The sequence below is a fragment of the Halomonas sp. MMH1-48 genome (genome assembly GCF_022348105.1).
Taxonomy (GTDB): domain Bacteria; phylum Pseudomonadota; class Gammaproteobacteria; order Pseudomonadales; family Halomonadaceae; genus Vreelandella; species Vreelandella piezotolerans.
On the sequence record NZ_JAKRFL010000004.1, the window covers coordinates 167,269 to 223,614 of the forward strand.

56 protein-coding genes (2 of these 56 cut by a window edge) are annotated in these 56,346 nt (G+C 60.2%); 34 read left to right on the plus strand and 22 right to left on the minus strand.

Translation table 11 applies throughout. The features are described 5' to 3' along the window. The 3 genes in view from phnE to phnD are tightly spaced (at most 57 nt apart) and all read right to left on the minus strand, a layout consistent with a single transcriptional unit that may run on beyond the window. Positions 1-315, minus strand: partial view of a phosphonate ABC transporter, permease protein PhnE gene (gene phnE, locus MHM37_RS05870; RefSeq protein WP_139526003.1) — the 5' end (the start) only. The gene continues 492 nt to the left of window position 1, outside the view; the window shows 315 of its 807 coding nt (coding positions 1-315); the start codon lies at positions 313-315; its stop codon lies off the left edge, out of view. Continuing rightward, complete coding sequence (gene phnC / locus MHM37_RS05875) at positions 302-1,108, minus strand: phosphonate ABC transporter ATP-binding protein (RefSeq protein WP_139526002.1); 807 nt, start codon at positions 1,106-1,108, stop codon at positions 302-304. Before phnC ends, phnE begins: the two co-directional genes overlap by 14 nt. 57 nt (positions 1,109-1,165) lie before the next feature. Then, positions 1,166-2,155 carry a phosphate/phosphite/phosphonate ABC transporter substrate-binding protein gene (gene phnD / locus MHM37_RS05880; protein WP_239296269.1) on the minus strand — a complete coding sequence of 330 codons (990 nt, stop codon included), beginning with the start codon at positions 2,153-2,155 and terminating at the stop codon, positions 1,166-1,168. A 158-nt stretch (positions 2,156-2,313) separates the two neighbouring features. Between phnD and MHM37_RS05885 the strand changes: the two genes are divergently transcribed. Then, positions 2,314-2,907 carry a histidine phosphatase family protein gene (locus tag MHM37_RS05885; protein ID WP_139526000.1) on the plus strand — a complete coding sequence of 198 codons (594 nt, stop codon included), beginning with the start codon at positions 2,314-2,316 and terminating at the stop codon, positions 2,905-2,907. Here MHM37_RS05885 and MHM37_RS05890 read toward each other — a convergent pair. The 8 genes from MHM37_RS05890 to hemE form a co-directional block, all read right to left on the minus strand. Beyond that, positions 2,904-3,296, minus strand: coding sequence for a Rid family detoxifying hydrolase (locus MHM37_RS05890; protein WP_139525999.1), 393 nt, complete (start codon positions 3,294-3,296; stop codon positions 2,904-2,906). The genes MHM37_RS05885 and MHM37_RS05890 overlap by 4 nt on opposite strands. A 97-nt stretch (positions 3,297-3,393) precedes the next feature. Further along, positions 3,394-4,170, minus strand: a complete 777-nt coding sequence (locus MHM37_RS05895; RefSeq protein ID WP_269202181.1) for an amino acid ABC transporter ATP-binding protein — start codon at positions 4,168-4,170, stop codon at positions 3,394-3,396. 38 nt (positions 4,171-4,208) lie between these two features. Next, on the minus strand, positions 4,209-5,309 hold the full coding sequence (locus MHM37_RS05900) for an amino acid ABC transporter permease (RefSeq protein ID WP_139525998.1): 1,101 nt from the start codon (positions 5,307-5,309) through the stop codon (positions 4,209-4,211). A 20-nt stretch (positions 5,310-5,329) separates the two neighbouring features. Continuing rightward, a complete protein-coding gene (locus tag MHM37_RS05905) occupies positions 5,330-6,520 on the minus strand; it encodes an amino acid ABC transporter permease (protein WP_139525997.1) in 1,191 nt (396 codons plus the stop codon). Positions 6,521-6,604: 84 nt separating this feature from the next. Then, a complete protein-coding gene (locus MHM37_RS05910) occupies positions 6,605-7,630 on the minus strand; it encodes an amino acid ABC transporter substrate-binding protein (RefSeq protein WP_139525996.1) in 1,026 nt (341 codons plus the stop codon). Between the two features lie 213 nt (positions 7,631-7,843). Then, on the minus strand, positions 7,844-8,866 hold the full coding sequence (locus tag MHM37_RS05915) for an amino acid ABC transporter substrate-binding protein (RefSeq protein ID WP_139525995.1): 1,023 nt from the start codon (positions 8,864-8,866) through the stop codon (positions 7,844-7,846). 87 nt (positions 8,867-8,953) lie between these two features. Continuing rightward, a complete protein-coding gene (gene speE / locus MHM37_RS05920) occupies positions 8,954-9,814 on the minus strand; it encodes a polyamine aminopropyltransferase (protein WP_139525994.1) in 861 nt (286 codons plus the stop codon). After that, positions 9,814-10,926, minus strand: coding sequence for a uroporphyrinogen decarboxylase (hemE, locus tag MHM37_RS05925; RefSeq protein WP_139525993.1), 1,113 nt, complete (start codon positions 10,924-10,926; stop codon positions 9,814-9,816). Before hemE ends, speE begins: the two co-directional genes overlap by 1 nt. A 221-nt stretch (positions 10,927-11,147) precedes the next feature. On the opposite strand from hemE, the gene ribA reads away from it, so the two are divergent. The 3 genes from ribA (at position 11,148) to MHM37_RS05940 (ending at position 13,675) form a co-directional block, all read left to right on the plus strand. Continuing rightward, positions 11,148-11,783 (plus strand): GTP cyclohydrolase II, encoded by a 636-nt coding sequence (gene ribA, locus MHM37_RS05930; RefSeq protein WP_139525992.1) that lies wholly within the window; start codon positions 11,148-11,150, stop codon positions 11,781-11,783. Between the two features lie 165 nt (positions 11,784-11,948). Next, entirely contained in the window at positions 11,949-13,118 is a 1,170-nt protein-coding gene (locus tag MHM37_RS05935) for a zinc-dependent alcohol dehydrogenase (protein WP_139525991.1), read from the plus strand. 20 nt (positions 13,119-13,138) lie between these two features. After that, the gene (locus MHM37_RS05940) at positions 13,139-13,675 is read left to right on the plus strand and encodes a hypothetical protein (protein ID WP_231125645.1); all 537 of its coding nucleotides are present in this window, start codon (positions 13,139-13,141) and stop codon (positions 13,673-13,675) included. Here MHM37_RS05940 and MHM37_RS05945 read toward each other — a convergent pair whose 3' ends face one another. The 5 genes from MHM37_RS05945 to MHM37_RS05965 form a co-directional block, all read right to left on the minus strand. Then, the gene (locus MHM37_RS05945; RefSeq protein WP_139525990.1) at positions 13,676-14,305 is read right to left on the minus strand and encodes a glutathione S-transferase family protein; all 630 of its coding nucleotides are present in this window, start codon (positions 14,303-14,305) and stop codon (positions 13,676-13,678) included. Positions 14,306-14,373: 68 nt separating this feature from the next. Next, on the minus strand, positions 14,374-15,135 hold the full coding sequence (gene djlA / locus MHM37_RS05950; protein WP_139525989.1) for a co-chaperone DjlA: 762 nt from the start codon (positions 15,133-15,135) through the stop codon (positions 14,374-14,376). A 43-nt stretch (positions 15,136-15,178) separates the two neighbouring features. Beyond that, positions 15,179-17,113, minus strand: a complete 1,935-nt coding sequence (gene dxs, locus MHM37_RS05955) for a 1-deoxy-D-xylulose-5-phosphate synthase (RefSeq protein WP_139525988.1) — start codon at positions 17,111-17,113, stop codon at positions 15,179-15,181. Positions 17,114-17,115: 2 nt separating this feature from the next. After that, positions 17,116-18,009, minus strand: a complete 894-nt coding sequence (gene ispA / locus MHM37_RS05960; protein ID WP_139525987.1) for a (2E,6E)-farnesyl diphosphate synthase — start codon at positions 18,007-18,009, stop codon at positions 17,116-17,118. Continuing rightward, positions 18,003-18,278, minus strand: a complete 276-nt coding sequence (locus tag MHM37_RS05965) for an exodeoxyribonuclease VII small subunit (protein WP_139525986.1) — start codon at positions 18,276-18,278, stop codon at positions 18,003-18,005. The genes ispA and MHM37_RS05965 overlap by 7 nt, the downstream gene beginning before the upstream one ends. 275 nt (positions 18,279-18,553) lie before the next feature. Between MHM37_RS05965 and serA the strand changes: the two genes are divergently transcribed. After that, entirely contained in the window at positions 18,554-19,798 is a 1,245-nt protein-coding gene (serA, locus tag MHM37_RS05970) for a phosphoglycerate dehydrogenase (RefSeq protein WP_139525985.1), read from the plus strand. Between the two features lie 99 nt (positions 19,799-19,897). Here the strand turns inward: serA and MHM37_RS05975 are convergent, their stop codons facing one another. Beyond that, positions 19,898-20,587, minus strand: coding sequence for a pirin family protein (locus tag MHM37_RS05975; protein WP_139525984.1), 690 nt, complete (start codon positions 20,585-20,587; stop codon positions 19,898-19,900). 225 nt (positions 20,588-20,812) lie between these two features. On the opposite strand from MHM37_RS05975, the gene MHM37_RS05980 reads away from it, so the two are divergent. The 5 genes from MHM37_RS05980 (at position 20,813) to ybiO (ending at position 26,633) form a co-directional block, all read left to right on the plus strand. Then, positions 20,813-21,772, plus strand: coding sequence for a rhodanese-related sulfurtransferase (locus tag MHM37_RS05980; protein WP_139525983.1), 960 nt, complete (start codon positions 20,813-20,815; stop codon positions 21,770-21,772). A 107-nt stretch (positions 21,773-21,879) separates the two neighbouring features. Then, positions 21,880-22,680, plus strand: coding sequence for an enoyl-CoA hydratase (locus MHM37_RS05985; RefSeq protein ID WP_239296800.1), 801 nt, complete (start codon positions 21,880-21,882; stop codon positions 22,678-22,680). Positions 22,681-22,792: 112 nt separating this feature from the next. Then, on the plus strand, positions 22,793-23,617 hold the full coding sequence (locus tag MHM37_RS05990; protein WP_139525981.1) for an IclR family transcriptional regulator C-terminal domain-containing protein: 825 nt from the start codon (positions 22,793-22,795) through the stop codon (positions 23,615-23,617). Positions 23,618-23,636: 19 nt separating this feature from the next. After that, on the plus strand, positions 23,637-24,068 hold the full coding sequence (locus MHM37_RS05995) for a YqaA family protein (RefSeq protein WP_139525980.1): 432 nt from the start codon (positions 23,637-23,639) through the stop codon (positions 24,066-24,068). 201 nt (positions 24,069-24,269) lie between these two features. After that, complete coding sequence (gene ybiO / locus MHM37_RS06000) at positions 24,270-26,633, plus strand: mechanosensitive channel protein (RefSeq protein WP_139525979.1); 2,364 nt, start codon at positions 24,270-24,272, stop codon at positions 26,631-26,633. 55 nt (positions 26,634-26,688) lie between these two features. Here the strand turns inward: ybiO and MHM37_RS06005 are convergent, their stop codons facing one another. Next, complete coding sequence (locus MHM37_RS06005; protein ID WP_139525978.1) at positions 26,689-27,471, minus strand: SDR family oxidoreductase; 783 nt, start codon at positions 27,469-27,471, stop codon at positions 26,689-26,691. 233 nt (positions 27,472-27,704) lie between these two features. Here MHM37_RS06005 and folK point away from each other — a divergent pair, with 233 nt between their 5' ends. Then, positions 27,705-28,151: a 2-amino-4-hydroxy-6-hydroxymethyldihydropteridine diphosphokinase gene (gene folK, locus MHM37_RS06010; RefSeq protein WP_168444476.1), complete on the plus strand. Its 447-nt coding sequence runs from the start codon at positions 27,705-27,707 to the stop codon at positions 28,149-28,151. Positions 28,152-28,265: 114 nt separating this feature from the next. Beyond that, positions 28,266-29,087 carry a flagellin gene (locus tag MHM37_RS06015; protein WP_139526241.1) on the plus strand — a complete coding sequence of 274 codons (822 nt, stop codon included), beginning with the start codon at positions 28,266-28,268 and terminating at the stop codon, positions 29,085-29,087. 14 nt (positions 29,088-29,101) lie between these two features. Here the strand turns inward: MHM37_RS06015 and MHM37_RS06020 are convergent, their stop codons facing one another. Continuing rightward, positions 29,102-30,661 (minus strand): BCCT family transporter, encoded by a 1,560-nt coding sequence (locus tag MHM37_RS06020; RefSeq protein WP_139525977.1) that lies wholly within the window; start codon positions 30,659-30,661, stop codon positions 29,102-29,104. A gap of 411 nt (positions 30,662-31,072) precedes the next feature. On the opposite strand from MHM37_RS06020, the gene MHM37_RS06025 reads away from it, so the two are divergent. The 3 genes from MHM37_RS06025 to MHM37_RS06035 are packed head-to-tail and all read left to right on the plus strand — an operon-like array spanning position 31,073 to position 33,704. Beyond that, positions 31,073-32,140 carry an ABC transporter substrate-binding protein gene (locus MHM37_RS06025; RefSeq protein ID WP_239296802.1) on the plus strand — a complete coding sequence of 356 codons (1,068 nt, stop codon included), beginning with the start codon at positions 31,073-31,075 and terminating at the stop codon, positions 32,138-32,140. Beyond that, the gene (locus MHM37_RS06030) at positions 32,140-32,922 is read left to right on the plus strand and encodes an ABC transporter ATP-binding protein (protein ID WP_153843744.1); all 783 of its coding nucleotides are present in this window, start codon (positions 32,140-32,142) and stop codon (positions 32,920-32,922) included. Before MHM37_RS06025 ends, MHM37_RS06030 begins: the two co-directional genes overlap by 1 nt. 11 nt (positions 32,923-32,933) lie before the next feature. Further along, entirely contained in the window at positions 32,934-33,704 is a 771-nt protein-coding gene (locus MHM37_RS06035; protein ID WP_139525974.1) for an ABC transporter permease, read from the plus strand. A gap of 13 nt (positions 33,705-33,717) precedes the next feature. Here MHM37_RS06035 and MHM37_RS06040 read toward each other — a convergent pair whose 3' ends face one another. Continuing rightward, complete coding sequence (locus tag MHM37_RS06040) at positions 33,718-34,440, minus strand: DUF481 domain-containing protein (RefSeq protein ID WP_139526240.1); 723 nt, start codon at positions 34,438-34,440, stop codon at positions 33,718-33,720. A gap of 153 nt (positions 34,441-34,593) precedes the next feature. On the opposite strand from MHM37_RS06040, the gene MHM37_RS06045 reads away from it, so the two are divergent. From MHM37_RS06045 to MHM37_RS06100, 12 genes are all read left to right on the plus strand, one after another. Beyond that, positions 34,594-36,288, plus strand: coding sequence for a sensor histidine kinase (locus MHM37_RS06045; protein WP_139525973.1), 1,695 nt, complete (start codon positions 34,594-34,596; stop codon positions 36,286-36,288). Positions 36,289-36,319: 31 nt separating this feature from the next. After that, a complete protein-coding gene (locus MHM37_RS06050) occupies positions 36,320-37,051 on the plus strand; it encodes a response regulator (RefSeq protein WP_239296803.1) in 732 nt (243 codons plus the stop codon). 244 nt (positions 37,052-37,295) lie between these two features. Beyond that, positions 37,296-38,291 carry a tripartite tricarboxylate transporter substrate binding protein gene (locus tag MHM37_RS06055; RefSeq protein WP_139525971.1) on the plus strand — a complete coding sequence of 332 codons (996 nt, stop codon included), beginning with the start codon at positions 37,296-37,298 and terminating at the stop codon, positions 38,289-38,291. 107 nt (positions 38,292-38,398) lie between these two features. Further along, positions 38,399-38,881, plus strand: coding sequence for a tripartite tricarboxylate transporter TctB family protein (locus MHM37_RS06060; RefSeq protein ID WP_239296804.1), 483 nt, complete (start codon positions 38,399-38,401; stop codon positions 38,879-38,881). Positions 38,882-38,929: 48 nt separating this feature from the next. Then, complete coding sequence (locus tag MHM37_RS06065; RefSeq protein WP_239296805.1) at positions 38,930-40,429, plus strand: tripartite tricarboxylate transporter permease; 1,500 nt, start codon at positions 38,930-38,932, stop codon at positions 40,427-40,429. 378 nt (positions 40,430-40,807) lie between these two features. Beyond that, a complete protein-coding gene (urtA, locus tag MHM37_RS06070) occupies positions 40,808-42,160 on the plus strand; it encodes an urea ABC transporter substrate-binding protein (protein WP_239296806.1) in 1,353 nt (450 codons plus the stop codon). 96 nt (positions 42,161-42,256) lie between these two features. Beyond that, complete coding sequence (gene urtB / locus MHM37_RS06075) at positions 42,257-43,867, plus strand: urea ABC transporter permease subunit UrtB (protein WP_139525967.1); 1,611 nt, start codon at positions 42,257-42,259, stop codon at positions 43,865-43,867. Positions 43,868-43,870: 3 nt separating this feature from the next. Beyond that, positions 43,871-45,016 (plus strand): urea ABC transporter permease subunit UrtC, encoded by a 1,146-nt coding sequence (gene urtC / locus MHM37_RS06080; RefSeq protein ID WP_139526239.1) that lies wholly within the window; start codon positions 43,871-43,873, stop codon positions 45,014-45,016. Next, the gene (urtD, locus tag MHM37_RS06085) at positions 45,013-45,849 is read left to right on the plus strand and encodes an urea ABC transporter ATP-binding protein UrtD (RefSeq protein WP_139525966.1); all 837 of its coding nucleotides are present in this window, start codon (positions 45,013-45,015) and stop codon (positions 45,847-45,849) included. Before urtC ends, urtD begins: the two co-directional genes overlap by 4 nt. Further along, the gene (gene urtE / locus MHM37_RS06090) at positions 45,849-46,556 is read left to right on the plus strand and encodes an urea ABC transporter ATP-binding subunit UrtE (RefSeq protein WP_239296807.1); all 708 of its coding nucleotides are present in this window, start codon (positions 45,849-45,851) and stop codon (positions 46,554-46,556) included. Before urtD ends, urtE begins: the two co-directional genes overlap by 1 nt. A gap of 175 nt (positions 46,557-46,731) precedes the next feature. Then, a complete protein-coding gene (locus MHM37_RS06095) occupies positions 46,732-48,105 on the plus strand; it encodes a diguanylate cyclase (RefSeq protein ID WP_139525964.1) in 1,374 nt (457 codons plus the stop codon). A gap of 45 nt (positions 48,106-48,150) precedes the next feature. Then, complete coding sequence (locus MHM37_RS06100; protein WP_239296808.1) at positions 48,151-48,684, plus strand: copper chaperone PCu(A)C; 534 nt, start codon at positions 48,151-48,153, stop codon at positions 48,682-48,684. Positions 48,685-48,713: 29 nt separating this feature from the next. On the opposite strand, the gene MHM37_RS06105 is transcribed toward MHM37_RS06100, so the two are convergent. After that, positions 48,714-50,078 carry a PepSY domain-containing protein gene (locus MHM37_RS06105; protein WP_239296809.1) on the minus strand — a complete coding sequence of 455 codons (1,365 nt, stop codon included), beginning with the start codon at positions 50,076-50,078 and terminating at the stop codon, positions 48,714-48,716. A gap of 126 nt (positions 50,079-50,204) precedes the next feature. Beyond that, the gene (locus MHM37_RS06110; protein ID WP_168444475.1) at positions 50,205-50,576 is read right to left on the minus strand and encodes a DUF2946 family protein; all 372 of its coding nucleotides are present in this window, start codon (positions 50,574-50,576) and stop codon (positions 50,205-50,207) included. Between the two features lie 341 nt (positions 50,577-50,917). Here MHM37_RS06110 and MHM37_RS06115 point away from each other — a divergent pair, with 341 nt between their 5' ends. From MHM37_RS06115 to ureG, 7 genes are all read left to right on the plus strand, one after another. After that, complete coding sequence (locus MHM37_RS06115; protein WP_239296811.1) at positions 50,918-51,802, plus strand: urease accessory protein UreD; 885 nt, start codon at positions 50,918-50,920, stop codon at positions 51,800-51,802. Positions 51,803-51,836: 34 nt separating this feature from the next. Continuing rightward, positions 51,837-52,139 carry an urease subunit gamma gene (gene ureA, locus MHM37_RS06120; protein WP_239296813.1) on the plus strand — a complete coding sequence of 101 codons (303 nt, stop codon included), beginning with the start codon at positions 51,837-51,839 and terminating at the stop codon, positions 52,137-52,139. Positions 52,140-52,162: 23 nt separating this feature from the next. Further along, entirely contained in the window at positions 52,163-52,471 is a 309-nt protein-coding gene (locus tag MHM37_RS06125) for an urease subunit beta (RefSeq protein WP_239296815.1), read from the plus strand. Positions 52,472-52,632: 161 nt separating this feature from the next. Continuing rightward, the gene (gene ureC / locus MHM37_RS06130; protein WP_239296817.1) at positions 52,633-54,348 is read left to right on the plus strand and encodes an urease subunit alpha; all 1,716 of its coding nucleotides are present in this window, start codon (positions 52,633-52,635) and stop codon (positions 54,346-54,348) included. A 148-nt stretch (positions 54,349-54,496) separates the two neighbouring features. Beyond that, entirely contained in the window at positions 54,497-55,042 is a 546-nt protein-coding gene (gene ureE, locus MHM37_RS06135; RefSeq protein WP_239296819.1) for an urease accessory protein UreE, read from the plus strand. Then, positions 55,032-55,727, plus strand: coding sequence for an urease accessory protein UreF (locus MHM37_RS06140; RefSeq protein ID WP_239296820.1), 696 nt, complete (start codon positions 55,032-55,034; stop codon positions 55,725-55,727). Before ureE ends, MHM37_RS06140 begins: the two co-directional genes overlap by 11 nt. A gap of 27 nt (positions 55,728-55,754) precedes the next feature. Next, positions 55,755-56,346, plus strand: the 5' portion of a protein-coding gene (ureG, locus tag MHM37_RS06145; RefSeq protein ID WP_239296821.1) for an urease accessory protein UreG. 41 nt of this gene lie beyond the right edge of the window; only the first 592 of its 633 coding nucleotides appear in the window; it begins with the start codon at positions 55,755-55,757; its stop codon lies beyond the right edge, outside the window.

The following is a 56,346-nucleotide window of genomic DNA, read 5'->3' on the forward strand; positions in this document are numbered from 1 at the left end:
ACGGGCAGCCATCACCGCAAATGGAATCGAGAGCAACACCCCTAATAGCGTGGCGAGAATGGCAATTTGAAAGCTCTCTTTAAACCCGGTGAGCAGTAGCTCATAGCGCTCTAGGTTCGGCGGAAAACCGCCGCTAAAAATGCGCGCCGCGCGGGGGAGACCCTCCGAAATACGTTCCCAGTTAAAGGGCAGCGAGCCAAACGCCCACACCAGATACCCTACTGTCATCACGAGTAATCCGTAGCGCAGCAGTGGGTTGGCGATAAACGGTGGCTTTTTCCAGGCTCTAGGCGTGGGCGGGTTAGACGGCGTCATGGCGTGCCCCCTCCACGGCGGTGCCCGGCGTCTCGGTGATGGCATCGTCCGGCGCTTCGATGCCGCCATAAATGGCGTCCAACGCGTCTTTATTGAAATCCCCAGGCTGGCCGTCAAAAATCATCTTGCCGTGACGCAGGCCCACGATGCGCTCGGTATAGGTTTTGGCTTGGGCGACGTTATGGATGTTGATCAATACCGGCAGCGACAGCTCGTTCGCCAGGCTCTGTAGCAGCATCATGATTTGCTCGGAGGTGCGCGGGTCCAGCGAGGCGGTGGGTTCATCTGCCAGCAACACGTCCGGCTCTTGCATCAAAGCACGTACAACGCCCACCCGCTGGCGCTCGCCACCAGACAGCTCGTCTGCGCGCTTGTTAGCGTAGTGGGCAATGCCTACGCGTTCCATGAGCACAAACGCACGCTCGATATCGGCGGGTGGGTAGCGGCGTGAAATGGCTTGGTAAAAGCTGACGTAGCCTAGCCGCCCTGCCAGCACGTTCTCCATCACGGTTAACCGATCAAGTAAGTTGAATCCTTGAAACACCATGCCAATTTTACGGCGTGCCCGGCGCAGTTCGGCCCCTTTCAGGTTCACAAGTTCGGTGCCATTGAGTTTGATTGAGCCAGAGGTGGGCTCTACCAAGCGATTGATACAGCGCAACATGGTGCTTTTACCGGCGCCGGAGGCACCTACGATAGACACCACGCTGTTGCCCTCCACCTTCAAATCGAGGCCTTTCAGCACGGCCTCGCTGTGGCCATATCGTTTGACCAAATTCGTGATTTCCAGCATGTGTCCGCATCCATCGAAAGACGAAGAACCGCGCCGCGACAAGCGGCGCAGCACGCGTTACTCCAGGTTGTCAGGCGTGTAGGTCACGCCATTGGCGGCCTGAATGGTGCGAATCACCTGCCAGTTGTCTTTGTAGGTGATGGGGATGAACTTCTCGACGCCTTCGAATTCGTCACCTAGCTCGGTGCCCACGAAATCGAAAGTAAAAAACGCTTCTTCGATTTTCTCTACTACGTCAGGATGTAGGTTATAAGCGTAGTTATACGAGGTAGTGGGGAAGCGATCGGATTCGTAGATCAGTCGAACATCGTCGGTATCGTAAAGGCCACGCGCGGCCATGCGCTCGACGACTTCAGAGGCGACCGGAGCAGCATCGTAATCTCTGGCTACCACGCCCAGCATGGATTGATCGTGGCTACCGGAGTAAACCACCTCGTAATCCTTTTCCGGCGTGATGCCCAGCTCGGGCAGGAGCGCTCTCGGCGCTAAGTTGCCCGAGTTCGAAGTGGGCGAGGTATGCGCCACGCGCTTCCCTTTCAAGTCTTCCAGCGTCTCGATGTCCGAGTCGACGTGGGTAAATAGCTGCAGGGTGTAACCGAACTGGCCGTCATCAGAGCCCATCAGCGCAAAGGGCACGGCACCGGCTAGGTTGACCGCAAACGGCGTTGGGCCAGTAGAGAACCCCGCGATATGAAGACGACCGCTGCGCATGGCTTCTACCTGGGCGGCATTCGACTGCACCGCAAAGAAGCGCACATCGCGCCCGGTGACGTCCGATAAGTGGTCGATAAAGGGCTGCCAGATATCGGAATAAATGGCGGGATCTTCCACTGGGGTATAGGCAAAAATCAGCGTGTCGGGGTTGGCCCATTCCGACTCATCGGCCGGGCGGTCGGCGACCATGTCACCATTTTCATCGCAGTAAAGGGTGTCCAAGTCGCCCCGCTCGCATTCGGCGTAGGCAGGGCTGGAGAGTAACGCAAGGGGAAGTAGCGAGATAGCCGTGAGCATGGCAAGCGGACGCTTGCGCAGATGTAGCGTTTTCATAGTCAGCCTCTTACGTGCATTATTGTTGTCGCGTATGCCCACTGCTGCGTCGCAAGTGTGTGCTTCGATCAGCGTCTGTTTCGCAAATGGACATTTAAAAGCGCAGATGTTTATTTTTCGAAAACGAGCATCTTCAATCTAGGGTTTGTTACAAAGATATGTCAAACACTTTCCTGACCCCCTCCTACCATTGGCGAAACCGCTATCTGCTGATGCGCCATGGCCATAGCCAGGCCAACGCTCAGGGGAAAATCATCAGCTCTCCGGAGCAGGGCCTGGCGAACTACGGGTTATCAGAGCAGGGTGAACAGCAACTCGCCGAAGCGCTGGCGCAGTGGTCCTGGCCGGTGCCGACACAGATCGTGCATTCGGACTTTTTACGTACGACACACACCGCCGCCCGAGTGGCCGCCGCGTTTGGGGTGGGAATGCAGCAAGAGGCGGGCTTGAGGGAGCGCCACTTTGGCGAATTGGAGGGGCAGGCGGATAGCCACTACCCAGACGTGTGGGCCTTCGATGCCAAGAGCGCCGAGCATACCCAGTGGCAGGTAGAGCCGGTTAGCCGAGTAGCAGCACGGATGTGTGCCGTGCTGGAAGCCTTGGAGCAGCGCTTTACTAACGAAACGGTGCTGATCGTCAGCCACGGCGATCCGCTACAAATTCTGCTCACGGCGCTGGCGGGCAAGCCGCTGACACAGCATCGGGAGCAGCCTGCGCTGCTACCCGCCAGCATTACCCTCGTCGGCGGTTAAGCACCCTCTTTGGGAGGAATCCAGGCGATCATATCCACCTCCACATCCGCGCCGCCCGCAAGCCCAGTCACGCCAATGCAGGTGCGGGTGGGCAGCGGCTTGTCGAAATAGCTGGCGTAGACCCGGTTCACTTCATCGAAGTGCCCCATATTGGTGATGAACACCCGCGACTGCACCACGTACTCGAAGCGGCTGCCCACCTCTTCCAGTACGATGGCCAGGTTCTGCATCACCCGGTGCGTTTGTTCGGTAAAGGTGCCTAGCAGCATCTCATTGGTTTCCGGCACCGTGGGCATCTGGCCGGTGATGAACACCAAATCCCCCACGCGGCAGGCGTGTGAAAACGGCGCAATGGGTTGCGGTGCACGATCGATAAATAGCTTTTCCATGATGACTCGCTCGTTGTGGTGTTGTGGCGTAGAAAACCCATAAAAATGGGCCTCATAGGAGGCCCAGGTTCAGCACTGTGGGGCGCTGTAAGCTGACTTAATGCCCCAGAATCTGGCTCAAGAAGAGCTGGGTACGCTCGGACTGCGGGTTGTTGAAGAACGGCTCCGGCGCGTTCTCTTCGATGATTTGTCCTTGGTCCATGAAGATCACGCGGTCGGCCACGGTCTTGGCGAAGCCCATTTCATGGGTCACGCAGAGCATGGTCATACCCTCTTCGGCCAGTTCGATCATCACGTCCAGTACTTCCTTGATCATCTCCGGGTCGAGGGCCGAGGTGGGCTCATCGAACAGCATCACGTCCGGATGCATGCACAGCGAGCGGGCAATCGCTACCCGCTGCTGCTGGCCGCCGGAGAGCTGGCCGGGATACTTCTTGGCCTGCTCGGCAATACGCACCCGCTCCAGATACTGCATGGCCATGGCTTCGGCCTCTTTGCGGGGCTTCTTCTGTACCCACATTGGCGCGATACAGCAGTTTTCCAGCACCGTGAGGTGAGGGAACAGGTTGAAATGCTGGAATACCATGCCGACGCTGCGGCGAATCTGCTCGATGCGTTTGACGTCTTGGGTCAGCGGTACGCCACCCACCACGATCTCGCCTTTTTGGTGCTCTTCTAGGTGATTGATGCAGCGGATCATGGTGGATTTGCCCGAGCCAGAAGGCCCGCAAATGACGATCCGCTCGCCGCGTTTCACTTCCAGGTAGATATCCCGCAGCACGTGGAAATCGCCGTACCACTTGTTCACGCCGCGCATTTCGACCATTAGGTCAGAGGGGCTGGTGCCAGGGGTGTTGGTCGCTGCTTGAGTCATGTCACTATCCTGCTAAAAAATCGTTGATAAAAGCGGCGTTAGCGCTTGTGGCCGGTATGCAGCTTGCGTTCTAGGTACTGGCTGTAGCGCGACATGCTGAAACAGAAGATCCAGAACATGAAGGCGGCAAACACGTAACCTTCCAACGAGAAGCCGAGCCAGCGTGAGTCGGCTAGAGCCGCTTGCACGATCCCCAAGAGGTCGAAGAGGCCGATGATCATGACCAGGGTGGTATCTTTGAACAGCGAAATGAACGTATTCACGATGCCTGGAATCATCATCTTCAACGCCTGGGGAAGGATGATCAGCCCCATGCGTTTCCAGTAGGTCATGCCGAGAGCCGCTGCCGCCTCTTCCTGGCCTTTAGGGATGGCCTGTAAGCCCCCGCGAATGACCTCCGCCATGTAGGCGCTTTGGAACAGCGTCAAGCCGATCAAAGCGCGCACCAGGCGGTCGACGCTCATATCCGAAGGAAGGAACAGCGGCAACATCACCGAGGCCATGAACAGCACGGTGATCAGCGGTACGCCGCGCCAGAATTCGATAAATACCACGCAAAAGCTTTTGACGATCGGCATGTTCGAGCGACGTCCCAACGCCAGTACGATGCCGATCGGTAGCGCGCCTACCATGCCCACAGTGGCCAGCAGCAGCGTTAGCATCAGGCCGCCCCAGCGGTGCGTAGGCACCTGGGGAAGGTCGAAGTAGCCGCCGTAAAGCAGTACGAACGAGATAATGGGGAATGCCACCAGCGCAAAGATGGCCACCCAGCGCTTGAAAGGCAGCTTGGGAATCGCCAGCCAGCCAATCAGCGTAAAGAACATGGCGAACACGATATTGGCGCGCCAGATCTCTGAACTGGGATATAGGCCATAAATAAACTGCGTCAAACGTGCGTTGATGAAGACCCAGCAAGCGCCTTCCCGTGAGCAGTCGTCGCGTGTGGTGCCTACCCAATCGGCGTTGATGAACGCCCACTGCACGGTAGGCACGACGAGCAGATAGAGGATATAGAGGCCGATTAACGTGAAGATCGTATTGATCGGCCCGTTGAATAGGTTCGTTCGCAGCCAAGCAATCGCGCCAACGGAGTTGCTGGGCGCTGGCCGCTGTTCGATCATCGTTTGATTATGAATCATGTGTGGCTCCTCGCCTCAGCCTAGCGTTCAACCAGCGCCACGCGGGCGTTGAACCAGTTCATGAACATCGACACCAGCAGGCTGATCGTCAGATACACCGCCATGGTCATCGCGATGACCTCGATGGCCTGGCCCGTCTGATTCAGCGTGGTGCCTGCAAACACCGACACGAGGTCCGGATAGCCAATGGCCGTGGCCAGCGACGAGTTTTTGATCAAATTCAGGTATTGGCTGGTGAGCGGGGGGATGATGACCCGCAATGCCTGAGGAATGATGACGAGGCGCAGCACCAGGTTGCGCGGCAGACTCAGTGCCTGCGCCGCTTCGGTTTGGCCATGTGAAATGGCCTGAATACCGGAGCGCACGATCTCGGCAATGAACGACGCCGTGTAGATCGAGAGTGCGAACCACAGCGCCAGAAACTCAGGAATCACCGTGATGCCGCCGCGGAAGTTGAAGCCACGCAGCTCGGGCATTTCCCAAGTAATGGGTACGCCAGTGGCCAACATGACCAACAGGGGCAGCCCAAAGATCAGTACAAAGGAGATCCAGTAAGCGGGAATTCGCTGCCCCGTGGCTTCCTGACGGCGTTTTGCCCATATCACCAGCGCAATACTGGCCGCGATGGCGATCACGAAGGTGACAGGAATCAGCCCGAAGCCCGATTCGAACAGCGGCTCAGGTAGATAAAGCCCGCGTACGTTAAGAAACACGGCCTCGCCGAACGCGAGGCTTTCTCGAGCGCTGGGGAGCGCCCGCAGCACGGCAAAGTACCAAAAGAAAATCTGCAGCAGCAGCGGAATGTTACGAAAGGTTTCGATATACGCGGCGGCTAGCTTGGCGATCAGCCAGTTGGGCGATAGACGAGCGATACCGACGATAAAGCCAATGATGGTGGCGGCAATAACGCCCAACCCACCCACCAGCAGCGTATTCAGCAGGCCAACGAAGAAGGTGCGGCCATAGGTGCTTTGGGAAGAGTAGTCGATCAGACTCTGAACGATCCCAAAACCGGCGGTATTACTCAGGAAGCCAAAACCTGTGGTGATACCCCGTGAGGAGAGGTTGTCTTGCACGTTGCCGACGATATAGAACAGAAAAGCGATGACAGCGGCAATCAGCAGACATTGAAAGATGAGCGCACGTTTGGCGCGGTCTCGCCAGAACGGTGGCTTTTGGCCAACGGGGCGAGCGTTAGGTCTTACGGACATGGGTGGCGTCTCCGCGATACGGAAGGTCAATCAAATGGCCCGCCATGACCAAAAAGGGTGGCGGGCCGGGGTCAAGCGAGACGCTTAGCGAATCGGCGGTGCGTACTGGAAGCCGCCTTGGTTCCACAGGGCGTTGACACCGCGTTCGATTTCCAGCGGTGAACCCATACCTACGTTGCGCTCGAAGCTTTCACCGTAGTTACCCACTTGGCTCAGGATGTTATAGGCCCAGTCGGCGTCAAGACCCATGCCTTCACCATAGTTGCCGTCCTGGCCGAGTAGACGCGCTACGTCCGGGTTATCGGAGCTGAGCATCTCTTCTGCGTTCTCGCTGGTCACGCCGTACTCTTCACCGTTGATCATGGCGAACAGCGACCACTTCACGATGTTGAACCACAGATCGTCCCCCTGACGTACGACCGGGCCCAGCGGCTCTTTGGAAATGACGTCGGGCAGAATCATCGCGCCCGACGGGTCGTCGAGCTGAATGCGCAGGGCCGCCAGCTGAGAAGTGTCAGACGTCAGAACGTCACAGCGGCCAGCCTGGAAGCCACCTACGGTTTGCTCGGAGGTATCGAAAACGATGGGGTCGAACTCCATTCCGTTGGCACGGAAGTAATCAGCCAGGTTCAGCTCGGTAGTGGTGCCTGATTGAATACAAATCGCCGCGCCATCCAGCTCGGCCGCGCTGGTGATACCCAGGTCGCGAGAGACCATGAAGCCCTGGCCGTCGTAGAAGTTAACGCCGGTGAAGTTCAGACCCAGGGTAGTGTCGCGGGTCGTGGTCCAGGTGGTGTTACGAGACAGAACGTCCACTTCGCCGGACTGCAGCGCGGTGAAACGCTCGACGGCGTTCAAAGAGATGTAGTTGACGGCATCGGCGTCGCCCAGTACCGCAGCGGCCACGGCACGGCATACGTCAACGTCGAGGCCCTGCCAGTTACCGTTATCGTCCGGGGCGGAAAAACCTGGCAGGCCGTCGCTGACGCCACACTGTACGGCACCACGTTCGCGGGTATCTTCCAGCGTATCGGCTTGGGCGGTCGCCACGCCCGCAAGAGAGATGGCGCCTGCGGAGGCCAGAAGTACCAGGTGTTTCTTATTGATCATGTTGTGTTCCCCTTCCTCGATTTAGTGTCGTTATGCATGGTGATGCATCACTAAAAGCTAGCAAGGAAGGTGCCAAAAAAGATATGTCGTCAAATTCAGCGCTTTTCAACGTAAAATCAGCGAATTTAACGAAGGTCTTGGTGCAAAAAAGTGCGCCAGCGGCTACGCACTGCGCCTTTTTGGTGCGCAGCCGCTGGCGAGTGACCGAGCGCACTAGCGAATGGGCGGCGCGTACTGAATGCCCCCATCTTTCCACAGGGCATTCAGGCCACGGGCAATGTTGAAGTCGGAGTGGGTGCCCACGTTGCGTTCATAAATATCCGCATAGTTACCGACCTGTTTGACGATTTGGTAAGCCCAATCTGATTGTAGGCCCATGGCCTCACCAAAATCACCGTCTTGCCCAAGCAGGCGCATCACATCGGGATTTTCTGAGCTTAGCTGCTCATCCACGTTGGCTTGGCTGACGCCCAGCTCTTCGGCATTCAGCATGGCAAACAGTGACCACTTCACGATGTTGAACCACTGATCATCGCCTTGGCGTACGGCGGGGCCTAGCGGCTCTTTAGAGATGATTTCCGGTAGGACGACGGCCATGTTGGGATCGGCCAGTTGAATGCGCTGGGCGTAGAGCTGCGAGGCATCCGAACTCAAGACGTCGCAGCGGCCTGCTTCGAAGCCCGCAATCGACTGCTCGGGTGAATCGAACACCACCGCATCGTAGGTCATGTCGTTGATACGGAAGTAGTCGGAAAGATTGAGTTCGCTGGTAGTGCCCGACTGCGTACACACCGCCGCGCCATCCAGCTCTTGCGCGCTCTGCACGCCCAAGTCGCTGGCCACCATGAAGGCTTGGCCGTCGTAGTAGCTCACACCGGTAAAGTGCATGCCCAGTGTGGTGTCGCGGCTAGACGTCCAGGTGGTGGTGCGAGAAAGGACATCTACTTCACCTGATTGCAACGCGGCAAAGCGCTCCACCGAATCCAACGGCACGAAGTTGACCTTGCTGGCATCACCCAGCGCGGCGGCCGCCACGGCACGGCACACATCGGTATCCAGACCGCGATACTCGTCGTTATCGTCTAAGGACGAAAAGCCGGGCTGAGCCGCGTTGACGCCGCAGCGCACGCTGTCGCGCTCTTGCACCGTTTGTAGCGTATCGGCCATGGCCGTGGGTACCCATAGGGCGGGCGCTAACAGGGTGACTCCCCATCCAAACCAACGCGTGGTGTTCATTTGTTATTCCTTAACGTGGCGCGCACGATGATTGGCGCATAAAAAAGCCGGGCAGAGCCCGGCCAGATACCTAGCGTAGCTGCCCGCTTATGCGAAGGCTTTACGCATAAAGGGCGGCAGCGCCAGGGCACCCCGGTGGGCATCTACTGTGTAGTACTGTAGCGGCATTTCATGATCGGCGGCAGCCTCTTCGCGGAAGCTTTCAACGCTGGTCGCTTTACCGGCCAACGTCACGCTCCACCAACCCGAGGGATACACCGGTTGGGGGAAGGGTAGCGTGGCGACGCTATCGAAGCCTGCTTCGCGCATGTCGTTGCGCAGTTCGCGGATGATCGAACCGCTATGATAAAGCGGCGATTCGCTCTGCTGTACCATCACCCCGCCGCTTTTCAGAATACGGTGGCAGCGTTTCAAGAAGTCGGTCTTGAACAGGCCTTCGGCAGGGCCGACCGGATCGGTGGAGTCGATGATCAGCACGTCGATGCTCTCGTCGGCAGCGTCGTCGACCCACTTCACGCCGTCGGCAAACAGCAGCTCGGCGCGGGGGTCGCCGTTGGCTTCCACCAGCGACGGGAAAAAGCGCTCAGCCGCCTTGGTCACTTCTTCATCAATATCGATCTGGGTGACCTTCTCGACGCCCGGATGGCGCAACACTTCTTTCAAGGTGCCGCAGTCGCCGCCGCCAATGATCACCACCCGCTTGGGGTCTTGATGGGTGAACAGCGCCGGGTGGGCAATCATTTCGTGATACAGGAAATTATCGCGATCGGTCAGCATCACGCAGCCATCCAGCACCATCAGGTGGCCGTAGGTCTCCGTGGCGTAGACTTCCAGGTGTTGGTAGGGGCTCTGTACATCCAGCAGTTTTTCGGTGACTTTCAGCGAGAAAGCGCTGCCATGGCTATCGAAGACTTCGGTAAACCACTGGTCGTCGCGTAGGTCGCTCATTACTTGGCTCCTGGGCATTGATCGTTCGTTTGGGTCGGAATGCCCTGATGGTACTGCGGGCTTAGGTCGTGCAGCGCCTCCATGAAGGCGGTGACGTGATCGGGGTTGGTGAACTGGCTGATGCCGTGGCCCAAGTTGAATACATGACCCGGACCGTGGCCGTAACTTTCCAGCACGCGTGCCACTTCGGCGCGAATGGCCGAGGGGCGGGCAAACAGCACGTTGGGGTCCAGGTTGCCCTGCAGGGCGACTTTATGGCCCACGCGTGCACGAGCATCGGATAGCTCGGTCGACCAGTCGATGCCTAGGGCATCGGCACCGGCACAGGCGATATGCTCCAACCACTGTCCGCCGTTTTTGGTGAACAGGATCACCGGCACGTGGCGGCCGTCATGCTCGCGGATCAACCCGGAGACGATCTGCTCCATATAGCGCAGCGAGAACTCTAGATACGCCGGCGTGGAGAGCGCGCCACCCCAGGTGTCGAAAATCTGTACGGCCTGAGCGCCCGCACGAATCTGCGCATTCAGATAGTCGGTGACCGCCTGCGCCAGGGTATCCAGTAGCTGGTGCATGGTGTCCGGCGTGTCGTACAGCATGGTTTTCAGATGACGGAAATCCTTGCTGGAGCCGCCCTCGACCATATACGTCGCCAGCGTCCAAGGGCTGCCGGAGAAGCCGATCAGCGGCATGCGGCCATTCAGCTCGCGGCGGATAGTGGACACCGCGCGCATCACGTAGTCCAAATCGCGCTCGGCGTTCGGCACGGTCAGTGCCGCTACTTCTTCCGGCGTGCGCACGGTCTTCTTGAATTTGGGGCCTTCGCCGGTTTCGAAGTAGAGGCCCAGCCCCATGGCGTCGGGGATGGTCAAAATGTCCGAGAACAGAATCGCGGCGTCGAGCGGGTAGCGCTCCAGCGGCTGAAGGGTGACTTCGCAAGCCAGGTCATGATTGCGGCACAGGTCCATGAAACTACCCGCGTCGGCGCGGCTGGCGCGGTACTCCGGCAGGTAGCGTCCTGCTTGACGCATCATCCACACCGGAGTGCGGTCAACGGGCTGGCGAGCCAGCGCGCGAAGAAAACGGTCGTTTTGCAAAGGTGTGGTGGTCATAAACACTTGCTCTTGAGAAATTTGCCCGCATTGTAAGGGAGTCATTCTACCTGAAGATAGGAATTGTACGTGAAGATCGCCGGGGATGGCGGCGCAAACCGTGGCCAACATCGTCGTACCCTGCGAAGACCGTGAGGCCCGCGCGGCTTCCTGATAAACTGTCCGCCCACTTCGCCAACACTGGTGTGGTTAACTGGTTTGGTTAATCAGCGAGGAAACCTGTGACCATTCGCTTCATTGCTGCCTCTCGGCTGCCCACTCCCTGGGCCACATTCACTATGCATGGCTTCGAAGACGACGCCACGGGTAAGGACCACATCGCCTTGACGTTGGGCGATGTGAGCGGCGGCGAGCCGGTACTAGGGCGCGTACACTCCGAGTGCTTGACGGGCGATGCGCTGTTTTCCATGCGCTGCGACTGCGGCTACCAGCTGCAAGAAGCGCTGAAGCGCATCGCCGAAGAGGGGCGCGGCGTGCTGCTCTACTTGCGTCAGGAGGGGCGGGGTATTGGGCTGCTCAATAAAATCCGTGCCTATCATCTGCAAGACCAGGGGGCCGATACCGTAGAGGCCAATGAGCAACTCGGTTTCGGTGCCGACATGCGCCGCTACGACCTCTGCGTCCCGATGCTCGACCACTTGGGCATCACCGCGCTTAAGCTGATGACCAACAACCCTCGTAAGGTGGATGCGTTGAGTCGCGATGGGGTAAACGTCGTCGAGCGGCTGTCGATCACCACTGGCTTGAATCCCCACAACGAGCAGTATCTTTCCACCAAGGCGGGAAAGCTTGGCCATATGATGGCGCTGGACGACTTTACCCAAGCCAGCGATGTGGATATCGAGCGCAAAGGCTAAGTAGCTAACCTTTATTGATCGCGTTTTTAATCTAAGTTGCCCGTTAAAAGCGCGTTTTTCTTCGAACGTGCAATAACCTGCTTTTCTTAACTTTGGTTGTTGGGTGTCTGAGCTATGGTGATACGTAGCAGGACGCTATATGCACCTTAGTCAGGAGAAGCCGTCATGAAAGCATTGTGCTGGCACGGTAAGAACGATGTTCGTTACGACACCGTGCCCGACCCCGCAATCGAACATCCCCGCGACGCCATTATCAATGTGAGTAGCTGCGCCATCTGCGGCTCTGATTTGCACCTTTACGACCATTATATGCCCGGTATGTCCTGTGGCGATGTCCTCGGCCACGAGTTCATGGGCGAGGTGATGGAGGTGGGCAGCGAGACGAAAAACCTCAAGGTAGGCGACCGGGTGGTGGTGCCTTTCACCATTTTTTGTGGCGAATGCGAGCAGTGTCAGCGCGGTAACTACTCGGTTTGCGAACGCTCCAATCGTAACAAGTCTCTGGCAGATAAAGTCTTTGGCCATGGCGGTGCTGGACTATTTGGCTACTCTCAACTCACTGGCGGCTATGCAGGCGGCCAAGCCGAGTTTGTGCGGGTGCCCTTCGCCGATACCACCCACATTAAAGTGCCCGATACGCTCACCGATGAGCAGGTGCTGTTTCTAGGCGATATCTTTCCCACCGGCTGGCAGGCCGCCGTGCAGTGTGACATTCAGCCCACCGATACCGTCGTGATCTGGGGCGCAGGCCCGGTTGGTCAGTTCTGCGTTCGCAGTGCGGTACTGTTGGGCGCCAAGCAGGTCGTGGTCATTGATAACGTGCCCGAGCGACTCTCGATGGCTGCTGCCGGCGGTGCGATTCCGCTCAATTTTGCCCACGAGAGCGTACTCGGCCGATTGCAGGAGCTGACTCACGGTAAAGGGCCTGAAAAGTGCATCGACGCGGTGGGGCTAGAAGCCCACGCCACGCGCTCGCTGGACTCGGTCTACGACCGGGTAAAGCAGGCCATGTGGTTAGAAACCGACCGCGCTCACGTGTTACGTGAAATGATCTACGTCTGCCGTCCGGCCGGTATTCTATCCATTCCCGGGGTGTATGGCGGGTTGGTCGATAAAATTCCTATGGGGGCACTGATGAACAAAGGCCTCACCGTGCGCACCGGGCAAACCCACGTCAACCGCTGGACGGACGATCTGTTACGGCGTATCGACGAGGGACAAATCGATCCTTCGTTTGTGATTACCCACGCGGTGGATTTGGCCCAGGGGCCTGAAATGTATCAAACCTTTCGAGATAAACAGGATGGCTGCGTCAAAGTCATACTGAAACCGTGATGCTACCCAGGGAGGAGTGCATGAACACACCGATGAAACGCCATTCCCGCTCATCAACACGCTCGATGTCACCAGCGGACAAGCTGGCCAGAGGTTTGGGGTGGTTAAGCCTAGGGATGGGGTTGTATCAGTTAGTGGCGCCGCGTCGGCTAGGCCGAGCGCTGGGAATGCCGCAGCGGCACAATAAAATACGCGCGTGCGGTGCCCGCGGAGTCGTCAGCGGCATCGGCGCGCTGTCTGATAATCCGACCCGCGCGATATGGAGCCGCGTGGTGGGGGATGTGCTCGACTTTTCAGCGCTTACGTTTGCCTTGAAGCGTCACCCGTCGCATAAAGAGAACCTTTATTTGGCACTCACCGCCGTAGGCGTGCTGACGATAGTGGATTATGGCTGCGCCAAAGCGCTGAGCCAACGCCATGCCTATCAAGGCGGTATCACCCCAGATTATAGCCAGCGAAGTGGTTTTCCGGGGGGCTTGAAGAGTGCCTGGGGTGCCGCCCGCGCCGAAGAGGGTCAGGCGCAGTTGCCACCCCGGCTTCCTGCGCCTCATGCGTGATTATTGGTTCGCTTGCGCCGCTGCTTGCTCTTTTTCGGCGGCGCGGGCAAGCGCTGGGCGATTGGCGTGGCGGGCGCGATAGGCCACCAGCGGCTCCGGCAAGCGATGTTTCATGCTTGTGGCCCAAGTGAGCGTGTGCGTTAAGAACAGATCCGCCAACGTGAAGGTATCGCCCACCAGATTTTCCTGGCCACGATAGCGGCGCTCGAGCGCGAGCAGGGCTCGCTGGAATTCCCAAGCGGCGGTGGGTAGCACTGAAGGGACGCGCTTGTCTTGAGGCAGGGCGAATTTGTGCTTGGCTTGCAGCCACAGTGGCTGCTCGATCTCGGTAACGATGAAACTAAGCCACTGGTCGACCTGTGCGCGTTCGGTCTCGTGCTGTGGCAGCAGTTGCCCCTCGCCATATCGCTCGGCGAGGTAGCGGCAGATGGGGGCTGACTCGAATAGCGTTAGCTCCCCGTCTTCCAGTACCGGTACTTTGCCATCCGGATGGCGGGCGAGATGCTCGGTGCTTTGCCCTTCGCCTTTATCCAGCGCAACGTGGTGGCACTGGTATGGCAGACCCAGCTCTTCAAGCGTCCAGGCGGCTCGTAAAGAGCGGGAGTTGGGAAAGCTGTATAGCGAGATCATTCGTCGGCTCCAGGCAGTACCGTGAAGCTTTCAATGTAGCGACTCCCTTGCCGTCTGTCACGGACCGACTATTGGCCGCGGGCTGCGCGGATACGTTCGTAAGCGTTGCCGATTTCGCTAGTGCGTGCCTGGGCGACGTCGCGCATGCTCTCCGGCAGCCCTTTGCCGGCCAGTTTGTCCGGATGGTTTTGGCTCATCAGGCGACGATACGCTTTCTTGATCTCGGCGTCGCTGGCATCTTCCGATACCCCAAGCACGCGGTAGGCATCTTTCAACGCCTCCTCGCTGGCGCCTTGAGAATTGGCCGCCGCACCGTGCAGCATGGCTTCGATTTGCTGCACCTCGGCATCGCTACAGCCAACGCCGCGAGCCACACGCAGTATCATCTCGTGCTCGGCAGGGTGCAGCACGCCATCGGCGGCAATGGCGCTCAATTGAACCTGCAAAAAGACTTGACGAAGTACCGGCTGGCGCTGGGTCAGGCGGTTGACCTTGGCCAGCTCCGCTTCCAGATCGAAATCATCGGCGCGGCCACGCTCGAAGGCCGCGCGCGCTTTGGCGCGGTGTTCACCCTGCAAACGCATCTGATCGAAGAGCTTTTCGGTCACGCCGAGCTCGCCTTCGGTAACCTTGCCGTCCGCTTGGCACAGGCAGCCCATCACCGAAAAGATCGACTCCAAAAAGCCTTCTTGAAGCTGCATGCGAGCTGCGTGCAAGCGACGACTAATGCGCCGTCCCAGCCACCAACCTAGGCCCCCACCCACCAGGAGGCCAATGGGGCCCCCGATGGCGAGGCCAATCAAACCAAACACAATGATTAGAAATAACATAGAGATCTCGATAGTTTATATTCACGTGGGGTGCGCATGAACGTTACGGCAGCCGGGCACGAATGGCGCGCTCGATACCTTCCGCGTCCAGGCCACAGTCGCGCAGTAGCTCGGCGGGCGTGCCGTGCTCTACGAAGGCATCTGGCAGGCCTAGGTTAAGGACTTCCACTTGAACGCCTTCGGCGTTGAGCAGCTCGTTGACTGCGCTGCCTGCACCGCCCGCAACGACGTTCTCTTCCAAGGTGACCAGCAGCTCATGTTCGTCCGCCGCGTGAAGCACCGCGTCGCGGTCCAGCGGCTTTACGGAACGCATGTTGATATGGGTGGCATTGAGCTTCTCAGCCACGTCGGCGGCGGCACTGTTCACGCTGCCAAAGGCCAGCAGCGCGATGCGCACGCCGTCGCTGGTGCTCTCGCGACGCACCTGGGCCTCGCCAATCGCCAGCGGCTCTAGGTGCTCTGGAATGACGGCCCCAGGACCGGTGCCGCGGGGGTAGCGCACGGCGGCTGGTCCAGGATGGTAGTAGGCGGCGCTGAGCATGGCGCGGCATTCGGCTTCATCGGCAGGCGCCAGAATCACCATGCCCGGCACGCAGCGCAGAAACGAAAGATCCATGCTGCCGTGGTGGGTGGGGCCGTCTTCGCCCACGAGACCTGCACGGTCGATAGCGAACGTCACGTCCAGATGTTGCACCGCCACGTCATGAATCAGCTGGTCGTAACCGCGCTGCAGAAAGGTGGAATAGATCGCCACCACCGGTTTCATACCTTCACAGGCCATCCCTGCGGCGAGAGTCACCGCGTGCTGCTCGGCGATCGCCACGTCAAAGTAACGCTGGGGATACGTTTGCGAGAAGCGTATCAAGTCCGAGCCCTCACCCATGGCAGGTGTAATGCCCATCAGGCGTGGGTCGGCGGCGGCCATATCGCACAGCCAGTCGCCGAACACGTTGCAGTACTTTTTCTTGGGGGCGTTCTTCGGCGCGCTGGGGCTGGCCGGTTTGCTCACCAGCGGGGCGCTCACGGTTGCGCTGGTTTTTTCCAGCTTCGTGATCGCATGGTAGCCAATCTGGTCCGCTTCGGCGGGCAGGAAGCCTTTCCCTTTGACCGTTTTGATATGCAGAAACTGCGGCCCTTTCTGGTCGCGCAGGTTACGCAGCGTTTGGGTCAGCGCTTCCAAGTCGTGACCGTCGATGGGGCCGACATAGTGAAAGCCCATCTCTTCGAATAGCGTGGCGGGACTGACCATGCCTTTCATGTGCTCTTCGGTACGTTTGGCAAGCTCCAGCGCGCCGGGCAGGTGCGAGAGCACCTTTTTGCCCTCTTCGCGCATTTTGAGGTAGGGCTTGCTGGAGAGCACCCGAGCAAGGTAGGTGGCAATGCCGCCGACGTTTTCGGAAATCGACATTTCGTTGTCATTGAGCACGACCAACAGATTGGCATTGACGTGGCCTGCGTGAGCCAGCGCTTCGAACGCCATTCCCGCGGTCAGCGCGCCGTCGCCAATGATGGCGCATACCTTGCGCGGGTCTCGCTGCGCTTGGGCGGCCAGAGCCATGCCTAGCGCGGCAGAAATCGAGGTGCTGGAGTGGCCCACGCCAAAGGTGTCGTACTCGGACTCGGCTCGACGTGGAAATGCCGCCAAGCCGCCGTGCTGGCGAATGCTGAGCATGGCATCGCGCCGCCCAGTGAGGATTTTATGCGGGTAGGCCTGATGGCCCACGTCCCATACCAAGCGGTCTTTCGGTGTGTGAAAGGCGTGATGCAGCGCGACGCTGAGCTCGACAACGCCTAGCCCGGCACCAAAGTGGCCGCCGGTAACGCCGACACTGTAGAGCAAGTAGGCACGCAGCTCGTCGGCGAGCTGGGCGAGCTGCTTGGCGTTCATGGCCCGCAGCGCGGCGGGGTGGTCAAAGGAGTCGAGCAGTGGCGTCGCCGGGCGCTCGCGGGGTATCTCGTCGAACAGCTTCATAGGCATCGTTAGTGGTCGCGCTCGATCATATAGTGGGCAAGGTCGGCCAGGGGTGCGGCCTGCTCGCCTAGCGGGGCGAGGGCGGCAATGGCCTCGTCAATAAGCGTGTTCGCTTTACGCTGCGCCCCTTCCAGACCCAGCAAGCTGGGATAAGTAGGTTTGGCGCGGGCAGCGTCAGCGCCGGACATTTTGCCCAGCGTGGCGGTGTCACCCGTCACATCCAGGATGTCGTCATGAATCTGGAAGGCTAGCCCAATGGCGCGGGCGTAGCGAATCAGCGCCGCCAGGCGCGGATCGTGGTCATCCACGGCGACGAGCCCCCCTAGCCGGACGGCAGCGACGATCAGCGCGCCGGTTTTATGGGCATGCATGTGGGCCATGGCCTCGGCATCCGGGTGGCCGCCCACGGCGGCCAGATCCAGCGCTTGCCCCGCCACCATACCGTCACGGCCCGAGGCGACTGCCAGGGTAGTGACTAGTTGGCTCAGGCGAGGAGATGGGCGACTCGCGAGCACTTCGAATGCCAGCGCTTGCAGGGCATCGCCCGCCAAAATGGCGGTGGCCTCATCAAAGGCTTTGTGCACCGTGGGCTGACCGCGCCGCAAGTCGTCATCGTCCATGGCAGGCAGGTCGTCGTGAATCAGCGAGTAGGCGTGAATCAGTTCGATGGCGGCCGCTGGCGCGTCAAGGTCGTCGTCGCTCGCCCCGAGGGCTTGGCCCGCTAAATAGACCAGCAGTGGACGTAGGCGCTTACCACCGACCAGCAGGCCGTGGCGCATGGCGGCTTCCAGGCGCGCATCGACGGCGGGGCGAGCGTCGAACAGAGCGGCAAGCGTCGCGTCGACACGGCGGCTGCTGGCGTGGCGCAGCGTGGTAAGCCGGGAAGCTTGAGCCGTTACCATGGCGGCGTCTCCTCGCTGTCATCGCCTGCTTCCGAGGTGCTGGCAAAGGGAGCGACGTCGAGTTTGCCGTCGGCATCTTCGCTCAGCGCCCGGACCTTCAGCTCGGCGCTGTCGAGCCGCTGCTGGGCGTCGCGGGTGAGTCGTACGCCTTGCTCGAAGGCGGTCAGCGCATCTTCCAATGAGAGTTCGCCGGACTCCAGGCGTTCCACAATGGTCTCGAGTTGGGCCACCGTTGCGGCAAAATCGTGTGGGGGTGTCGTGTCGCTCATCGGGCAGTGCCTACCGTTTTCCGGGCGCCCTAGTGTCCGCCAGGGCGACGAGTGTGGCTGCGTGCTGTCAAATAAACGCACAGTATACACCGAGGCGAGGGGGCGGCGTCTGCCCTCACCATGGGTTGATTGATCGACTTGCGCTGCGTTCATCTTGAAAGCGCACACTTTTCATCACACCAGGCCGCCGAGAGCGCCAGCGGCTGTGCTACCATATGCGCCTCCCGTGAACCGATACACGGCGCATGCCGCCGACCATAGAGGTTGATTCAGCCATGGCCAAAACGTCCCTGGAAAAGAGCAAGATCAAGATCCTGCTACTCGAGGGCGTCCACCAAAGCGCGGTGGACAATTTTCACAACGCCGGTTACGAGAACATCGAGCTTCTGCCGACCTCGCTGGATGAAGAGGCGCTGATCGAGAAGATTCGCGATGTTCACTTCATCGGTATCCGCTCCCGCACGCAGTTGACTGAGCGCGTGTTCGAGGCGGCCGAGAAGCTGGTGAGTGTGGGCTGTTTCTGTATCGGTACCAACCAGGTCGACCTGGATGCGGCGCTCAAGCGCGGTATCGCGGTCTTCAACGCGCCGTACTCCAACACACGCTCGGTGGCTGAGCTGGTGCTGGCCGAAGCGATCATGCTGCTGCGCGGTATCCCCGAAAAGAATGCCCGTGCTCACCAGGGGGGCTGGTTGAAATCGGCGAAAAACTCCCACGAGGCGCGTGGCAAAACCCTCGGTATCGTGGGGTATGGCAGCATTGGCGCGCAGCTCTCCGTATTGGCCGAATCCTTGGGCTTCAACGTCATTTACTACGACGTGATTACCAAGTTGGGTATGGGGAACGCTAATCAGGTAGGCAGCCTGGAAGAGCTACTCGGCCGCGCTGACGTGGTCAGCTTGCACGTGCCGGACTTGGCCTCGACCCGCTGGATGATCGGTGCCAAAGAGATCGCGGCCATGAAGGACGGAGCGATTCTGATCAACGCCGCCCGCGGCAGCGTAGTTGAGATCGAGCCGCTTGCCGAGGCGATCAAAGCGGGAAAACTCAATGGCGCGGCCATCGATGTCTTCCCAGTCGAGCCGAAGGGCAACGACGAAGAGTTCCAAAGCCCGCTGCGTGGCCTGCACAACGTGATTCTGACGCCACACATCGGTGGTTCGACGTTGGAGGCTCAGGAGAATATCGGTATCGAAGTCTCCGAGAAGCTCATCACTTACTCGGACAACGGTACCACGGTCACCTCGGTCAACTTCCCCGAAGTGGCGTTGCCCGCCCATCCGGACAAGCACCGTCTGCTGCACATTCACGACAACGTGCCCGGCGTGCTTTCTCAGATCAACCGCGTGTTGTCGGAAAACGGCATCAATATTTCGGGCCAGTATCTGCAGACCAACGATAAGGTCGGCTACGTGGTCATCGATGTCGATAAAGCCTACGGCCCGCAGGCGCTGGAAGCGCTGAAGGAAGTGGAACACACGCTGAAGATTCGTGTGCTCTACTCGGCGCAAAATAGCTAAGCAAGCAAAATAGCTAAGTAAATAGTGAGTTAGCGCTTGTCACCAAAACGGCCCCGCAGGGGCCGTTTTGCGTTTCATCAATGACCTAACAAGACGTTATCAGGCTAGATCGAACAGCAGCACTTCGCTGGCGTCGCTGCTGGTGAGCTCGACGTGCTCATCCGGCGTAAACGCAGCGGCATCGCCGGTGGTGAGCCGTTCGCCGTTCACCTCGATGGTCCCTTTCACCACATGTAGCCATGCGTAGCGTGAGGGCGGTGTCGTGAGGTGGTCCCCGGCGCTTAGCAGGCTGGCGTAAAGGTTGACGTCTTGGTTCACGCTCACCGAGCCATCACGGCCATCGGGGGAGAGGACCAAACGCCACTGGCCCTGCCGCTCGGCGCTGGGGAAGTGCTTCTGTTCGTAGCTGGGCCGAATGCCACGCTGGGCGGTTTCGATCCAGATTTGCAAAAAGTGAAGGCCGTTTTCCTGGGAGTGGTTGAACTCGCTGTGCAGGACGCCGGTACCCGCCGACATGCGCTGCACGTCGCCAGGGCGCATGACTTCGCCATTGCCCATGTTGTCTTTGTGCTCCATCTCGCCTTCGAGCACGTAGGAAATGATCTCCATATCCCGGTGGGGGTGGGCACCAAAGCCGTGGCCGGGTGCGACGCGATCTTCGTTGATCACCCGCAGCGCACGGAAGCCCATATGGTTGGGATCCATATAGTTGGCGAAGGAGAAGGTGTGGTAGGAGCGCAGCCAGCCGTGGTCCGCGTAGCCCCGCTCGTTGGAACGACGAATCTTCATGAAAGCACCTCAATGACGGAGTCGAGTTGCCGTCTACTATACGACCGAGTGTGTGCGTCGTGGGATGAAGCTTTCTCAATGATGGCGTCGAAATAATCGACGATTGACACGTCTTTGATCTGGGTCAGCCTCGCCGAGATGCGCCGAAGGCGCACTTTTTGCTATCATACGCGCGTTCATTTAACCCGGTCCGCCCTTTGCGAGGGCGACTACCAGGAGCACGCCATGACGACCCCGACCCCAACGCCGCCCATCGTGGTGGCGGCGCTGTACAAATTTGTTACTCTGAACGATTTCGAAGCGCTGCGCGAGCCGCTGCGTCAAACGATGGTCGATAACGACGTAAAAGGCACGCTGCTGCTCGCCAAAGAGGGCATCAACGGTACCGTGGCTGGGAGCCGCGAGGGCATCGACGCCCTGCTGGCCTGGCTGACCGCCGACCCGCGCCTGGCCGATATCGACCACAAAGAGTCGTTTTGTGACGAGCCGCCGTTCTATCGCACCAAAGTAAAGCTCAAAAAAGAGATCGTGACGCTGGGCGTGCCGGGTATCGACCCGAACGACACCGTGGGCACCTATGTCGAGCCAGAGCACTGGAACGCTATTATTTCCGACCCGGACGTACTGGTCATCGATACGCGCAACGACTACGAAGTGTCGATTGGCAGCTTCGAGGGGGCGATCGACCCAAAAACCACCACCTTCCGCGAGTTCCCGGAGTATGTCCGCGAGCACTACAATCCGGAACAGCATAAAAAAGTCGCCATGTTCTGCACCGGCGGTATCCGCTGCGAAAAAGCCTCCAGCTTTATGCTGAAAGAGGGCTTCGAAGAGGTCTACCACCTGAAAGGCGGCGTGTTGAACTATCTGGAAAAAGTACCGGAAGAGCAGTCGCTGTGGCGGGGCGAGTGCTTCGTGTTCGATAACCGAGTCACCGTGCGTCACGATCTTAGCGAAGGCGAGCACGAGCAGTGCCACGCCTGCCGGATGCCGATCTCCCAGGAGGATATGCAGTCGTCGGCCTACGAGCCAGGCATCAGCTGTCCCCACTGCATCGACTCGCTGCCCGAGAAAACCCGCGCCGCCGCCCGCGAGCGTCAGCGTCAGATCGAGCTGGCCAAAGCGCGCGGCGAACCTCACCCGCTGGGTTACAACCCTCGCCAGGACGCCCGCGAGAAGGCGTAACCCAGAGGTGGCCTGCCGCCGACCGGGAGGCCACTTTGGTCGTAGCGCGCCCTCGGCGGCCCCAGCAAGCGCTAGACTGGGTAGCCACATCTGCCCAGGAGCCTGCCATGTCGCCCACTCATGCATCCCCATCCAACGACTGCCTAATGCGCACCGCGCAGGAGGGCGTCGTCACCCTCACGCTCAACCAGCCCGAGCGCTTCAATGCGCTCTCAGAGGCGATGCTGGACGCGCTGCAAACGGCGCTGGATGACATTGCCCAAGACGATCGGGTGCGCTGTGTGGTGCTAGCGGCCAACGGCAAGGCGTTTTGTGCAGGCCACGATCTGAAGCAGATGCGCGCGAACCCCGACGAAGCATACTACCAAGCGCTCTTCGCGCGCTGTGGCCAGGTGATGCAAAGCATTGTTCATTGTCCTGTCCCTGTGATTGCCAAAGTACAGGGCATCGCGACCGCCGCCGGCTGCCAGCTCGTCGCCAGCTGCGACTTGGCCGTGGCCGCCAGCAGCGCCCGCTTTGCCGTCTCCGGCATTAGCGTGGGCCTGTTTTGCTCGACGCCCGCCGTAGCGCTCTCGCGTAATGTTCCCCGTAAACGCGCCATGGAGATGCTATTGACCGGTGACTTCATTAGCGCCGACACCGCCGCCGAGTGGGGGCTGATCAATCGTGTTGCCGAAGAGGGCGAGCTAGACAGTGCCGTGGCGTCGCTAACGGCCAGCATTGGTGGTAAAAGCGCGGTGGCGGTGCGTACCGGCAAAGCGATGTTTGCCCGCCAGCTCGCTATGCCGCTGGAAGAGGCCTATGCCTTTGCGGGCGACACCATGGCGTGCAACATGCTGGCCGAGGATGTGGCAGAAGGCATCGATGCGTTTATCGAAAAGCGCGCGCCTCGCTGGCAGCATCGCTAGTACACGCTGCTAGCCATTGGTGGAATTTGTTTCCGTAAACGCGACAGCGCCCCCTGCGGCGCGTTATCCTGCTGGCTTTTTACGTATTGAGCGCCGTCAGGAGAGTAGTCAGGTGAGTGAAGCCAAGCGCAGATCAGTCGGACGTCCGGCGGGAGCCACGAAAGCGAGCGGAGGGCATAGCCAATCGTTGGTGCGTGGCCTCACGCTGCTCGAATACCTATCCGCTAGCCCGCTGGGCCTTGCACTCTCGGAGCTGGCGGAGATGGCCGACTTGGCCCCTTCGACCACCCATCGCCTGCTGCAAGCGCTACAAGGCCAGGGCTTCGTGACCCAGGAGAGTGACCAGGGCCTGTGGCGTATCGATGTCAAAACCTTCCGTATTGGTAACAGTTTTCTAGAGGCCCGCGACGTGGTGGCTAAAAGTCGCCCCTTTTTACGCCGCCTCACCGCGGAGACCGGTGAGACGGCCAATCTAGGTATTCGCGACGGGGCCACGGCGGTCTTTCTTGCTCAAAACGAGTCTCCGCAGATGATGCGCATGATTACGCGCTTGGGCTCCCGCGCCCCACTGCACGCCTCCGGCGTGGGCAAGGCGCTGCTAGCGTGGACGAGCGAAGAGGAGCGTAGTGCACTGCTGGAAGGCGGCTATGAGCTGGCACGCGTCACGGAGAACACCCTCTACCGAACGGACTCGCTGCAGACAGAAATGGCCGACATTCGTGCCCAGGGCTTTGCCTGTGATCGAGAAGAGCACGCCATTGGCCTGCACTGTGTGGCGGCCTGCATCTTCGATGAGCACGCCACGCCGCTGGCCGCCATCTCTGTCTCGGGCCCCATGGCGCGTATCCCCGAAGAGCGCCTGCTCGTGCTCGGTGCGCTAGTGCGCCAGGTCGCGTCAGAGATCACGCAACAGCTGGGGGGGCAGTTGCCCCGCTGAGCGAGAGAGGACGCGTAACGTGTTCAGCCTGTTTTGGGTGGCGCTGGCGAGCGCCACGCTGCTACCCGGTGGCTCGGAAGTGTGGCTGGCGCGGCTATGGTGTGTGGGCGAGCCTGCGCTGGCGTTGTGGGCTGTGGCTACCGTGGGTAACACGCTGGGCAGTTTGATCAATGTGGCCCTGGGCCGCTACGCTCGTCAGTTTCAAGATCGCCGCTGGTTTCCGGCGTCGCCTGAGGGGCTGGCCCGCGCCGAGCGCTGGTATCACCGCTTTGGTGAGGCGAGCCTGCTGCTGTCTTGGTTACCCGTGATTGGCGATCCGCTCACCGTGCTGGCAGGGGTGATGCGCCTTGCTTGGTGGCGGGCGATGTTGTGGATCGTATTGGCCAAAGGGGCGCGTTACGCTCTGTTGATCACCATGGCTCAGCAGTGGTTAGCCCCTTACTGCCACTGAAGGTTACCTTGTCTTATATGGCGCGCAAAAAACAGTCGCGTTAACGTCTCTTTCTTCGAGTCATGTTACGCTAGTCACTTTGGATCGAGCGTTATACAAAGCTTGCATTTCCATTGGATGCACTATCCTGTGTTTAACATTCTTAGGTTGAATTTTAACGAGGGCAGGATGGCAAATACTCACCCAAAAGGAGGTTATGGTGTGACGTCACTACGTTTACTCCCCTGGCTCAGCGTCTGGATGCTGGCGCTGTTCGCCATGCTGGCCGGGCCAGCCATGGCGCAAACCACGTTAAGCGCCGAGAGCGATGCGTCCGTCGCTGAAGAGCAGCCCTCTTATGCGGCGCTGGCCGACCTGCTGGAAGACGAGCAGGCCCGCCAGGAGCTCATTGAACTGCTGCGTAATCAAGCGTCTGAGTTGCCTGCTGGCGTTGCGGCCGAGCTGTCGCCGGAAGCCGCTGCCGCGGGGGGCAACGTAGCGCCCGAGGACGTCTCACTACCCCGCCAGTTGGCAGAGTTGACCAGCCGTGTAGTAGGTGATGTGGGCGGTCAGATCGAGCAGGCTGCGGCGATCGTCGGCAATATGTTCACCGGCCAAGGCACGGGCAGCAGCTTCGATATGGCGGCCTTCATGAGCGCAGCCATCAACCTGGGCATCGTGATCGTGGCGACCTTCGCCATTTTTATGGTGTTCCGCCGGTTGGCAAAATCATTGTTCACCAAAATCAGCGGCTGGTCACAGCAGGGCACGGGACTGACGCCGGTGCTACGTTTAGTGCTGTGTGTCGCGGTCGCCGCGGTCGTCGATATTCTTTTGATCGCCCTGGCGTACGTTGGCGGTAACTTGGTGGCCACCTTTGCCGTGGGAGAGACCGGTGAACTCTCTACCCGCGCGTCGCTCTTTTTAAATGCCTTCTTGATCATCGAACTGCTCAAAGCCGGTGTACGAATGCTCTTCTCCTCGCGTTACGAGGGTCTTCGCTTATTACCGATTTCAGCTCAAGAAGCCTCGTATTGGAACCGCTGGCTGGCGCGCCTGATTGGCATGGTGGGGTACGGCCTGATGGTCGTCGTGCCGCTGGTCAACTTCTATGTGGCCGCCACCCTGGGACAAGCGGTCGGCACGCTGATCATGCTGCTGGCGTTTATCTATGCGGTGGGCGTGGTGCTCAAAAACCGCGTGCGCCTGCGCGATAATCTAAATCAAATGAGCGCGCGCTCGACGCTGACGGCGAGCCGTGTGTCGCTGCAGCTGTTTGCCCGGACGTGGCACCTGTTTGCATTGATCTACTTCCTGATGGTGTTCGTGCTGACCCTGACCCGTCCAGGCGATGCGCTGCCCTTCGTACTTTACGCGACACTAAAAACCTTGGGGGCCGTGGTCGTAGGCCTGCTGCTCTCTGCGTTTCTGACGCAAACCATTGGCCGTCGTATCCAGCTCTCCGACGATCTGCGCCGCAAACTGCCGCTTTTGGAAGTGCGTTTGAATAGCTACGTGCCCAACGCGCTGCGCGTGCTGCGCACGGTGATCGTCGTCGCGGTAATCATGGTCGTGCTGGACGCCTGGGGAGCCTTTAACCTCGCCGCTTGGTATGCTTCCGAGCGTGGCGCCAACCTAGTGGGTAACCTGATCAGCGTGGCCGTCATTCTGATCGTGGCTCTCGGTGTCTGGCTGGGGCTGGCGAGCCTGATCGAGCACAAGCTCAACCCGGAAACCGGACATGGTGAGCCGTCGGCTCGCGCCAAAACGCTGCTGAGTTTATTCCGTAACGCGCTGGCAATTGCCATGGTGACCATCACCGGCATGATCGTGCTGTCGGAAATCGGCATCAACATCGGGCCGCTGATTGCCGGTGCCGGTGTGCTGGGTCTGGCGATTGGTTTTGGTGCGCAGAAGCTGGTGCAGGATGTGATCACCGGGGTGTTCATTCAGGTAGAGAACGCCATGAACACCGGCGACGTGGTCACCGTGGGCGGCGTGACCGGCACGGCCGAGCGTTTGAGTATCCGCTCGGTGGGCATTCGTGACCTGTCCGGTACCTACCATATCGTACCGTTCTCCAGCGTCGATACCGTCTCCAACTACATGCGTGAGTACGGCAACCATGTGGGCGAGTACGGCATTGGTTACAACGAAAGTATCGACGAGGCGATCGAGCAGCTACAGCTAGCCTTCGAAGATCTTAAAGCCAGCGAAGAGCATGGTCATAAACTGTTGGCGGACATGACCGTGGCGGGTGTCACCGCGCTGGCCGACAGCTCGGTCAATATCCGTGTCGTGATCAAGACCACGCCAGGCGATCAGTGGGCCGTGGGCCGCGCTTACAATCGTTTGGTCAAGCTGCGCTTCGACGCCGCGGGCATCGAGATTCCGTTCCCGCATACCACGCTCTACTTTGGCGAAACCAAAGGGGGCAAGACGCCGCCCGCCAACGTGCGTATTTTGGAGGCGAAAGCCGAGAAAAAACGGACCGAAACGGCGCCCTTGTCAGAGCGCAGCGAAGACGCACTACAGCATAACCCGGAGCATCACAAGCCGGATCATGACGATGTCGATGAGACCTAAGCATTGATATCGTGACCTACGAGAGGCCGCCTCCGGGCGGCCTCTTTGCGTTGGGTCAGCGGTCGCCGGGTTGGTTTTTGGAGTGATGGTTTTTGGGATGATAGTTCTCGGAGTGGCGACCTTCGAGGTTGATCGACTCGCCGCCGTCCACGAACAGGATTTGTCCGGCGACGAAGGCGTTGTCCAGTAGATAGTGCAAGGCTTGTACAAGGTGGGCTGGATCGCCCTGGTGATCCACCGGAATCCCGTCGATGCGCCACTGGATATAGTCGCTGGTGCGTTGAGAGGCGGGTAACACCACTCCCGGCGCAATACCGTTGATGCGCAGGCGTGGAGCAAACTCCAGCGCGGCCATCCGCGTCATCTCGGCCAAACTCTTTTTGGAGAGCAAGTAGGCCGCATACGGGTACTGGTGATAGGCCACCTTGTTATCGATGATGTTGATCACCTGGCCCTGCGCTACCGCATCGGCAAAATGGCGTGTGAGAAGCAGCGGGGTGAACATATTGACCCGAAATTGGGTCTCCAGCATTGCCAGCTCGGTCTTTGCGATGGGCGCGGGCTCGTAGGCCGAGGCGCTATTGAGCAGCACGTTCAAGCCGGGGAAGCGTGTTACCGCCTGTTGTATCAGGCTCTCCAGCGAGTCGCTCAGAAAGTTACAGGGTAGTATCTCGCACTCCCTCCCTTTGCCGCGAATCACCGTGGCGACCTCTTCAGCCTCCCCGCGTGAGCTGTTCACGTGCAGAGCAATATCGAAACCTTTGTCGGCCAAGGCTTCTGCAAAGTGGCGACCAAGCCGTGTGGCGCCGCCGGTGACGAGTGCCGCAGGTGTCGGCATGACGAATCCCTCGCTGTCGATAGGAAGTGAATGGTGGTGGAGCAATAACGAAGACTCTCTGCGTGAGCGCAGCGTTTGTCAATAACTTGTACAGAGCTTGAACAAAATGACCCACGTTCTACTCTGTGAAAACGCAGCCTGCTTGCGTCTATCGGCCTTTGGATGAGTGCATGGCCGTGTGAAAGCGTTTTGACCTCGTTACACCATCATCGGCTTATCTATGGAATGTCGCTATGTCATCAACGTCGTCGCATGCAACAACCGGCAGCATGCACCATGAGTGCGTGATCTCAGTGGGGTCCAATATCGAACCCGAACACCACTTTTCTCAAGCGCTGGAGATTTTGAGCAGCGAGTGCGAGCTGGTGGCCCGCTCGTCCGCCGTCCGTACGTCGCCGGTGGGCTTTCAACATCAGCCCGATTTTCTCAATGCCGCGCTGGTGGTGCGCACTGCGCTGGATCGGGACGCCTTCAAAGCCTATCTGAAAGAGGTCGAGGATCGCTTGGGACGGGTGCGCGGGCCGATCAAATCCGGTCCTCGAACCATGGATCTAGACATCGTGGCGTGGGACGGTGAAATCGTCGACGACGGTTACTTCAAGCATCAGTACGTGCGTGGCCCGGTCGATGCGGTATTGAGCGCCAGCGGGCGCTCCATAAGCGCAGGCCCCGTCTCGTAGCCCTGCCATCGCCAGCATGTGAGGTGTCGTCGATGCTGCAGGCCTCATGTTTTTTGGCCATTGGCCGATAACGATGCTAACGGCGCCTTCGCGCTTACCGTCGAGGTCACTTATGTGATCAGCCTTGCGACCAATATCACGTCGCTACTGGTAATGAACCATTTGCGTACGAGCCAACAAGCGATGCAGACCTCCATGGAGCGTCTGTCGTCTGGGCTGCGTATCAATAGCGCCAAAGACGACCCTGCGGGTCAGGCCATCGCTAATCGCATGGGCGCGCAGATCCGCGGCATGAACCAGGCGATCCGTAATACCAATGACGGAATTTCCATGGTGCAAACTGCCGAAGGTTCGCTGAACCTGATCAACGACAGCCTGCAGCGTATTCGCGAGTTGAGCGTTCAGGCGCTCAATGGCACCAATTCGTCAGACGATCTTGCCTCTATTCAGTTGGAAATCGACCAGCGCCTGGAGGAGATCGATCGCGTCGCTGGGCAGAGTAATTTTAACGGCATCAGGCTGGTCGAGAGCGATAAAACCCTCAACATTCAGGTGGGCGCCAACGCCGGAGATGTGATTGGCGTGCGCTTTTCGGGAATGGGGCGCCAGGCCTTGGGCATGGACGGTTTCAGCGTATTGGACGATGGCTCGGCCACGCCCAACCCGATGGATGTCGTGGATGAGGCCATGAAGCAGGTCGATCGTCAGCGTAGTTATTTTGGCGCGGTACAGAACCGTTTCGAGAGCGTCATCGACGGCCTCAATACCAACATCATCACCACCTCCGCCGCCCAGTCGCGTATCCAAGACGCCGACTACGCGCAAGAAGTCTCCAATCTGATTCGTGCCCAACTGCTACAACAGGTGGGTATCGCCATGCTGACCCGGGTCAACCAGCAGCCACAGCTGATTCTGCGGCTGCTGGAGGGGCTATAACGACGAGCCGCCGATCAGCGTTCGTCGATGATGCCCTGTTCCCGTGCCATGGCATAAGCCGCCTGCGGCCCGTTCCATAACGAAGGCAGCAGTATCAGCGACACCGGGATCGCGGTGATCACGATGAACTGCTGCAGCGCGCTGATTTGCCCTGCGCCCATGTACAGCAGCACGGCCGCCATCAGCGCCATGGCAATGCCCCAGAAAGCGCGCATGTAGGGACTGGGGGCATCGTGTCCCGCACCGACGACGGCAATGGCATAGCTCATCGAATCGCCGGTAGTGGCCACGAAAATCGTCGTTAGCAGCAGAATCGCCAGCGCCATCCAGGTGCCGCCGGGCAGCGCCTGGGCCACCGTGAGCGTCGCCACGTCGAATTGGAAGTTGTTGAGCGCTTCGCTGAGGTCGATCACACCGGTGAGCTGGTAATAGATGCCCGAACCGCCCAGCAGCGTAAACCACACGGTGGTGGCAATCGGGGCGAGCACCGCCACGGCCACGATCATCTCGCGAATGCTGCGGCCCCGTGAAATGCGCGCCACGAAGATCGCCATCAGCGGCGCATAGCCAATGAACCAGGCAAAGAAGAACACCGTCCACCACTGCATCCACCACGCCGGGGCGGTTTCAGCGGTCATCGTCGCCATGGTGAAAAACTCGCTGATATAGGCCCCCATACTGGACAGATAGGTATTGACCAAAAACAGCGTGGGGCCGAATACGATGATGACGGCGCCGATGGCCAGCGCCAGCAGCACGTTGAAACGGCTCAACAGCTGAATGCCCTTGTGGACGCCGCTCATGGAAGAGAGCACATAGATAACGCCCAATACGCCTAGGATGATGAGCTGGCCCGTGTAGCCCTCCGGCAGACCAAACAACTCATGCAAGCCAAAGCTCACCTGCGTGGCCAAAAAGCCGATGGGGCCGACCGTGCCCGCCACCAGAGCAATCACACAGCAGGCATCCACGATGCTGCCCAGCGGGCCACGCATCAAGCGCTCGCCCAACACCGGGTAGAGCAGCGTGCGCGGCTGAAGCGGCTGGCCTTTTACGTAGTGCGCATGGGCCAGCACCACGGCGGTGAGCGAGCCCAGCACGGCCCAGGCCATGAAGCCCCAGTGCATGAACGATTGACCCAACGCACCGGCAACGGCGTTGGCGGTGCCCGGTTCGGTATCGAACGCAGGCGGTGTCACGACGAAGTGATACACCGGCTCGCCTGCGGCAAAAAACACGCCGCCACCGGCTAGCAGGGTACACAGAATGATCGAAAGCCACTTGAACGTGCTCATTTCGGGTGCATCGAGGTTACCGATCTTGGCTTTCGCCGCGGGCGTCAACGCCACGCCCATCGCAATGAAAAACGTCAGTAACAGCAGGAGTTGGAAATAGCTGCCCAGGACGAGGGCCGTCCAGGCGAAGCCTGCGCTAATCGAGCTGGCGACTCGTTCGATGTCATAAAACGAGAGCCCAAGAAACGCCACGATAAAGCCGATGCTGAGCAGCAGCACGATAGGATCGCCGAGGGAGAAACGCGAAGACCCCTCGGCGTGTCGAGGAGGTTGGTTCATGATGAACACCTATGGATGGGAGTGGCAGGGAGAAATGCGGAAGCAGAACCACGAGTTTAACAAACCGCTGCGTGAGCCGACTTAACGGCCCAGGAGCATTGGATGCGATACCCGTCGTCGCCGCCCGTTTTCAGGACAAATTTTCAGGACAAAAAAAAGCGCCATTCAATGAATGGCGCGAGGACAGGAAACTGAGCACAGTGTACCGATGAATTAGACCAAAGTCTAACGATTAGAGCGGAAATGTTTAAAAATGGTGCGTGCCGCAAAGTGATTGCACCATTTTGAACGTTTACGGAGCGCCTTCCGCTATCGGCAGCCCTATAACGCTATGAAAAAATAGTAAAAATCGAAAAATGGCAGTATTGCTGCACCGGGCAGGGCATCATTGTATACAAGGTGCCTCAAGCCATGACACAACGCCCTGGTTCTGCTTCACCCCGCTCAATCTCCAGCACGATCTCCAGCACGCTAGGCGGCTTAGCGCTATCGCTGCTGCCGATGGGCGCTCTGGCAGACATGACCCCTATCCGTTTCCAGCTCGACTGGCGATTCGAAGGCCCCGCTGCACCGTTCTTGATGGCGGCTGAAAAGGGCTATTTCGCCGAAGAAGGCCTGGACGTGCAGATCGATTCCGGCAGCGGCTCGGCAGGTGCGGTGAATCGGGTGGCGTCAGGCGCCTACGAAATGGGCTTTGGCGACCTGAACGCGTTGATCGAGTTCCTGGCCGAAAATCCCGAAGGCCCTGGCATCCAGGGGGTCTACATCGTCTATGACGGCACGCCAGCGGCGGTATTTGCCCGCAAAGAGAGCGGCATTGAAAGCCCCGCCGATCTTGCAGGCAAAACCATTGCCGCGCCCGCCTTCGATACCGGCTACCGCGCCTGGGGCATTTTCGCGGCTGCCAACGGGTTGGAAGCCGATGCCGTGGAGTGGCAAAACGTCGACCCCACGCTACGGGAAACCCTGCTGACCCGTGGCGACGTAGATGCCATCACCGGGTTCTACTTCACCAGCCTGCTGAACCTGGAAGAGCGGGGAATGAGCGAAGAGGATCTGACCATCATGCCGTTCCCTGACTATGGCGTGCCGCTCTACGGCAACGCGATATTGGCTAGCGAAGCCTTTGCCCAAGACAATCCCGAGGCGGTTCAGGGATTTTTGCGTGCTTTTAACCGTGCGCTAGGAGAAACGCTGGCCGACCCAGACGCCGCCATCGAGTACGTGAAAAACCGCGATGGCTTGATCGATGTGGAGATGGAGACCCGCCGTTTGAAACTGGCGCTGGAGAGCGTGGTGGACACCCCGGATGCCCGCGAGTTTGGCGTAGGCGGCGTGGATGACGAGCGCTTGATGCAGGCGATTCAACTGGTCGCTGATGCCTATGATTTGCCGACGCTGCCGTCGCCCGATCAAGTGTTCGATTCCCGCTACCTGCCGCCGGTAGAAGAGCGCATGCTGCTATCGGAGACCGAGTGATGTCGGCAGCGTTTGTCCGTTTCGATGACGTAAGCCTGGCCTATGATGGCACCGGCAACGCCATCGAGGATATCAATCTCGCTATCCACGAAGGCGAGTTCGTCGCCTTCGTGGGGCCCTCCGGGTGCGGTAAATCCACCTTCATGAAGCTATGTACCGGGCTGCACGCGCCGACCCAGGGCAGCGTGCGCGTGGACGATGCACCCGTGACCGGACCGCTGAAGATCTCGGGCATGGCGTTTCAGAACGCCAATCTACTTCCCTGGCGTACTACCCTGGATAACGTGCTGCTGCCGCTGGAGATCGTCGAGCCGTATCGGCGGCAGTTTCGGCAGCGCCGCGAGGAGTTCAAAGGCTGGGCGCGGGCGTTGCTTGCCACGGTTGGCTTGGCCGAGCACGAAGATAAGTATCCCTGGCAGCTCTCGGGGGGTATGCAGCAGCGGGCCTCCATTTGCCGCGCGCTGATTCATCGGCCGCGCCTGCTGATGTTGGACGAGCCCTTTGGCGCGCTAGACGCTTTTACCCGCGAAGAGCTGTGGTGCGTGCTGCGGGACTTATGGGAAGCCCAGCGCTTTACCGTCGTGCTGGTGACCCACGATCTCCGCGAAGCCGCGTTCCTGGCCGACACGGTCTACGTCATGAGCCGCCGCCCCGGCCGCGTCATCGAACGGCGCCGTATCGAACTGCCTCGCCCGCGAGCGCTGGAAACCACCTACGAAAAGCCCTTTATCGACCTAGTGCAGGACTTACGCGCCCAGATTGGCGACGTGCGCAGCACCTAACGGATATGAACATGACCCATAACAGCAAGCTGATTGAACGGCTCGCGCCCTGGATCGCTGTGGCCGTTCTCGTGGCCGTCTGGGAAGCCTCCGTACGGCTCTTCAACGTACCGAGCTTCATTTTTCCCAGTGCGCTGGACACCCTGCAGGCGCTGATGACGTATTCCGGGCCGATTGCCATGCACTCCTGGCAAACCTTTTGGACCACGCTGATTGGTTTTGGGTTGGGGGTCGTGGTGGGGCTGGTGCTGGGTTTCATCGTGGGATCGTCACGCTTTCTCTATAACGCCTGCTACCCGCTCTTGGTGGGTTTCAACGCCATCCCAAAAGTCGCGTTCGTGCCCATTCTGGTGGTTTGGTTTGGGATCGGTTCCGTGCCCGCCATCCTCACCGCGTTTTTGATCTGCTTCTTTCCCATCGTGGTGAACGTGGCGACGGGGCTGGCGACGCTGGAGCCGGAAATGGAGGACGTGTTGCGCGTATTGGGTGCGCGGCGTATCGACGTGCTGCTCAAGGTGGGCCTGCCGCGCTCGCTACCGTACTTTTTTGCTTCGCTAAAAATCGCCATCACCCTGGCGTTTGTGGGCACGGTGGTGTCGGAAACCGTGGCGTCTAACCAAGGCATTGGCTACTTGATGATGAGCGCTGGCTCACAGATGCGCATGGGCTTGGTGTTCGCCGGATTGCTGGTGATCAGCGCCATGGCGATGGTGATGTACGAGCTGTTCGCGCTGTTGGAAAAGCGCATGACCGGTTGGGCTCACCGAGGGCAGAACCGCTAGCAGCCACTGCTGTTTACCAGCTATATAGCAGCGAGGCGCTGGTGGTGGTATCGGTGCGCTCGCTGGCGTCTTCGGGCGGTTGAGAGTTGTGCTTCACTTCGTAAGAGAGTCGCAGCGACAGCTTGGCATTCAGCCGGGCAGTGAGAGAGGTCAGCGAGCGAGCGGTGGTGTTGGCTTCGGTGTACTCCACCGACATCTCCTGGGCGAGATCGGCGAATTCAGAGAATCGGTAGCGGTAATCCAGCGCGGTATAGGCGACGGCGAGCTGCTCGTTATCCGTATCTCGCAGGCGGTCGTTGCGATAGCCGGGCCCTGCTTCTAGCGATAGCGTATGGCGCTTACTCTCCAATAGCTGTCGCCCATAGCCGCCAATCACCGAGAGCTGCTGGTCGTAACCGGCAAAACGGTCCTTCTCCCAGCGGGCAAAGCCAAACAGGTAGTGCGGCCCGCTAAAGTCGTAGCGTTCACGCCCTGCGAGCAGATATTGCTCCGCGCTGGTTTCGCCATCCTTGCTGACGTTACGCACTTCCCCTCGCAGCGAATGGGTCAACTGACCGGTCAGCCAGGTCAGACGCGATTTGCCGATCAGTGTTTGGCTATCGGTGTTGCCCGACAGGTGGGTAAAGCCGAGCTCGGCGTCGCCGCTGAACACCGGCGAGTCCTCTTTGGGCGGTGGCGGAGCGTAGAACGGATAAGCTATGGCCCCGGTTGTCCACAGGAGCGTGGTGCCAAACATCAGGGAGCAAAATAGGTGTCGCACGACACTCCTCCTTGAGCGTAGAGTCGTTAAGAGGCTGCTATATAAGCACAGTGAGGCAGCAGCGCAACGACTAACGGCCATTAGGCGCTGCGTGCCATAATGACGCGGTCGCGCACCATGAGTTCCGTTATGACTGCTCCTCGCCCCCGAACACTGGCCGAATTACAGCGCTGGCGCCGCACTCGTGCCAAGCGCCGCTGGTACAAACGCAGTTTTCGCCTGCAAGTCATGATGCTGGTGGGGCTGCTGCTGGCGGGGATGTTGCTGGCCCAGGGCACGTATCTCAACCACCGCAAAGCCGAGATCATCACCCATCAAATGGGCGAGCGGGCGCTGGCGGTGGCCAAGACCGTGGCCGGGATGCCGCAGATCGTCAACGCGTTTGCGACGTCTGACCCCTCTGCCATCATTCAGCCGCTCGCCGAGCGCGTGCGCCATGAGACCGGCGCGCGCTATGTGGTGGTGGGCAATGCCCAGTCTATCCGCTACTCCCATCCCGTTCCCGAACGGATCGGCCAGCCCATGGTAGGCGGCGATAACGAGCAGGCGCTGATCTATGGCCAGTCCTATGTCTCGGAAGCGACCGGCACGCTCGGCACGGCCATGCGTGGCAAGACACCGGTATGGGACGAAGAGGGCAATATCATCGGCGTGGTATCGGTGGGCTTCATGCTCGAACGGGTCGATATGGACGTTGCCCGCTACACCAGTCTGGGCTGGGCCCTCGTGGCGCTCATGATCGTGTTGGGCTTCGCGGGTGCTTACTGGCTTTCACAGCATTTGAAGAAGATCATTTTAGGCTTGGAACCCTATGAAATCGCTCGCTTGGCCATGGAGAAAGAGGCCATTCTGCAGTCGATTCACGAAGGTATTCTTGCGGTGAATCGAGAGGGCCATATCACCTTGGTGAACCAGCAGGCGCGGCGTTTTTTGGCGCTGCCCGACGAGCATGTGCTACTCGGGCAGCCCATTCGGGAGGTGGTGCCCAACTCGCGGCTACTGGAGGTCTTGAAGCGCGGTGAGCAGGAGTTCGACCAGGAGATGTGGCTGGGCGATCATCCGGTGGTGGTCAACCGCGTGCCGATTGTGCATGAAGGCGAAATAGAGGGGGCCGTCGCTACCTTCCGCAGCCGTCGGGAGATCATCGACCTCTCTCAAGCGTTGACCCAGGCGAGCCGCGATGTGGACATGCTACGCGCCCAGGCCCATGAGTTTTCCAATAAGCTCTACACCATTTCGGGACTGCTGCAGCTTCAGCGCATCGAAGAAGCGCTGGCGCTGATTCATCAGGAAACCGAGCGTGCCCAGGCGCAAATGAGCTTTTTAATGCGCCACGTGGCGGATGCCGTACTGAGCGGTACACTGCTGGGCAAGCTCACCCGTGCCCGCGAGCTGGGCGTTGCGCTGGAGATCGACGAGCAGAGTTCGCTCTCCTGTCCGCTGACCCCAACGGGCCAGGAAGTGATGATGAGCGTGGTCGGCAATCTGTTGGATAACGCCTGCCATGCCGCCCTCAACGGGCCACACGGTGACCAGCCCCAGGTGCGGCTATTCTTTACCGATCTTGGCGAGCAGTTGCTCATCGAAGTGGAAGATAACGGACCCGGCGTGCCCGCCGAGCATGCCGAGTCGATCTTCGTCGACGGGTTCTCCACCAAGACCGGCAAACACCGGGGTATTGGTCTCGCCCTGGTGGCCAGGCTTTGCCGTCAGCATGGCGGTGCGGTGACGCTGGAGGAGAGCGAGCTGGGGGGGGCGTGCTTCATCGCCGTGCTGGATCGCGCGCTATGCGCAGACTCCGCCAACTCTTCCCTGACTTCATGACGAGCACACGACGATAATAAGAGGACACCGCATGTCTACGACGCAATACGGCATTTTGGTCGTCGAAGACGATTTTCGCATTGCCGATATCCATCGCGCCTTCATCGAGCAGAGCGAAGGGTTTTACGTGGTCGGCATGGCGCGCAACGGCAGCGAAGCCAAGGCGCTAATGGCACAGCACGCCGCCGATATTCAGCTCATTTTGCTCGATGCCTACTTGCCCGACGTGGAGGGGCTCGAACTACTCTGGGCCCTCCGACGGGATCATGTTCATGTGGACATCGTTATGGTTACCGCCGCCAAAGAGGTGGAAACCATCAGCGAAGCGCTGCGTGGCGGCGTGTTCGACTACCTGATCAAACCCATCGAAGCGACCCGCATGAACCAGATGCTGGCCCGCTTTCGCCGTGAGCGTGAGGCGCTGGCCAATCGCGCGGAGATGAGCCAGGACGAACTGGATCACGTGCTGTCCCGGATGACGCCCAGCGAGCCCACGCGCACGGCAAGCCGAACGCTGCCCAAAGGTATCGACCGTTTGACGCTGCGTCGGGTCGTGGACGCGCTGGCCTGCGAGTCCGATTCGCTCACGGCCATGCAGGTGGCGCGCACCATGGGGGCGAGCCGCTCGACGGCGCGTCGCTATTTGGAGTTTTTGGTCGCCGAGCAGGCCGTCAGTGCCGAGCTGGGCTATGGCGATGTAGGCCGTCCCGAGCGGCGCTATCGGCTATTGAGCGCCGCCAAAGGATGGCTGGAAACGCTATGAGCAGCACGGCGTGAACAAAATGAACAAAACGCACAAAAAGAACAGTTTGTCGTTAATGGCCATAAGCTTGTCGAGGAGGGTGGCACTCTTCTAACGTTCAGGGCGTAACCACACAAAGCTAATCATCGAGTGCCAAGCGCTGCTGGTTAGCCGTGCTTTTGGTTCGTTCGGCGCACACAACAAACCGCGCCCACCAAAACACCGTTTGAACAATAACGCCTGAACAAAAACGTGGAGAACGCCAATGACTACGCTTTCCTTGAAGCGCATCGCCGTGCTGGCCCTGCCGATGGCGGCCCTGGCCATGACGACCGCTGCCCAAGCGCAGGAGTGGACGCCGAGCAAGTCCATCGAATTCATCGCCCCCGCCAACCCCGGCGGCGGTTGGGATACGCTGGTACGCACCATGTCCCGCGTGATTCAGCAGGAGTCTCTGGCAGACGAAAGCTTCGCGGCCATCAACGTACCCGGCGGCGGCGGCGCAGTGGCGTGGGCCCAGGTCGCCCGTGATAGCGGCAACCCGCATAAATTGTTTGCCACCAGCCCGCCGATGATTCTGGTGCCGTTGGCAGGCGCTTCCCGCTATGACCACACCGATTTTACGCCGATCGCCCGAATCAATACCGATTACTCCATCATCCTGGTGGCAGCGGACTCCGAGTACCAAACCCTCGATGACCTGTTCGAAGCACTCAAAGCCAACCCCGGCCTGAGCGTAGGCGGCGGCAGTGCGCCTGGCTCCATGGATCACATTTCAATGGCGGGCCTAGCCTCGGCAGCGGGAATGGAAGCGTCTGCAGTGAACTACATTCCGTTCTCCGGCGGTGGCGATGCCATGACCAACCTGATGGGCGGCCACATCGAAGCGGTGATCGGCGGTGCCGGTGAAGCGGTGGGTCAGTTAGGCGAAGGCAGCCAGCTGCGTGCGCTGGGCGTCTCCTCCGAAGAGCGTCTGGGCGGCGGCTTGGCCGACGTGCCCACCTACCAAGAGCAGGGCTACGACTACACCTTCGACATTTGGCGCGGTGTGATGGGCGCGCCAGAAATGCCGGAAGAGGCGGTCGAATATTACGAAACGCTGTTTGCTGACATGCTCGAAACCGACGCATGGCGCGAAGCCAGCGACCAGCTGGGCTGGATCGATGCGTACCAGAATAGCGAAGAGTTCGGCGCCTTTCTGGATGAGCAGCAAGAGCAGTTCAGTAGCGTGCTGACCGACCTGGGCCTGCTGCGGCAATAAGCGCCAACACCCGTTAGCGATACGCCGGCGGCCAAGCGCCGCCGGATGCGTCTATCTGTTACCGCGAGAGCCAGCGCATCAGCGCTGGTGTCTTCGGAGAAATCCCAATGACTCGATTGAATATCAACCAGTGGCTAGCACTCGTGCTGGCGCTAGTGGCGGCTGTTTACTTGGCCATGGCCTGGCAAATTCCGACGTTCCCTCTGCCGCGCCCAGTGGATTCGGACCTCTTCCCCAAAGTGCTGGGTGTGTCGCTGCTGATTCTGGCTGCGCTGCTGTTTTTCGAGAAGCCAAGTGCCATCGCTGGGGCCGATGAGATCGACCATGAGGCCACCCGAGGTCCGCTCCTATTCACTCCCTGGGCACGCGTCATCGTGACGGCACTGGCCATTGCCGCCTATGCCTTCTTGCTGGTGCCGCTGGGTTTCGTGCTGGCCTCCACGCTGCTGAGCGTGGGGTTGACCGCCTATTACGGCTATCGACGCCATGGCGTCAACCTAGCGGCGTCGCTGGGCGTGGTACTGGCCCTTTACCTGACCATGACGCGGGTAATGGATGTTTATCTGCCCACCGGCGTACTGCCGTTCTAAGCAGGCGTGCAAGCGCACGCTTAGCAGGCTTTAACGAGAGACACTCCCATGGATGCCTTGAACAATCTGATGTACGGCTTTGGCATCGCGCTAGAGCCCATCAATATCGCCTACGTATTTGCCGGTGTGTTTGCCGGTACCATCATCGGCATGCTGCCCGGCCTAGGGCCGATCAGCGCGCTGGCCCTGATGATTCCGATTACCTTTGCCATGGAGCCCTCCTCCGGGTTGATTCTGATGGCCGGGGTCTACTACGGCGCCATCTTTGGCGGCTCGACCTCCTCCATCCTACTCAACGCCCCGGGCGTGGCGGGCACGGTGGCGACCTCCTTCGATGGCTACCCGATGGCCAAGCAGGGCATGGCGGGTAAGGCGCTGGCCATTGCCGCTTACGCCTCCTTCATCGGCGGCACGGTGTCGGTGATCTTTTTGATGCTGGTGGCCCCGCTGCTTTCCAAAGTGGCGGTGAGCTTTGGCCCGGCTGAGTACTTCGCCCTGATGGTGCTGGGCTTGACGGCGGTCGTATCACTGTCGGACAAGTCGCTGGTCAAAGGCCTGATTGCGGCGGTCGTCGGCGTGATGATTTCGATCGTCGGGATCGACACGCAAACCGGCACTGAGCGCTTTACCTTCGACTCGATCCAGCTGCTCGACGGTATCGACTTCCTGGTCGTGGCGCTGGGTATCTTCGCCCTGGCGGAAGTGTTCTACATGCTGCTACGCGGCGGCGGTGGTAAAGAAGTGCCACGCAACGTGATCGGCTCGCTGAAGCTGAGCCGTGGCGAAGTGAAGAAGATCGCTGGCCCCATCAGCCGCAGCTCCGTACTGGGCTTCTTTACCGGCGTATTGCCGGGGGCGGGCGCCACCATTGGCTCTTTCCTGGGCTATAGCATGGAGAAGCGCCTAGCGAAAGATGGCGACACCTTTGGCCAAGGCAACATCAAAGGCGTGGCCGCGCCGGAGGCGGCCAACAATGCCGCGTGTACCGGCTCGTTCGTACCGCTGCTGACGTTAGGCGTACCGGGCTCCGGCACGACGGCGGTGCTGTTGGGCGCGCTTCTGGTGATGGGCGTCACGCCTGGCCCAATGATGCTGGAGCAGCGCCCGGACGTGTTCTGGGGCGTGATTGCCAGTATGTATATCGGCAACATCTTCCTGCTGGTACTCAACCTGCCGCTGATTCCGCTGATCGCCAAAATCCTCGACCTGCCGCGTCCGCTGCTGCTGTCGATGATCCTGATCTTCTGCATGATCGGCGTTTACGGCATGAGCTTCAGCGTGTTCGATCTGCTGCTGCTACTGGGCTTTGGCCTGTTGGGCTTGGGTATGCGTCTGTTTGGCTTCCCCACCGCGCCGCTGATTCTGGCGCTGATCCTCGGCAACATCATGGAAGAGTCCATGCGCCGGGCGCTGCAGATCTCCGGCGGTGACTGGACCACCTTCATCGACAAGCCGATCTCGCTGGCGCTGCTGGTGATTGCGGTGCTGTCGCTGGGGCTGCCGCTGCTCAAAAAGCGGCGCAACAAAGCGGCGACCGCCGCTCACTAATCCGCTTTGATGGATCCCTAAAGCGCCCTCGCCTCTGCGGGGGCGCTTTTTGTCGTGTGCACCTTTACCCGTGGTGCAAAGCATTGTCTTGGTGCATGGCAACCGTGCATGCGCGCTGTCTCGTTGCGCTATTTTGGTGCTAAGTGGCCTGGGGCACGTTTTTTGTATACGGCTAAGTGGTTGATTGTGTTTTTAATCATGGTCTTTGTTCCACATTGGCGCACCCCTTGCAGTGTGTAGAGCGACGTGTGAAGAACGAGCAGCAACTCGCTACCCACGAGTGGACGCACCAAGTGCTCCGTCGCCTCGATAACGACAACGCTTGGCCGCGGTACCCCAAACACGAGCCCCAACCATAAGGGGCGCAAGGAGGTTCAAGTGACCACACTGCAGCGCAAGACACACCCTCGTACCCTTAGCCGTTTCGCTACTGCCTTGATCACCGCCGCCGTTATGGGCGCGAGCGCCCAAGCGGTCGCCCAAGATGACGACCCCATCAAAGTCGGTATTCTGCACTCGCTCTCTGGCACCATGGCCATCAGTGAATCCACCCTGAAAGACACCGTGGAAATGCTCATCGAGCAGCAGAACGAGGCCGGTGGCCTGTTGGGCCGTCAGCTAGAGGCCGTGGTGGTCGACCCTGCGTCCAATTGGCCGCTGTTTGCCGAACGCGCCCGTGAGCTGCTGGCCCAGGAAGAGGTGGATGTGATCTTCGGCAACTGGACCTCCGTCTCCCGTAAAGCGGTGCTGCCTGTGGTCGAAGAGCTCAACGGCCTGCTGTTCTACCCGGTGCAGTACGAGGGCGAAGAGTCGTCGGAAAACGTCTTCTACACCGGGGCTGCCCCTAATCAGCAGGCCATTCCTGCCGTGGAGTATTTGATCAACGAAGTGGGCATCGAGCGCTTCGCGCTGATCGGTACCGACTATGTCTACCCGCGCACCACCAACCGCATCTTAGAAGCCTTCCTGAAAGATGAGCACGGTGTGGCGGAAGAGGACATCATGGTCAACTACACGCCCTTCGGCCACTCGGATTGGCAGAACATCGTCTCCGAAATCCGCCGCTTTGGCGAAGAGGGTAAGCCCACCGCCGTGATCTCTACCATTAACGGCGACGCCAACGTGCCGTTCTACCGCGAGCTGGCTAACCAGGGTATCGACGCCGCCGACATTCCGGTCATCGCCTTCTCGGTGGGCGAGCAGGAACTGTCCGGTATCGATACCGCGCCGTTGGTGGGCCACCTGGCCGCCTGGAACTACTTCATGAGCGTGGATACCGACGCCAACTACGACTTCATCGATGCCTGGATCGAGCATACCGGTGACGAGATGTCGGTGACCAACGACCCCATGGAAGCGCACTACATCGGTTTCAACATGTGGGCCGAAGCGGTGCGTAAAGCGGGTACCACCGACGTGGACGCGGTGAAAGACGCGATTATCGGCGTGACCGTGCCGAACCTCTCCGGCGGCTATGCGGCGATGATGCCCAACCACCACATCACCAAACCAGTGCTGATTGGTGAAGTTCAGGATAACGGGCAGTTCGATATCGTTTGGCAAACGCCCTCTACTGTGGCCGGTGATGCGTGGTCGGACTACCTACCGGGCTCCCGCGACCTGATCTCTGATTGGCGCAAGCCCATGGAGTGCGGCAACTTCAACGTTGTGAACGGCTCGTGCGGGGGTAGCACCGCCGCAGAAGAAGCCGAAGCAGCGCTCGCCGAATAACGCTCGCCGGGCAGTCCTTGCCCCTACTGTGCCTGTTTATCGGTGCAGTAGGGGAGCACGCTATCTCCCCTCTTCGATCACCAAAGGAAGAACCCCATGAGGCGTTTCCTTTCCTTGGGGCTACTGTGTCTGATGCTACTCGGCACCGCCTTGACGGCGCAGGCACAAAGCAGCTCCTCGACCCCCGATGACCAAGCAGCCCTCGCGCTGTTGACAGCGCTGGATGTGGACTCCTACCGCGATAAAGGCGACGCCATTACCGCCATTTTGCAAAGCGACGACGAGCGCGCCCGCGACTGGCTGCAGGCGCTGCTGGATGGCCGCCTGCAGCGCACCGACGATGGCCGCTTCGTGCTGGTGCTGGATAATCGCGGCCGCGACTGGCCGGTGGCCGATGCGCTGACCAACGAGCCGCTGGGCGACATGTCTCGCCGCGACTTGGACCGCATCGGCATCAACAATGCGCTGCGTAACCAGCTGCGTAGCGCCATTGCCGTGGTGGATCTCTACTCCCCCAACGTCGAGCGCCGCCGCACCTCCGCCGACCGTCTGCTGGGTGAAGTGGACGGCGAGCTGGCCGAGACGTTGGCACCGGTGATTGCCGACGCAGAAGATGAGTACGTGCGCACACGCTTGGCGCAAGCGGTGGCGATATACCGCGCGGAACAGGGTGAGATGGCAGGCGTAGAAGCCCTCACCGGCAGCCTACACCCGCGAGCTCGCGTGGCGCTGGGCCGTGCGGCGAACAGCGACGACGCTGTTGTTGCCGATGCAGCAACAGCGGCGCTGGCTGGCATTGAGCAGCAACTCAAGATCAACCGCGGCCTGGAGACGCTCTACTTCGGCTTGAGCCTGGGCTCGGTGCTGGTGCTGGCAGCCATTGGCCTGGCGATTACCTTTGGCGTTATGGGCGTGATCAACATGGCCCACGGCGAGCTGATGATGCTGGGCGCTTACACCACTTGGATGATGCAGCAGCTGCTGCCGGGCCAGCCGGGGCTGGCGCTGATTCTATCGATTCCGGCGGGCTTTATGGTGGCCGCCCTGGTAGGCATTGCCATCGAGCGGGGTGTGATTCAGTTCCTCAAAGGCCGCCCGCTGGAAACCTTGCTGGCCACCTTCGGTATCAGCTTGATTCTTCAGCAGCTGGTGCGCACGGTCATTTCACCGCTCAACCGCACCGTGGTGACGCCGGAGTGGATGAGCGGCTCGCTGGTGATCAACGACGCGCTCTCGCTGACCCTCAACCGTATGTACGTGCTGGGCTTTGCGCTGGTGGTGTTTGCCGCGCTGATGCTGATCATGCGCCGCACCCGACTAGGACTCGAAGTGCGTGCCGTCACCCAGAACCGCGCCATGGCACGCTCCATGGGCATTCGTGCCACTCGCGTGGACATCATGACGTTTGCGCTGGGCTCGGGCGTGGCGGGGTTGGCGGGCGTGGCGCTCTCCCAGCTCACCAACGTGGGACCCAACCTCGGCCAGAACTACATCATCGATTCGTTCATGGTGGTGGTATTCGGCGGCGTGGGTAACCTGTGGGGCACGCTGGTGGCGGGGCTCTCGCTGGGCGTGATCAATCAGGTGCTGGAGCCCTGGGCCGGTGCCGTGTTGGCCAAGATCATCGTGCTGGTGTTCATCATTCTATTCATTCAAAAACGCCCGCGTGGACTCTTCCCGCAGAAGGGCCGGGCTGCGGAGGGCTAAGTGATGACGATGCAATCGACGTCTAGTCAATTCTGGCTGACACGCCCGTTCGGTGAGCGGGCCACGCAACTTTTCCTCGGCGTCCTGTTGAGCGCCCTGGTGCTGGTCACCGTGCTGCATTTGGCGGTGCCCCAGGGGCATCCGCTGCATGTGAACGCTTACACCGTCAACCTGTTCGGTAAGTACCTGAGCTACGCGCTGCTCGCGGTGGCGGTGGATTTGGTGTGGGGCTATTTGGGCATCTTGAGCCTGGGCCACGGGGCGTTTTTCGCCATTGGCGGCTACGCCATGGGCATGTATCTGATGCGCCAAATCGGTGACCGAGGCACCTACGGCCATCCGGTCCTGCCGGACTTCATGGTGTTCCTCAACTGGGACAGCCTGCCCTGGTACTGGCACGGCTTCGACATGGCCTGGTTCGCCTTTGCCATGGTGCTACTGGCACCGGGGATGCTGGCGCTGGTGTTCGGCTTTTTGGCCTTCCGATCGCGGGTCACGGGGGTGTATCTCTCGATCATCACCCAGGCGCTCACCTTTGCCCTGATGCTGGCCTTCTTCCGCAACGAGATGGGCTTTGGCGGCAATAACGGCCTGACCGATTTCCGCGAGCTGCTGGGCTTCAACCTGCGTAGCGACGCCACCCGCTTGGGGCTATTCATTGCCACCGGCGTGGCGCTGGCGCTGGGCTATATCCTCTGCCGCGCCATCGTCACCAGCAAGCTGGGCCGGGTCTGTGTGGCCACGCGGGATGCCGAGGCGCGCACGCGTTTCATAGGCTATCGCGTCGAGCGCTTCCAGCTCTTCGTGTTCGTGGTCTCGGCCATGCTGGCAGGCCTTGCCGGGGCGCTTTATGTACCGCAGGTGGGTATCATCAACCCCAGCGAGTTCTCGCCGCTGTTCTCCATCGAAATCGTGCTGTGGGTGGCGTTGGGTGGCCGGGCCACGCTGTACGGCGCGGTGATCGGCGCGATTTTGGTCAACTACGCCAAAACCATTTTCACCGGCATCATGCCCGACGCCTGGCTGTTCGCGCTGGGCGCGCTGTTCGTGCTGGTGACGGTGCTGCTGCCCAAAGGCGTGGCGGGGCTGTTAGGCCACCTAAAGCGCCGTAAAGAGGAGGATCACCCACCCAAGGAGGCCACCGCATGAGCCTATTACAATCGCTAAAAGCGCGGGATAGGGTGTTCGATTTCATGGCGACCCAGTCCTCGCCGGTCGACGTGCGCCACGGCCCGATTCTGTATATGGAAGACGTCACCGTCAGCTTCGATGGCTTCAAGGCGATCAACAACTTGAACTTGACCATCGACGACGGCGAGCTGCGCTGCATCATCGGCCCCAACGGGGCCGGTAAAACCACCATGATGGATATCATCACCGGCAAGACGCGGCCTACCGAGGGCAGCGTGTGGTTCGGCAGCCGCCACAACCTGCTGCAAATGAACGAGCCAGACATTGCTAGCCTCGGCATTGGCCGTAAGTTCCAGAAGCCCACGGTGTTCGAAGCGCTCAGCGTGTTCGAGAACCTGGAGCTGGCGATGGCCGCTGACAAGCGCATCTTCCCCACGCTGACCGCCCGCATGACTGGGGAGATCAAAGACCGCATCGACGACGTGCTGGAAACCATCGGCCTGACCGAGCTGCGCTTTCAGCCCGCCGGGATTCTCTCCCACGGCCAAAAACAGTGGCTGGAGATCGGCATGCTGTTGATGCAGCGCCCGCGTCTGCTGTTGGTGGATGAGCCGGTGGCGGGCATGACCGAGCAGGAGATGGAGCGCACCGCCGAGCTGCTCACCGGCTTGGCGGGCAAGCAGTCGGTGGTGGTGGTAGAGCACGATATGGGCTTCGTGCGCTCGATTGCGCGTAAGGTGACCGTGCTGCACCAGGGCAGCGTGCTGGCCGAAGGCAGCATGGATCAGGTCTCCAATGACCCTAAAGTGGTCGAGGTGTATCTAGGGTCGGATGAAGAGGAGAGCGCCTGATGCTAGCCATTGAAAAGCTCAACCAGTTCTACGGCGAGAGCCACACCCTGTGGGACTTAGACCTAGACGTGCCCGCCGGGCAGTGCACCTGCGTGATGGGCCGCAACGGGGTGGGTAAAACCACCCTGATGAAAGCCATCATGGGCGAAGTCGCGGTGAAAAGTGGTCAGCTGCGCTACCAGGGCGACGGCAGCGAGATCGAACTCACCAAAAAAGCCGTGGAAGCGCGCTCGCGACTGGGCATCGGCTTCGTGCCCCAGGGGCGGCAGATCTTCCCGCTGCTCACGGTGGAGGAGAACCTGCGCACCGGCTTGGCCGCCCGAGGCGACGGGCTGAAGAAAATCCCCAAGCGCATCTACGAGCTGTTTCCGGTGCTCGAAGAGATGAAGCACCGCCGAGGCGGTGACCTATCCGGCGGGCAACAGCAGCAGCTTGCCATTGGCCGCGCGCTGGTGATCGAACCGAAGCTGCTGATTCTGGACGAGCCCGGCGAGGGCATTCAGCCCAATATCGTCGCCCAAATCGGCCAGGTGATTCGCCAACTGATCAAAGAGGACGGCCTGACGGTGCTGCTGGTCGAGCAGAAGCTGCCCTTTGCCCGCAAATACGCCGATCGCTTCGTCATCATGGACCGCGGCCGTCCGGTGGCCAAAGGCGAGATCAGCGAACTCTCCAACGAGCTGATCAAGCAGCATTTGACGGTTTGAGTTATCCACACCCCCTTTAACCTTTCTTTGCCTGTTTACTGAGCACACTCTAATAGCCCTCTCGTTTCATGTAGAAAAGAGGGGGCTTTTTGCTTAAAACCCTGCGCTGAGTAGGTTTTGGCGCTGCGTTTTATGTGTAACATGGCCAGTTTCAACAACAATCGTTGGGTGGGGTATGCGTTATAAAGACAAACATCAGCTCGCTGCCGAGTGGCAGGCACTCCTGGAGCGCACGCCGGTGGCGCTTCGCCAGGCGGTGGAGACGCTGGTGGAATCCCGCCGCGATATCTTTGCCGATCATTTTTATCAAGTGATGTTGGAAGACCCCCACGCGTCGCTGTTTCTCTCCAATGAGCAGGTAAAAAACCGGCTGCACCCCTCCATGCAGCGCTGGCTCAGTGCTATGTTTGCCGTCGAGCATGCGGATTTCGAATCGCTGGTCGAGCAGCAGGAAAAGGTTGGCCAAGTGCATGCGCGTATCGATATTCCCGTGAATTTAGTGCTCAACGGCGCGCGACAGTTGAAGCAGGCGCTGTATGCGCACATTCACGCTACCCTGGGGGCGGAACTCTCCTCCGGCGAGGCGGCGGTGTATGTGTCCGATCATATCGATATGGCGATGGAAATCATGAGCCACGCCTACTCCGTGGCCAACAATCGTAATACCCGCACCGAAGAAGCCTATAAGCTGTTCTCTTTGACCCAGAGCATCGGCGATGAGCGCGAGAGGCAGCGCTCGGCGCTGCTCGATTGGGAAAACGCACTGATGTTTGCCGTCGCTGCGCAGCAGGCAACGACGGCTTTACCCCGATTAGCCAGCTCCGAGTTTGGGCTTTGGTATCACCACAAGGCGTGTCACGCCTTTGAGGGCGCGCCGGAAATTACCACCATTTCACGGCATGTTCGTCGCGTGGACGAGGAGTGGCTCGCCCAGCTAGGCGACTCAGACAGCCAGCGTCGCCTGACCGCGTTGAGCAGCATTCGCGATGCGGCTCGCACGATCTTGATGCTGTTGGATGACGTTCTGGATCGCGCCTCGGGGCTCGAAGCAGGCCGCGATAGCCTGACGCGTTTGCTCAATCGCAAGTTCCTCTCGGTGGTGCTGAACCGTGAAATAGAGATCGCGCGCCACTCGGAAAAGTGTTTTGCGCTTCTCATGGTGGATATCGATCACTTCAAGGCGATCAACGATACCCACGGCCATGACGCGGGCGACCATGTGCTGCAGCAGGTGGCCAGCATTCTCGACCGCTCGACCCGGGGCGGTGACTACGTGTTCCGCATGGGCGGTGAAGAGTTTTTGATCGTGCTAGTGGATACGGACCAAGACGGTAGCCGCCTGTTTGCCGAGCGGCTGCGCCACGCCGTGGCCAAAGAGCCGATGTTGGCCGCTGCCGATACGCTGCTGAACGTCACGGTGAGTATCGGTGTCACGCTGCACGATGGTCACCCCGATTACCAGCGCTCGATGCAGCGTGCCGACCAGGCGCTATACCAAGCAAAACGCAGTGGGCGCGATCGGGTGGTGGTGGCCGCGGCCACTGAGTAATATCGCTGTCTGCCTTGTTTCGGTCATTTATCCACGGAGAACACCATGTCGATGCGCGCTACGCTACTTACAGCACTGTTGATGATGAGTACCCCGCTGTTGGCGGCCCACCACGGTGGCGATTCCTCTGGGACGATGGCAGGGCACTCCGCTATCGAAGCGGAGCAACCCTGGACCCGTGCCACGCCGCCGGGAGCGGGGGCGGGCGGTGGCTTCGTCACCCTTACCAATCACGGCGATGGCGACGACATGCTGATAGGAGCGACCAGTCCGGTCACCGAGCGTGTCGAGATTCACATCATGGAGATGGACGGCGATGTGATGCGCATGGCCCCCCTGCCCGGTGGCATCGAGTTACCGGCGGGTGGGAGCGTGACGCTCGCGCCGGGCGGCTTGCACTTGATGTTGATGGAACTGGACTCACCCATCGTCGAGGGTGAGCCCGTCCCCGTGACGCTGGAGTTCCAACACGCCGAGCCGATGGAGATCGAGCTTCGGGTGCTGCCCGTAGGGGAGTCTCCAGAGGGTCACCACCATGAAAGTGGTCATAGTCATGGTCATAATCACGCGGCGCACTAAGCAGCCCGCCGCGTCAGTCTACCGTCCCGCTAGCCTTGGCGAGCGGGGCGGCGCTCTTGCAATGGCCGCACGATCAGCCAGTCGATGATCAGCATCACGAGCAGCGACGCCCCAACGAGCGGAAACAGCACGCCGCCTATCACTAACATGGCGATCAGCCCACGAAACACGCGTTTATCAGTGGGCAAGGGCGGCACGCCCATGCCCCCCGAAGGACGGCGTTTCCACCACATCACACCGGCCGCCACGCACATCACGATGATCGCGATACACACCGCCAGCAGCACGAGCTGATTGATCAGCCCAAACTCCTGCCCCAAATGTACATTAATTCCAAACTCCAGCCAGCGACCGAGCGGGCCGTAGTCGGCGTAGCGCATATCGATTAGCGGCTTGCCGCTGTACTGGTCGAGGTGGACCACGCGCTGCTGGGACAAGTCATCGGGATAAATCGAGCCGGTGTACACCCCGGCGGCCGTGGTAGGTAGGTTGACCGTGTAGCCCTGCTGCAAGCCCAGCGCTTCCAGCTCGGCCACGGCGTTATTCAACCCAATGCGCAGGGTGGGCGCGGCGGGCGGTGTCGATTCCGGCACTTGCGCCTGCTCCAGCGACCAGCTCGTGCTGCCCTGGTCGCTCAGGTAGGCGTTGGACATCGGCACTTCAACACGCACGCCGGACGGGTAGCCAAAGTTATTGCCGTTGGCCCACTCATTCACCTGCGCGCCCCACACCCCCGACCACGGCATGCCGGTAATGGCCAGAAAGACGATAAACCCGCCGACAAAGAGCCCCAGCACCGCGTGCAGGTCGCGCCAGAATACGCGGCTTTTGGGCTTGCCGCGCACGCTCACCACGCCGCCGCTACCTTTGCGTGGCCACCACAGATAGATGCCCGTGGCGACCAGCAAGATCGACCAGCCCGCGGCCATCTCGATCAGCTTGCGCGGCGTTTGCCCGAAAAATTTAAAGCTATGCAGGTAGCGCACGGTCCACATCACCGTGCCCCGGTCATCCAGCGAGCCCAGCACCTCGGCAGTATACGGGTTCACATAGACGGCCAACCGTTCTCCGCTAAGGGCATTGACGGTAATTTCAGCCGAGCTTTCCGGCGTGGTGGGGGAGGTGTACTTCACCGCCGTGCCGGGATGCGCCTGCAGTGCGGCGCTCACGAGCGTTGCGGGTGGCTGCACGTCCTGCTGTGCCTCCACGCGCTTGAGATCGGAGTGGATGAGGCCATCCAGCTCGTCATCGAACAGGTAAAGCGCTCCGGTCAGCGACAGAGTAATCAAAAAAGGCAGGACTAACAGGCCTGCATAAAAGTGCCAGCGCCAAACGGCGCGATACAGATCGAGTGACGCTTTGCGCGCCACCTGGGAAGACGTCATCGTCGTCATACAACGCTCCAAGCGCCCGTGGCGCCGCGCTGGGCGTACCAGCGGCATCACAGGCAAAATAAGTGGTTAGCCACACCCGTTATGGGGTGGCCCGTCATGGGGTGGCAAAGGGGAAATATCGGTGCGTTAAATGAGGCGTGGCGACGGTGGGGCGCGGGAGTGAGCGTGGGGATAGTGACGTGACACTGCAGCGCGCGAAGCGAACACCGAGGGCAGGGGGGTACGCGATGGAAATGCCGTGCTGCCAATGGCGGGTAAGTGTTGAGGGGCGGTCGGCGTATGCTGCCATAAGCCGCAATAATCACAGGGGTGATACCAGCGGTGGAGCGGGTCATGGTCGTGCGGCGACGGGGCGGGCGACGTCGTAGAATGCGTGGCATGCTGGCCATGGGCATGCGCGGTAGCGTGGCCCTGCGCTTGAAACTGCGAGAGGAGCGGCCCGGCAAATACCAGAAAGAGCGCCGCGAACGCCAAGTAGAGCGCTATACGGTACCCCATGGAATTTGCCGAGCGGAAAGGTCGCATCTCACACTACGCTTTGTAAGCGGCTTAAAGAGAGAGAATTGTACAGCTTGACGCGTGAGCAGCGCACTCAGTGCCGTATATGAACGCTGTGGTGTATTGCCGCGAAGGACGCCTTCGGTCATTGAGACTATTTGGTGCAATATCGGATGGCGGTGCTCTTTTTTGGTGCTTGAGAGCGGTAATGAAGCGCATGTCGGTGGAGGTGAACCGTGATGTGGGTGGCTGCGCAGCGCCGATACCACGCTTTCACCATTTTGGCGCACTCTTTGCATTCGTAAGGCAATGATGTATCCACAAGGAAGCGATAGCGCCCCATGATGCTGAGCGAACTTGCCCCACCCGCCGCCGATTCAGGCCACCGTTTCGATGCCGAGCGCCGCTGGGCCGCCTCGCTGGCGCTACGCTTTGCCCATCGCGATGGTGTTACCCGGCTAGTGCAGGCGCGCCACCAAGGACCGTTACGGGTGCAGCGCCCGTTCTATCCAGAGGGCAGCCATGAGGCGTGCCACGTATACGTACTACACCCGCCCGGGGGGCTGGTGAGCGGCGATGCGCTGACCATTCGTGCCCATGTCGAGCGCGGCGCACACGCGCTGCTCACCACCCCCGCTGCCAACAAGCTCTACATAGCTGACAGCCAAGGTGTGGCTTGGACCCAGCACACCGAGCTGACGGTCGAAGAGGGCGGCGCCTTGGAGTGGCTGCCCCAGGAAACCATCGCGTTCGATGGCTCAAAGGGCACTCAGCGCACCCATATCGCGCTACAGGGCCGAGCCCGCTGCTTAGGCTGGGAGGTAATGGCCCTCGGCCGCCCGGCAAGCGACCTGCCCTATGTCTCCGGGCGCATCGAGCAGCACTTTCGCTTGACTCTGGATGGCAAACCGCTGTGGCTTGAACGCCAGCCGCTCGACCCCGGGCACCCACGCTTTGTGGGCCGCTGGGGCCAAGGCGGCGCAACGGTGCAGGCCACGCTCTGGGCGGTGGGCATCGACGATGCCGCTGCGGCTATTGAAGCACTGCGTGAAGCGCTGCCGAGCAACTCCCGCTGGGCGGTGACCGTTCGCCATGGCGTACTGCTATTGCGCTATTTAGGTGCATCCCGAAATGAGGCCTGGGCGCTGTGTGAGCAGGCCTGGCACCTACTGCGGCCCCGTTGGATCGAGCGCAAGGCGCACACGCCGCGTATTTGGCTAACCTGAATCTATCTTTCGAGCACTGCTGGAGAGCAGCCCTATGGAGTTAACCCCACGAGACAAAGACAAGCTGATGCTGTTTACCGCGGCTCAGCTTGCCGAACGCCGCAAAGCGCGCGGCCTGAAACTCAACTACCCCGAAGCCGTGGCGCTGATCAGCTTCGAGATCATGGAAGGCGCACGGGATGGCAAGAGCGTGGCCGATTTGATGAGTTACGGCCGCGAGATCCTGACCCGCGACGACGTGATGGAGGGCGTGGCGGAGATGGTCGATGAAGTGCAGGTGGAAGCCACTTTTCCCGATGGCACTAAGTTGGTCACCGTCCACACCCCTATCAATTAACCGTCCACCGCTAGGAGAGTGCCATGATTCCCGGTGAGTATCAGTTGCACGAAGAGGATATCGAGCTGTGCGCGGGCCGCGAACGCATCACCGTCGAGGTGGCCAATACCGGCGACCGCCCCATTCAGCTCGGCTCCCACTACCATTTTGCCGAAGCCAATCCGGCGCTGGTGTTCGACCGCGATAAAACCCGTGGCTACCGCCTGGACGTCGCCGCCGGCACCGCCATCCGCTTCGAGCCCGGTCAAACCCGCGACGTCACGCTGATACCGTTCGTCGGCAAGCGGGAAATCTACGGCTTCCGTGGCGATGTGATGGGGCCGCTCGATTAGCCAACGGATTAATAAAGAACAACCGTCGGTAGGGCGGGCATCGGCTGGGTGACTGTCTGCGCCATGGATGGCGCAGTCAAGCGTACAAGGACGTATTCACAGCGTGTCACACAGCCGATGACCGCCCAGCACTGGACTCAACGCTTGAGGCAGAGGAAAATATGAAATCGGTAAACAAGATCAGTCGGCAAGCCTACGCCGATATGTACGGCCCCACGGTAGGCGACCGCGTGCGCCTAGGCGACACCGAGCTATGGATTCAAGTCGAAAAAGACGCCACCCACTACGGTGAAGAAGTGAAGTTCGGCGGCGGCAAGGTGATCCGCGATGGCATGGGCCAAAGCCAGCGCCAGGATGCCTCGGTGATGGACACCGTGATCACCAACGCGCTGATTCTCGACTGGTGGGGCATCGTCAAAGCCGATGTGGGGCTGCAAAACGGCCGCATCGCCGCCATCGGCAAAGCCGGTAACCCCGACACCCAGCCCGATGTCGAGATCGTCATTGGCCCCGGCACCGAAGTGATTGCGGGCGAAGGCAAAATCCTCACCGCAGGCGGCATTGACGCGCATATCCACTTCATCTGCCCCCAGCAGGTGGATGAAGCGCTGATGAGCGGCGTCACCACCATGCTCGGCGGCGGCACCGGCCCCGCCACCGGCTCCAACGCCACCACCTGCACCCCCGGCGAGTGGCACATTGGCAAGATGCTGCAAGCAGTGGACGATCTGCCCATGAACATCGGCCTGCTCGGCAAGGGCAACGCTAGCCTGCCGGAGGGGCTCGAAGCGCAGTTGGAAGCCGGTGCCATGGGCCTCAAACTCCACGAAGACTGGGGGACTACCCCGGCCTCTATCGATAATTGCCTGAGCGTGGCAGAAAAGTACGACGTACAGATCGCCATCCACACCGATACGCTCAACGAGTCCGGCTTCGTGGAAGACACCTTGGCGGCCTTCAAAGAGCGCGGCATCCACACCTACCACACCGAAGGCGCAGGCGGCGGTCACGCCCCGGACATTCTCACCGCCTGCTCCAAGGAGTATGTGCTGCCGTCCTCCACCAACCCCACACGTCCCTACACGGTGAACACCATCGACGAGCACTTGGATATGCTCATGGTCTGCCACCACCTGGACCCCAATATCCCCGAAGATGTTGCCTTTGCGGATTCGCGTATTCGCCGCGAAACCATCGCCGCCGAGGATATTTTGCACGACCTGGGTGTGATCTCGATGATCGCCTCCGACTCCCAGGCCATGGGGCGCGTGGGCGAAGTGGTCTGCCGCACCTGGCAAACCGCCCACAAAATGAAAGTTCAGCGCGGCCTGTTGCCGGAGGATGAAGCGTTAGGGGCCGATAACCTGCGCGCCAAGCGTTACATTGCCAAGTACACCATCAACCCTGCGATTACCCATGGCATCGCCCATGAAGTGGGCTCGATCGAGGTCGGCAAGCTGGCGGATTTGGTGCTGTGGAAGCCCGCGTTCTTTGGCGTGAAGCCATCGCTGATTTTGAAAGGCGGCATGATTGCGGCTGCACCCATGGGCGACCCCAACGCCTCGATTCCTACACCGCAGCCGGTGCACTACCGCCCCATGTTCGGCACCTTTGGCCGCGCGGCCAGTCAGGTAAGGCTCAACTTCGTCAGCCAGGCCGCCATCGATGCGGGCATCCAGGAGCGGCTGGGCCTACAAAGCACGTTGTCCGCCTGCAAGAACGTGCGCGGCGTGCGCAAAAAGGACATGAAGCTCAACGACGCCTGCCCAGAGCTCACCGTCGACCCGCAAACCTACGAAGTGCGCTGCGACGGCGAACTGCTCACCTGCGAGCCCGCGACTGAACTGCCGCTGGCGCAGCGGTATCACTTGTTTTGATTGAGTTGTTGCCCGGGGCGCCGGGGGTAGGCCTACGAGAGGGCGCTGTAAATACGTCCCTGTACGCTACTTTTGCCATCCATGGCAAAAGACCCTCTCTACGGCCTACCCCCGGCTCAGCCTTCAAGGATCGAGAAAGGATGAGAGCATGCTGAAATTAATTGAGCGCTTAGGGCCGATAGACGAAGGCGCTGCCAGCGACACGCTGACACTGCCCTTCGAGCTGCGCATTCGCGGCCGCTTGAAAGCCGAGAGCGATAGCGGCCGCGAGCTGGGGCTGTTTCTGGATCGCGGCCCCGTGCTGCGCGATGGCGATGGTTTAAAAGCCGACAATGGCGAGGTCGTCCGCGTGTGCGCCGCGATTGAGCCTGTGGTGACCGCGCGAGTGAGTACTGGCTTACCGCTGGCGAAGCTTGCCTACCACCTCGGCAACCGCCATGTACAGCTGGCGCTGGGTGAAGATGCGAAAGGCGGCTGGGTGCGCTTCCCGCCCGACCACGTCCTCGAAGAGTTGGCCGAGCTGCTGGGTGCCACACTCGAGCACCACAACGCCACCTTCGACCCCGAACCGGGCGCGTACAACCAGGTAGGCGGTGGGCATTCGCACGGGCATGTACATGGTCATTCAGACGGTCATAGCCACGCTCATTCCCACGACCACGACCATACGCATGAGCACCACCATGCCCACTGAGCCGCCATCCGACCTCGCGCTGCTGGGGCTGATGCAGCTCGTTAGCCCCGCGCTGCCCATCGGCGCCTTTGCCTTCTCGCAAGGGCTGGAGAGCGCCTTTGAGCTGGGCTGGGTGAGTGACGAGCAGAGCCTAGCCGAGTGGCTCTCCGGCGTGCTGGACGATGGCTTGAGCCGCTGCGAGCTGCCCGTGATCGAGCGGCTACATCGCGCTTTCGAACAGCAGGATGGCACCGCCGTTGCCGCATGGGACGACTGGCTGGCCGCTACCCGTGAAACCGCCGAGCTCGCCGCCGAAGATAGCCGTCTGGGCGCCTCGCTCAAGCGGCTACTGGGCAGTCTCGACCTATTACCCCAACAAGACTCACTCACGCCCTTGCTGCCGCCTCAGGCAGGCTATGTCACGCTGTTTGCCTGGGCGGCCTACCAGCGTGGCATTCCGGTGCGTCAAGCGCTGCTGGGGTTTGGCTGGGCGTGGCTGGAAAACCAGCTTGCGGTGGCCTGTAAGGCATTACCGCTGGGCCATACGGCGGCGCAACGCATCATCGAACGGTTACGGGTAGAGCTGGTGACGGCGGTCGACCAAGCGCATCAACTCGACGATGACGAGCTTGGCCCCGCTCTGCCAGGCGTCGCTCTCGCCAGCGCTCTGCACGAAACCCAATACTCCCGCCTGTTTCGAAGTTAGCGGGCGTTATCCATTAGGAGAAACATCATGACTCACTGTTTACGCGTTGGCGTGGGTGGCCCGGTCGGCTCCGGCAAAACCGCCCTGCTCAAGCAACTCTGCTCGGCACTGCGCGACCACTACGATATCGCCGTGGTCACCAACGATATCTATACCCGTGAAGACGCCGATTTCCTGCTCAAGCACGATGCGCTGCCCGCCGACCGCATTCTCGGTGTCGAAACCGGCGGTTGCCCGCACACGGCGATTCGGGAAGATGCTTCCATGAACTTGGCAGCGATTGACGAGCTACACACCCGTCATCCCAAGCTGGAGCTGGTGCTGGTGGAATCCGGCGGCGATAACCTCTCTGCTACCTTTAGCCCCGAGCTTTCCGACCTGACGCTCTACGTCATCGATGTTTCCGCTGGCGATAAGATTCCCCGCAAAGGGGGGCCTGGCATCACCAAATCGGACCTGCTGATCATCAACAAGATCGACATCGCCGAGCAGGTACACGCCTCGCTGGAGGTGATGGAGCGCGACTCGAAGAAAATGCGCGGCGAGCGCCCCTTCGTGTTCACCAATCTCTACGATGGCGTGGGCCTCGAAGAGATCATTCGCTTCATTCTTGATAAAG

What these genes read in the sequence shown, in the direction of transcription:
- phnC (WP_139526002.1), bottom strand. Translation starts at nt 1,108, where the DNA reads ATGCTGGAAATCACGAATTTGGTCAAACGATATGGCCACAGCGAGGCC.
- phnD (WP_239296269.1), bottom strand. Translation starts at nt 2,155, where the DNA reads ATGAAAACGCTACATCTGCGCAAGCGTCCGCTTGCCATGCTCACGGCT.
- MHM37_RS05885 (WP_139526000.1), top strand. Translation starts at nt 2,314, where the DNA reads ATGTCAAACACTTTCCTGACCCCCTCCTACCATTGGCGAAACCGCTAT.
- MHM37_RS05890 (WP_139525999.1), bottom strand. Translation starts at nt 3,296, where the DNA reads ATGGAAAAGCTATTTATCGATCGTGCACCGCAACCCATTGCGCCGTTT.
- MHM37_RS05895 (WP_269202181.1), bottom strand. Translation starts at nt 4,170, where the DNA reads ATGACTCAAGCAGCGACCAACACCCCTGGCACCAGCCCCTCTGACCTA.
- MHM37_RS05900 (WP_139525998.1), bottom strand. Translation starts at nt 5,309, where the DNA reads ATGATTCATAATCAAACGATGATCGAACAGCGGCCAGCGCCCAGCAAC.
- MHM37_RS05905 (WP_139525997.1), bottom strand. Translation starts at nt 6,520, where the DNA reads ATGTCCGTAAGACCTAACGCTCGCCCCGTTGGCCAAAAGCCACCGTTC.
- MHM37_RS05910 (WP_139525996.1), bottom strand. Translation starts at nt 7,630, where the DNA reads ATGATCAATAAGAAACACCTGGTACTTCTGGCCTCCGCAGGCGCCATC.
- MHM37_RS05915 (WP_139525995.1), bottom strand. Translation starts at nt 8,866, where the DNA reads ATGAACACCACGCGTTGGTTTGGATGGGGAGTCACCCTGTTAGCGCCC.
- speE (WP_139525994.1), bottom strand. Translation starts at nt 9,814, where the DNA reads ATGAGCGACCTACGCGACGACCAGTGGTTTACCGAAGTCTTCGATAGC.
- hemE (WP_139525993.1), bottom strand. Translation starts at nt 10,926, where the DNA reads ATGACCACCACACCTTTGCAAAACGACCGTTTTCTTCGCGCGCTGGCT.
- MHM37_RS05935 (WP_139525991.1), top strand. Translation starts at nt 11,949, where the DNA reads ATGAAAGCATTGTGCTGGCACGGTAAGAACGATGTTCGTTACGACACC.
- MHM37_RS05940 (WP_231125645.1), top strand. Translation starts at nt 13,139, where the DNA reads ATGAACACACCGATGAAACGCCATTCCCGCTCATCAACACGCTCGATG.
- MHM37_RS05945 (WP_139525990.1), bottom strand. Translation starts at nt 14,305, where the DNA reads ATGATCTCGCTATACAGCTTTCCCAACTCCCGCTCTTTACGAGCCGCC.
- djlA (WP_139525989.1), bottom strand. Translation starts at nt 15,135, where the DNA reads ATGTTATTTCTAATCATTGTGTTTGGTTTGATTGGCCTCGCCATCGGG.
- dxs (WP_139525988.1), bottom strand. Translation starts at nt 17,113, where the DNA reads ATGCCTATGAAGCTGTTCGACGAGATACCCCGCGAGCGCCCGGCGACG.
- ispA (WP_139525987.1), bottom strand. Translation starts at nt 18,009, where the DNA reads ATGGTAACGGCTCAAGCTTCCCGGCTTACCACGCTGCGCCACGCCAGC.
- MHM37_RS05965 (WP_139525986.1), bottom strand. Translation starts at nt 18,278, where the DNA reads ATGAGCGACACGACACCCCCACACGATTTTGCCGCAACGGTGGCCCAA.
- serA (WP_139525985.1), top strand. Translation starts at nt 18,554, where the DNA reads ATGGCCAAAACGTCCCTGGAAAAGAGCAAGATCAAGATCCTGCTACTC.
- MHM37_RS05975 (WP_139525984.1), bottom strand. Translation starts at nt 20,587, where the DNA reads ATGAAGATTCGTCGTTCCAACGAGCGGGGCTACGCGGACCACGGCTGG.
- MHM37_RS05980 (WP_139525983.1), top strand. Translation starts at nt 20,813, where the DNA reads ATGACGACCCCGACCCCAACGCCGCCCATCGTGGTGGCGGCGCTGTAC.
- MHM37_RS05985 (WP_239296800.1), top strand. Translation starts at nt 21,880, where the DNA reads ATGTCGCCCACTCATGCATCCCCATCCAACGACTGCCTAATGCGCACC.
- MHM37_RS06005 (WP_139525978.1), bottom strand. Translation starts at nt 27,471, where the DNA reads ATGCCGACACCTGCGGCACTCGTCACCGGCGGCGCCACACGGCTTGGT.
- folK (WP_168444476.1), top strand. Translation starts at nt 27,705, where the DNA reads ATGTCATCAACGTCGTCGCATGCAACAACCGGCAGCATGCACCATGAG.
- MHM37_RS06020 (WP_139525977.1), bottom strand. Translation starts at nt 30,661, where the DNA reads ATGAACCAACCTCCTCGACACGCCGAGGGGTCTTCGCGTTTCTCCCTC.
- MHM37_RS06025 (WP_239296802.1), top strand. Translation starts at nt 31,073, where the DNA reads ATGACACAACGCCCTGGTTCTGCTTCACCCCGCTCAATCTCCAGCACG.
- MHM37_RS06030 (WP_153843744.1), top strand. Translation starts at nt 32,140, where the DNA reads ATGTCGGCAGCGTTTGTCCGTTTCGATGACGTAAGCCTGGCCTATGAT.
- MHM37_RS06035 (WP_139525974.1), top strand. Translation starts at nt 32,934, where the DNA reads ATGACCCATAACAGCAAGCTGATTGAACGGCTCGCGCCCTGGATCGCT.
- MHM37_RS06040 (WP_139526240.1), bottom strand. Translation starts at nt 34,440, where the DNA reads ATGTTTGGCACCACGCTCCTGTGGACAACCGGGGCCATAGCTTATCCG.
- MHM37_RS06045 (WP_139525973.1), top strand. Translation starts at nt 34,594, where the DNA reads ATGACTGCTCCTCGCCCCCGAACACTGGCCGAATTACAGCGCTGGCGC.
- MHM37_RS06050 (WP_239296803.1), top strand. Translation starts at nt 36,320, where the DNA reads ATGTCTACGACGCAATACGGCATTTTGGTCGTCGAAGACGATTTTCGC.
- MHM37_RS06055 (WP_139525971.1), top strand. Translation starts at nt 37,296, where the DNA reads ATGACTACGCTTTCCTTGAAGCGCATCGCCGTGCTGGCCCTGCCGATG.
- MHM37_RS06060 (WP_239296804.1), top strand. Translation starts at nt 38,399, where the DNA reads ATGACTCGATTGAATATCAACCAGTGGCTAGCACTCGTGCTGGCGCTA.
- MHM37_RS06065 (WP_239296805.1), top strand. Translation starts at nt 38,930, where the DNA reads ATGGATGCCTTGAACAATCTGATGTACGGCTTTGGCATCGCGCTAGAG.
- urtB (WP_139525967.1), top strand. Translation starts at nt 42,257, where the DNA reads ATGAGGCGTTTCCTTTCCTTGGGGCTACTGTGTCTGATGCTACTCGGC.
- urtC (WP_139526239.1), top strand. Translation starts at nt 43,871, where the DNA reads ATGACGATGCAATCGACGTCTAGTCAATTCTGGCTGACACGCCCGTTC.
- urtD (WP_139525966.1), top strand. Translation starts at nt 45,013, where the DNA reads ATGAGCCTATTACAATCGCTAAAAGCGCGGGATAGGGTGTTCGATTTC.
- urtE (WP_239296807.1), top strand. Translation starts at nt 45,849, where the DNA reads ATGCTAGCCATTGAAAAGCTCAACCAGTTCTACGGCGAGAGCCACACC.
- MHM37_RS06095 (WP_139525964.1), top strand. Translation starts at nt 46,732, where the DNA reads ATGCGTTATAAAGACAAACATCAGCTCGCTGCCGAGTGGCAGGCACTC.
- MHM37_RS06100 (WP_239296808.1), top strand. Translation starts at nt 48,151, where the DNA reads ATGTCGATGCGCGCTACGCTACTTACAGCACTGTTGATGATGAGTACC.
- MHM37_RS06105 (WP_239296809.1), bottom strand. Translation starts at nt 50,078, where the DNA reads ATGACGACGATGACGTCTTCCCAGGTGGCGCGCAAAGCGTCACTCGAT.
- MHM37_RS06110 (WP_168444475.1), bottom strand. Translation starts at nt 50,576, where the DNA reads ATGGGGTACCGTATAGCGCTCTACTTGGCGTTCGCGGCGCTCTTTCTG.
- MHM37_RS06115 (WP_239296811.1), top strand. Translation starts at nt 50,918, where the DNA reads ATGATGCTGAGCGAACTTGCCCCACCCGCCGCCGATTCAGGCCACCGT.
- ureA (WP_239296813.1), top strand. Translation starts at nt 51,837, where the DNA reads ATGGAGTTAACCCCACGAGACAAAGACAAGCTGATGCTGTTTACCGCG.
- MHM37_RS06125 (WP_239296815.1), top strand. Translation starts at nt 52,163, where the DNA reads ATGATTCCCGGTGAGTATCAGTTGCACGAAGAGGATATCGAGCTGTGC.
- ureC (WP_239296817.1), top strand. Translation starts at nt 52,633, where the DNA reads ATGAAATCGGTAAACAAGATCAGTCGGCAAGCCTACGCCGATATGTAC.
- ureE (WP_239296819.1), top strand. Translation starts at nt 54,497, where the DNA reads ATGCTGAAATTAATTGAGCGCTTAGGGCCGATAGACGAAGGCGCTGCC.
- MHM37_RS06140 (WP_239296820.1), top strand. Translation starts at nt 55,032, where the DNA reads ATGCCCACTGAGCCGCCATCCGACCTCGCGCTGCTGGGGCTGATGCAG.